Here is a 55,857-nt window from a genome sequence, read left to right on the forward strand (position 1 = left end):
CGGGCCGCGGGCGGAACCGCCGACGTCACCCTGGAACCCTGCAACCACACCGGCCGTACCGGCCCCTGCGCCCAGGCGCTGATCGCCGACGGAGTCGCCCGGGTCGTCCACGCCGTCGCCGACCCCACGCCCACCGCCACCGGCGGCGCCGCCACCCTGCGCGCCGCGGGCATCGACGTGGAGGGCGGTCTGCTCGCCGAGGCCGCGGCCCGCGGCAACGAGGCATGGCTGACCGCCACTGAGCGCCAGTGGCCCTTCGTGACCTGGAAGTACGCCGCCACGCTGGACGGCCGCAGCGCCGCCGCCGACGGAACCAGCCGCTGGATCACCGCGCCCCAGGCCCGGGCCGAGGTGCACCGGCTGCGCGCCGAGTCCGACGCGGTGCTGGTCGGCTCCGGCACCCTGCGCGCCGACGACCCGCACCTCGCGGTGCGCGGCGTCGACGGTGACATCACCCAGCCGCTGCGGGTCGTGGTGGACACCGAGGCCACCATCAGCCCCGACGCACGGGTGCTGGACTCGGCCGCGCCCACCCTGGTGGCGGTCGCCGAGGACGCCGAAACCGGCCACCTCAACGCCGAGGTGCTCCGGCTGCCGCGGGCCGCCGAGGGGCGCGGGCTCGACCCGTACGCCCTGCTCAGCGCGTTGTACCAGCGCGATGTGCGGTCCGTACTGCTGGAGGGCGGGCCCACCCTCGCGGGTGCCTTCCTGGCGGCCGGGCTGGTCGACAAGGTCATCGGGTACATCGCCCCCGCACTGCTCGGCGCCGGGCCCGCCGCCCTCGCCGACGCCGGAATCCCCACCATCGAACGGGCGTTGCGGCTCGATGTGGCCGACGTGCAGCCGATCGGCCCCGACATCCGCATCACCGCCTACCCGTCCCCCGACCACCTTCGGGTCGCCGAAACCGCCAAGGAGAACTGAGTGTTCACCGGAATCGTCGAAGAACTGGGCGAGGTCGTCGCCGTGGCCGACCTGGGCGACGCCTCACGCTTCACCCTGCGCGGCCCGGTCGTCACCCAGGACGCCAAGCACGGCGACTCGATCGCGGTCAACGGCGTATGCCTCACGGTCGTGGAGACCGCGGACGGCGCCTTCACCGCCGACGTGATGGCCGAAACGTTGCACCGCTCCAGCCTGGGCGCGCTGCGCACCGGCTCCCGGGTCAACCTGGAGCGGCCGATGGCGCTCGGCGGAAGGCTCGGCGGACACCTCGTCCAGGGGCACGTCGACGGCACCGGCACCATCGTGGAGCGCACCCCCGCCGAGCACTGGGAGATCGTCAAGGTCTCGCTGCCGAAGGAACTTTCGCGATACGTGGTGGAGAAGGGGTCGATCACGGTGGACGGCATCAGCCTCACCGTGGTCGAGGCGGCCGACGACTACTTCACCGTCAGCCTGATCCCCACCACGCTCTCGCTGACCACCCTCGGCATCAAGCAGCCCGGCGACCCGGTCAACCTCGAAGTGGACGTGCTCGCCAAGTACGTTGAGCGACTGCTGGGCGACAGAACCGGGGACGTGGCCAAGTGAGTGCCTTGAACTGGTTGTCCGGCCAGGCCTTCTCGGTGCTGGGACAGCACATCATCTGGTCCGACATGATCGGCAACGTGCTCGGCCTGGCCGCGCTCGCGCTGGGCTGGCGCCGCTCGGTGTGGAGCTGGCCCGCGCAGTTGCTCTCCGGGCTGATCCTGGTCGTCGCGTACGCCACCGCCCACCTCAGCGGCGGCATCGGCAAGCAACTCGTGGTCATCACCGTGGCGTTGTGGGGCTGGGCGCGGTGGCGGCGCGGGCTGCGCGCCGAGGGCGATGTCGCGGTGCGCTTCGCCAGCTGGCGGGAGCGCGGCCTGCTGGCCGCCGGGTTGGCGCTCGGCACGCTGCTGGTCGGCGGGCTGTTCACGGCGTACCCGGCACTGTCCTGGAACCCCTGGCCGGACGCCTACATATTCGTCGGCACCCTCGCCGCGATGGTGGCGCAGGCGCGTGGCTGGGTCGAGTTCTGGTTCGCCTGGCTCGCGGTGGACCTGGTCGGCGTACCGCTGGCGTTCAGCAGCGGCCTGGTCTTCTCCGCCCTCGTCTACGTCGTCTACTTCATTCTCGTGATCGCGGGCATGCGCGCCTGGTGGCTGCGCACCCGGGTGCTCCGGACCCGAACCGGGAGCGTATTGGAAGGAGCTGCCGCGTGAGCGTCGCGCTCGCGGCCGCCGGGCCGCACATGACAGTGAAAGCCGCGCCTTCGCGCCGCGAGGGCGGAGAAGCGAACACAGGGGGCACAGCATGACCGCGCTGCACAGCTGGTACGACGGCGACGGGTTCGCCCTGGATCCCGTCGAGCGGGCGATCGCCGAGATCGCGGCCGGACGCCCGGTCGTGGTGGTGGACGACGAGGACCGGGAGAACGAGGGCGACCTGGTCTTCGCCGCGGAGCTGGCCACCCCCGAACTCGTCGCCTTCATGATGACCGAGTGCCGCGGCCTGATCTGCGCCCCTTTGGAGGCTCCCGACCTGGACCGGCTCGACCTGCCGCAGATGGTGCAGCAGAACACCGAGTCGATGCGCACCGCCTTCACCGTCTCCGTCGACGTGGCCCCCGAACACGGCACCACCACCGGCATCTCCGCCGCCGACCGGGCCGCCACCTTGCGGATGCTCGCCAACCCCGACAGCGTGCCCACCGACTTCGTGCGCCCCGGACACATCTTCCCGCTGCGTGCCCGCTCCGGCGGTGTGCTCACCCGCGACGGACACACCGAGGCGGGGGTTGACCTGGCCCGACTGGCGGGGCTGCGTCCGGCCGCGGCCATCTGCGAGATCGCCAACGAGGACGGCACCATGGCCCGGCTGCCCGAACTGGTGCCGTTCGCCCGCAAGCACGGCCTGGTGATCATCTCCATCGCGGACCTGATCGCCTACCGCAGGGCCAACGAGCCCACCGTGCGCCGTGAGGCGAGCACCTCGCTGCCCACCGAGTTCGGCGACTTCCGCGCCTACGGCTACCGCAGCACCGTCGACGGCGTGGAGCACATCGCGCTGGTGTACGGCGAGCTCGGCCAGGGCGAGGACGTGCTGGTGCGGATGCACTCCGAGTGCCTGACCGGCGACGTCTTCCACTCGCTGCGCTGCGACTGCGGGCCGCAGTTGCAGGAGTCGATGCGAAGGGTGGCCGCCGAGGGCCGTGGCGTGGTGGTCTACCTGCGCGGGCACGAGGGCCGCGGCATCGGTCTGCTGCACAAGCTGCGCGCGTACGAGCTCCAGGAGCGCGGGCGCGACACGCTGGACGCCAACCTGGAACTCGGACTGCCCGCCGACTCCCGCGACTACGCCGCGGGCGCCCAGATCCTGGCCGACCTCGGCGTCAGATCGCTGCGGCTGCTGACCAACAACCCGCAGAAGGAGGCCGCGTTGACCGCACACGGTCTGCGGGTCACCGGCCGGGAGCCGATGCCGGTGCAGGCGGGGGAGCACAATCTGCGGTACCTGCGCACCAAGCGCGACCGGATGGGCCATGAGCTGCCGTGGCTCGACGCCGCCGCGCCGACCGGCGCGTGCGGAAACCAGTGACCGGCGTTTAGTTTTCCCCGGGGACACAGTCCCCTGGACCCCACCTAAGGAGAGACGTGAGCGGTAAGGGCGCCCCAGAGCTGAGCGTGAAGAACTGTGGTGACCTGCGGGTCGCCGTGGTCGCGGCGCAGTGGCACCAGCAGGTGATGGACGGACTGGTCGACGGTGCGCTGCGCGCACTGCACGAACTGGGCATCGACGAGCCGACCCTGCTGCGGGTACCCGGCAGCTTCGAACTCCCGGTCGTCGCCAAGGCGTTGGCCGGTCGCGGCTATGACGCGGTGGTCGCGCTCGGCGTGGTGATCCGTGGCGGCACCCCGCACTTCGACTACGTCTGCCAGGGGGTGACCACCGGGCTCACCCAGGTGTCGGTGGACACCGGAGTGCCGATCGGCTTCGGCGTGTTGACCTGCGACACCGAGGCGCAGGCGCTGGACCGCGCCGGACTGCCCGGCTCCGCTGAGGACAAGGGGCATGAGGCGGTCACCGCGGCGGTGGCGACGGCGGCGACTCTCCGGTCGGTTTCCGAGCCCTGGCGCTAACTGCCGGGGCCGCAGCACGTAGAGTGTGACCACCATGGCCAACAAGACATTCGAGGAACTCTTCGCCGAGCTCCAGCACAAGGCCGCCACCGGCGACCCGAACACGTCGCGTACCGCCGAACTGGTCAAGGCGGGCGTGCACACCATCGGCAAGAAGGTGGTCGAGGAGGCCGCCGAGGTGTGGATGGCCGCCGAGCACGAGGGCACCGATCGCACCGCCGAGGAGATCTCCCAGCTGCTGTACCACCTTCAGGTGATGATGGTCGCCCGGGGAATCTCCCTGGACGATGTATACGCTCACCTGTAAGCGTCCTCTGTCCGTACGCCACCAGCACTCATCGAAGGAAGCCTTCCCATGCTGCGCATCGCCGTCCCCAACAAGGGTTCTCTGTCCGAGCCTGCGTCGGCGATGCTGCATGAGGCGGGCTACCGGCAGCGCAAGGACCGCAGGGAACTGGTGCTGGTCGACGCGGAGAACCAGGTCGAGTTCTTCTTCCTGCGCCCGCGGGACATCGCCGTGTACGTCGGCTCCGGCCGCCTCGACATCGGCATCACCGGCCGGGACCTGCTGCTGGACTCCGGCGCGCAGGCCGAGGAGATCATGCAGCTCGGCTTCGCCGCCTCCACGTTCCGGTACGCCACCCGGCCCGGCACCGCCAGCAGCGTCAAGGAGTTCGGCGGCATGACGATCGCCACCTCCTTCGCCGGACTGGTCGAGAAGCACCTCGCCGACAACGGGGTGGACGCCTCCGTGGTCCACCTCGACGGCGCCGTGGAGACCGCCATCCAGCTCGGCGTCGCCGAGATCATCGCGGACGTGGTGGAGACCGGCACCACGCTGCGCAACGCGGGCCTGGAGATCATCGGCGAGCCGATCCTGGAGTCCGAGGCGGTGGTCATCCGCCGCACCGGCGCGCCCACCGACGACCCCAAGGTCCAGCAGTTCCTCCGGCGGATGCAGGGCGTCCTGGTGGCCCGGCGGTACGTGATGATGGACTACGACATCCGGGCCGAGAAGGTCGAGGCGGCGGTCGCCCTCACCCCGGGCCTTGAGTCGCCGACCATCTCCCCGCTGCACCACGAGGGCTGGGTCGCGGTCCGCTCCATGGTGCCGTCCCGCGACGCCCAGCGGATCATGGACGACCTGTACGAGCTGGGCGCCCGTGCCATTCTGACCACCGGCATCCACGCCTGCCGCCTGTGACCGCCGCCTCTCCCCGCACCGGGAAGCCAGCCGAGATGCCCGCTTGCGATCCGCTGCCCGAGTTGCCGGTGACCTTCCGGCCCACCAGGACCCGGGCGGTCCTGCTGTCGGTCGGCAGTGTGATGCTGGTCACGTTCACCGTCGTCGCGCTGGCGATGCCGGATCCCTGGGCGGCGACCGACCGCTCCACCATGATCGGTACCGGGCTGCTGATCTTCGCCCTGCTGGTGCTGCTCAGCCGCCCCAGGGTGGTCGCCGACCGCGACGGCGTGACCGTCGTCAACCTCACCACCAGGCGCCGCCTGGAATGGGCCGAGGTGCTGCGCGTCAACCTGCGTGCGGGTGATCCATGGGTCTATCTCGACCTCGCCGACGGCACCAGCCTGGCCGCGATGGGCATCCAGCCGGGAATGGCCAAGGAACAGGCGCTACGGCACGCCCGGCAGCTGCGCGCGCTCGCCGACGCGTACGGAACCGGCGGCCACGACCGCCGGTGAAACCGGACATAACGCCCTGATGGCGTGGGCGGGCCTCCCTTTGGGGGCCGCGGCTTGACTACTCTTGTGGTGCATGGCGCGTGGGCGCCCACCCCGCTACGCCGCGGGGGATACCGGAACGATCCAAGGAGTGACACCTAACCGGCGATGGACGAATCGTCCTGTAGTACCTGCGCCGCCTCCGCTGTGAACGCTTCATGCGTGGTGGTGGCGGCATGAGTTCCCTCCTGCTGCTCGGTGCGGCACTTCTCCTCATCCTCGCCAACGGGTTCTTCGTGGCCGCCGAGTTCGGCCTGGTCACCGTGGAACGGCCGGAGGCCGAGCGGGCCGCGGCGGGCGGGGACCGACGGGCCCGCAGTGTGGTCGCGGCCCTGCGCAAGCTCTCCTTCCAACTCTCCGGGACCCAGCTGGGCATCACCATCACCTCGCTGGTGGTCGGCATGCTCGCCGAGCCCGCGCTGGCCCGGCTGCTCACCGGCCCGCTCACCGCGATCGGGCTGCCGGACGCGGTGGCGCCCGGGGTGGCCGTGGTGCTGGGCATGATCGCCGCCTCGGCGGTGCAGATGGTCATCGGTGAGCTGGTGCCCAAGAACTGGGCCGTCTCCCGGCCGCTGCAGGTGGCCCGGATGGTGGCCGGCCCGCAGCGGGCGTTCTCCCGGGCCTTTCGGCCGGTCATCCAGATACTCAACTCGGCCGCCAACCGACTGGTGCGCGCCATGGGCGTGGAGCCCGCCGACGAGCTGGCGTCCGCCCGCACCCCCACCGAACTGGTGTCGCTGGCCCGCCACTCGGCGCGCGCCGGTGCCATCGAGGAGGACACCGCCGACCTTTTCGTGCGCACCATCAACCTCGGTGAGCTGACCGCCCAGTCGGTGATGACCGCACGGGTCAAGGTCAGTGCCCTGGACGACACCACGACCGCCGCCGACGTGCTCAACCTGACCAGGGCGACCGGTCTGTCCCGCTTCCCGGTCTACCGGGAGCGGCTGGACGAGGTGGTCGGCGTGGTCCACCTCAAGGACGCCCTCGCCGTCCCCGCCCATCTGCGGGCCACCACCCCGGTGGGCCGGATCGCGGTGGCCCCGCTGCTGGTCCCGGAGACGCTGCCGGTACAGCCGCTGCTGGAGCGGTTGCGCAGCGAGCAGCCGATGGCCGTGGTGGTCGACGAGTACGGCGGCACCGCGGGTGTGGTGACGCTGGAGGACATCGTGGAGGAACTGGTCGGCGAGGTGCGTGACGAGCACGACCACGAGGGCGCCGACACCCCCGAACTGGCGCAGGCCCCGGCCCAGGACGGCCACCCCGCGTGGGACGCGGACGGCAGCTGCCGGGCCGACGTGCTGGCCAGGATCGGGCTCGACGTGCCGCAGGGACCGTACGAGACGGTGGCCGGACTGGTCGCCGATCTGCTCGGCCGGATTCCGCGGCCCGGTGACATCGCCCGGCTGCCCGGCTGGGAGCTGCGGGTGCGCGAGGTGGTGCACCACCGGGCCGAACGGATACGCCTGGTGCGCACCGGTGATGGGCAGGAGGAGGAGTGATGAGTTTCCTCCAACTTCTGCTCGCGGTACTGCTGGTGCTGGGCAACGGGTTCTTCGTGGGCGCCGAGTTCGCCATGGTCTCGGTGCGGCGCAGCCAGGTCGAGCCGCTCGCGGAGCGGCAGCGGCGGGCCCGTACCGTGCTGCACGGGCTGGAGAGCCTGCCGCAGATGATGGCCGCCGCGCAGTTCGGCGTCACCGTCTGCTCGTTGACCCTCGGCGCGGTGGCCGAGCCCACTGTCGCGGCGCTGCTTGAGCCGGTGTTCGCCGCGGTGCGGGTGCCCGCGGAACTGGTGCATCCGATCGGCTATGTGATCGCGCTCGCCCTGGTGGTCTTCTTCCACCTGGTCATCGGCGAGTTGGTACCGAAGAACCTGGCGATGGCCGCGCCGGAGAAGACGGCGCTGTGGCTGGGGCCCGGACTGGTCGCCTTCGCCGGGCTGTTCCGGCCGGTGATCGTGGTGCTGGGCGCTTGCGCGCGGCTGGTGCTCAAGCTGTTCCGGGTGGAGCCGCGGGACGAGATCGAGGCGGCGTTCACCAGCGAGCAGCTCAGCCATCTGCTGGCGGACTCCCGGCAGGCTGGACTGCTCGATCCCGGCCACCTCGAACGCCTTGAGGACGCACTGGAGTTGGGCACCCGACCGGTCACCGACGTACTGCTGGAGCCGTCGGCGCTGGTGACGGTGGGGCCTGACGTCACACCGTTCGAGGTCGAGCAACTCACTGTCCGCACCGGGTACTCGCGCTTCCCGGTGGCCGGACCCGACGGGACGTTCCTCGGTTACCTCCACGTCAAGGACGTGCTGGAACTCCAGGAGACGGACGAGGGCGACCGCCCGGTCCCGCGCCGCCTGTGGCGCCCGATGACCACGCTACGGGCCGAACTCCCGCTGGACGACGCGCTGACCGCCATGCGGCGGGCGGCCTCCCACCTGGCGGCCGTCAGTGACGCTGACGGCCGCACGCTGGGCCTGGTGGCGCTGGAGGACGTGCTGGAGGTGCTGGTCGGCGAGGTACGGGACCCCGCCCACCGGGCGCCTACGGCCCGCAGGGCGCCGGAGCAGCCCGCCGCCGTGGCGGCTGATGTCACGTCGGGGGTGGCGGTGGGCTAGAGCGCAGCCCCCGGCGGGGGCTCCAGGGGGCCGGAGCCCCCTGGAACCCCTCTATTCCAGTGGGGATTGGCCGGGGCCACGCCCCGAGAGGACTTCGCCGTAGGCCTGCATCAGGTCCGGAAGCCGAAGCGTGGACAGGTCCACGCGGGTGGGCGTGCCCCCGTACGTCGAGAGCCGCAGGTCGCGGTACGCGCAGCTCTTCTCGTACAACGTGCGCAGAAAGCGCCCGTTGCCCAGCTCGTCGATCCAGCCCTGAGCCACCACATGGCCCGCGATGCTGCGCAGCTCGTCCAGGGCCTCCTCGTCCCAGCGGTCCCCGCCATCGGCGGCCAGTACCTCGCCGATCTTCGTCAGTTCCAGGGGCCGGTAACTGGGGAAGTCCACCCGGGTGGTGAACCGTGAGCTGAGACCGGGATTGGCGGCGAGCAGTCGGTCCATCCCCTCGGGGTATCCGGCGAGGATCACCACCAGCCGGTCCCGGTTGTCCTCGGCCCGCTTCAGCAGCACCTGCAACGCCTCTTCGCCATACGCGTCGCCCTTGCTGTAACCGGAGTTGGACAGGCTGTACGCCTCGTCCACGAACAGTACGCCGCCCAGCGCGGAGTCGATGAGTTCATTGGCCTTGACCGCCGTCTGTCCCAGGAACTCGCCGACCAGATCGGCCCGTTGGGCCTCCACCAGATGGTCGCCGCCGAGCAGCCCGAGCGCGAAGAAGACCCGGCCGAGGATCCGCGCCACCGTGGTCTTGCCGGTGCCCGACGGGCCGGAGAAGACGAAGTGCCGCTTCGGCGGCTGCACCGGCAGCCCCTGACCAGCCCGTAGCCGGGCCATCCGCAACTGCGCGGAGAGCGCCTTGACCTGCCGTTTGACCGGTTCCAGACCGACCATCCGCTCCAACTCGGCCAGCGCGTTGGCCAGTAGTACCGGATCCGGCGTGCCCAGGGGTATCTCCGGTGGTATCGGGGCCACCGGCAGTACCGCCTTCTCCCGTACCGCGTCGTCGTCCACCGGTGCGGAGGCGGGGGAGGACCCCGCCGCCGCGGGGCTGTCGGACGTGCGGCCGGGGTCGGTGTCGGGGAGCGGGGCCTGGTCGCCGTCCGGTACGCCGTCGGGGCCGGACTGGCCGACTCCGGCGAGCGTCACGGTCGCCAGGTCCTGCGCCTCGTCCAGGCCGTCCTCCGCCTCGTTGATCGCCGCCAGCCGGGCGGCGGTGTCCATGAAGGTGGGATCCACCCGGTGCACCGCCCGGTACAGCGGCAGCGCGGCGGCGGAGCGGCCGGTGCCCTCGTAGGCGCGCCCCAGCCAGTAGCGCAGCTCCTTGCGCTGCGGCAGTTCGCTGCGGCAACGCATCAGCGCGGCGGCCAGCAGTGGCTCGGCCTGCCCGCACATCTCCAGCCGTACCCGGGCCATGCCGCCGAACAGGCCCGCTTCTATGCCCAGCACGGGATCGTCCAGCAGCGGCTCGGTGTGCCGCACCAGCTGCTCCCAGTCCTTTACCAGGTACGCCCGGCAGGCGTGCAGGAAGCGGACCTGAGGATCGGTGTCCACCGGCGGGCACTCGGCCAACGCCCGGTCCAGATCGGCCACATGGCGGCCGTCCAGCCAGTGCGAGGCATGGGCCAGTAACAGGTCGCGCGGTGACTCCAGCACCGGCTGCACCCACCAGCCCAGCCAGTACCAGGAGTTGAGCGAGCGGTTGTGACGTTTGCGCTGCTCGCCGAACCGCTCCCGGTGCCGGTACATCCGCAGCAGGGCGGTGGAGGTGTCGGTGCGCAGGGCGTGCAGTCCCAGCCAGGCGTCGGCCATCCCGGGATCCTGCCGCACCGCCGCCCGGAACTCCTCCTCGGCGTGCGCGTACGCTCCCACCGTGCAGGCGTCGACGGCGCGCAGCCACGCCAGATCGGCGGGGCCGCCGGAGCGCTCAGTACCGAAGTTCATCAGGTCCCCCACAACCGTGCCCCCGTGGCCTGTCAACGCCACCCCTGCGAACGGTCCTGTCGAACTGTGCTGATGTCGAACGGGCCTAGCCGCCAAGGAAGTTGGCGCGGGAGCGGACCGCGAAGCCGCCCCCTTCGGCATCGTACCTGCGGTGTTGCGCGGGGCAGAGAGCGGCGCACCGCTCTCTCAGGTTACGGATGGCGAACCGGCCGCCGCGGAAAGGCACTGGGCGGACCGTGACGCAGTGTGAGAACGAATCCGACTAAAGGGACATCCCATGGAGCCGGAACAGGACGAAGCCCCCGGTCACGGGGGAACAACCGGGGGCTTCGTGTCATCGGGCGGTCGGCTGCCGACCGCGCATTCAGAACGTAAGTCCTGTACGCCCCCCAGGTCAAGCCGCCACCGGACACTTGGTGCCAGACGTTCCGCCTTCGCAGCTCACCGGCCGCGTATTGTCACCGTGCGTAAGGAGCAAGGGCGTTCAGGATCGACACATCGGCCCCGGGAGTACCTCATATCCATCCGACCTCTGCAGTACCAGCAGATCGGCGAAAGGACGAGACGGATCGGCCGCGAAGTGATCGGCCTCGGCCCGCGCCCAGCCGTGCCAGAAGTCACGCAGGTCCGGGCCGTCGCGGTGCCGCCCCCGCTCCCAGGCGCGCTCCCGGGGAAACTCCATCCACACCAGTCCCGCCAGTAACGGCCGCACCTCCTGTCGCCCGGCCCCGACGCCCTCGATCAGCACCACCGGCGCGCACGGCACCGAAGCGAACGAGGCGAACCGGGCCGCGGTCCAGTCGTAGACCGCGTACCGCGCCGCGGCCCCCCGGGCCAGCGGCTCCAGCACCTGCTCACGCAGCCGCCCGGTCCACCCGAAGAGCTCCTCATGGGTGGCGAGGTCGTCCAGACGCACCACGGGCGCCCCGTCGAGCGCGGCGGCCAGCCGGGCGGCGAAGGTGCTCTTGCCGGAACCGGCGTGCCCGTCCACCGCGACCAGCCGCACCGGGCCGCAGGACGGCGGCAGCGCGCGCAGCTGGGTGGCGAGCCGGGACAGGGTGGGGGAGGGGGCATCGGGTTGGTCCATCGCGATCAGCCTACGGCGCGTCCCGGGACGGCCCCGATGCGCCCTGGACGGGCGGCGATTACGGTATGGCCGTGACTGACTCCCGCGACGACCTCCACCCCGCCGACCGCGTCGCCAAGGCCTGTCGGGCCGCCGCCGCTGCCGGACTGGACGCGCTGCTCATCTCACCCGGTGCCGACCTGCGGTACCTGACCGGGTACCACGCGCTGCCGCTGGAACGGCTGACCTGCCTGGTCTGCCCGGTCCAGGGCGACCCGGTGCTGGTGGTGCCCGCCCTGGAGAAGGCGGCGGCCGAGGCCTCACCGGTCGGCGGGCTCGGCATCGAGATCGTCGGCTGGGCGGAGACCGAGGACCCCTACGCACTGGTCGCCGACCGGCTGCCCAAGGGCAGCGCGCGGATCGCGGTGGACGACCACATGTGGGCGGAGAAGGTGCTGGCGTTCCGTGCCGCGTTGCCGCACGCCGAGCAGAGCCTCGCAGGGGCGGTGCTACGGGAGCTGCGGATGCGCAAGACCCCGGCCGAGGTGGCGGCGCTGCGCCGGGCCGGGGCGGCCATCGACCGGGTGCACCGCAGGATCGGCGAGTGGCTGCGGCCCGGCCGCACCGAACGGGAGGTGGCCCGGGACATCGCCGACGCGATCATCGAGGCGGGCCATACCACCTGCGACTTCGCCATCGTGGCCGCCGGGCCCAACGGCGCCAGCCCGCACCACGAGGGCTCCGACCGGGTGATCAAGGCCGGTGACCCGGTGGTGGTCGACATCGGCGGCACCACGGCCGAAGGCTACTGCTCGGACTCCACCCGCACCTACGCGGTCGGCGAACCACCTGCGGAGTTCCGCGAGTTGTACGAGGTGCTGCTGCGCGCCCAGCAGGCGCAGACCGAGGCGGTACGCCCCGGGCTCACCGCACGGGAGCTCGACGCGATCGGCCGGGACATCATCGCGGACGCCGGATACGGCGAGCACTTCCTGCACCGCACCGGGCACGGCATCGGCCTGGAGACCCACGAAGAGCCGTACATCGTGGCGTCCAGCGACCGGCCGCTGGAGCCGGGCATGGCCTTCTCCATCGAACCGGGCATCTACCTGCCGGGCCGCTTCGGCGCCCGGATCGAGGACATCGCCGTGGTCACCGAGACCGGCGGTGAACGGCTCAACGTCACCGGCCGGGAACTGGTCGTACTCCCTACCTGAGCCCAGGGGATGGCCCAACCGCCCTACCCGGTACGACAGTTGTCCGACAGAACCGACCCGACGCGTCACCGACAAGGGGGTTCCGCCATATGACAAGACCCACGACCCGCCGCACCGTCCTGGTCACCGCGCTCGCCGCCGCCACCACCGCCGCGACGCGCGCTTCCGCCGAGCCACGCGGCACCAAGGGGCTGGCGGCCACCCCCGCACCCGGCTCGGAGGCGGCCTCCGTGGACTACCACGCCTGGACCTCGTACACCGACTGGCGCTGCGGAGCCGGGCGGGGCACCAGGGCGGTACCCGGGCGCCGCCCCGGCATCGTGCTGGACCGTCCGCTCGGCACCGTCGAGTACACCGACCCGCACACCAAGACCACCAGCACCTGGGAGTACGCCACCTGGACCTCCCCGGTGCGCACCCTGCCGTTCGGCGCCACCGAACTGGTCGCCTCCTGGAACGCCCGCACCCCCCAAGGCACCTGGCTGCAGGCCGAGTTGAACGGAACCTACAGCGATGGCGGCTCCACACCGTGGTACGTGATGGGCCGTTGGGCGTCCGGCGACGGCGACATCAAGCGCACCTCGGTGGACGGCCAGGACGACGGCAAGAGCGGCATCTCCACCGACACCTTCGCCATCGACACCCCGGCGGGCGGGCTGCGGCTGGTCTCCTACCGGCTGCGGCTGACCCTCTACCGCCGCCCGCGCACCCACCTCACCCCGACCGTCTGGCGGATCGGCGCCATGGCCTCCGCCGTCCCCGACCGGTTCACGGTGCCCGCGTCCAAGCCCGGCGAGGGCGCCGGACACGAACTGCGGGTACCGCGCTACTCGCAGGAGATCCACAAGGGCCAGTACCCCGAGTACAACAACGGTGGCGAGGCCTGGTGCAGCCCGACCTCCTCGCAGATGGTGATCGAGTACTGGGGACGCCGACCCACCCCCGCCCAACTCGCCTGGGTCAACCCGGCGTTCGCCGACCCGCAGGTCGACCAGGCGGCCCGGTACACCTACGACTGGCAGTACCAGGGCTGCGGCAACTGGCCGTTCAACGCCGCGTACGCGGCGAGCTACCCCGGGATGCAAGCGGTGATCACCCGACTGCGCTCGCTGAACGACGTGGAACGGCTGATCCGGCACGGCATCCCGGTGATAACGTCCCAGTCCTTCCTCGCCTCGGAACTCGACGGCGCGGGCTACGGCACCGCGGGCCATCTGATGTGCGTGGTCGGCTTCACACCAACCGGCGACGTGATCGCCAACGACCCGTTCAGCCCCGACGACGCGGCGGTCCGACACGTCTACAAACGCCGCCAGTTCGAGAACATCTGGCTACGGACGAAGCGCTACAACGCGAAGGGCCAGGTGGTGGGCGGTACGGGCGGTGTTTGCTACCTCTACTGGCCCACCGAGATCACACCTGGTCAGAGGGCTGCACTGGCTCACGTCGGCGTCCGCTGACCCAAACGTAGGGCCCCTCTCCAGCGCATCGGAGAGGGGCTACGATTTTCGCCTCAGCGACGCCAGGGAGCGTCCAGGGATCCGTCTGCGTCGGCTGTGCCAACCCCGCCGCGCCACACCTCAGTCCACACAATCCGCACCTACCGCCCGGCATCCGGTGGGAACGATCACGTCGCGGCCGTGGTACCGAAGCGGGCGATGGGCTTGAAGTACGGCCGGTACATCATCCGCGAGCGCCTCAGCCATGTCGGCATCGGCTTCAAGTCCGCGCAGTTGCTCTGGCCTGTCACCCTTAGGCGCTGGTGAGGTGGACCTTAAGCCGACCATAAGGAACGCTCAGAGGGTGCTTGGCCTGGTGATTCGCCGGGCGGTCCCGGCTAACGTGGCGGTCGCCGCGATACGAAAGCCAAGTGCCTCCCTGTTGGCTTCCCCCCACTTGTTTCGCGGCCTTGCTTGGTCTCGCGGGCCCGGTGCTGGACGGGGGCATCGGGCCCGCGAGAGCGCGCGATCCTCGGCGCGGGCAAGTGCTCGATGCCCGGCATTGGCGAATGCGCAGGGCCGACGATGCAGTCCAACGCCCTGCTTCGCGGAGCGATGCCGACAACTACGGTATGTGGCAGGGTCGTTGTGATCACACGCGGCTTTGATGAGGCGCTTCCGGCGCTGCCCAACGACGGGGGGAAGCATGCGCCCTCCACAGTTCCCGGGCAGGGCCCCCAGGATTTGTCCGCGGTCGGGCCGGGAGTTGGCCGGACGGCGCCACACCGTCCTGCCGTGCTGCTTGCCTCGCCCGACTACAGGTCCGAGGGGTTGGTGTTCGCCCCGCACAGGACGATGGCGACCTGCTCGCCGTCGTCCGGTGTGTAGGCGCCACTCATCAGCCCGGCCAGAGCCGTGGCCGTGCCGTGCTCAACCGCCAAACGTCGGTGGTCCCACAACGCTTGGCGAGCCCGCACGATCTCCGCGTCGGGTACGAGGACTGATTCGACGTGACCATGCTGCGCCGCGTGCAGGGCCATCTTCGAGGCGCGTCGGGCGCCAAGGGAATCAGCGGCAATTGAGTCGACCGGCACATCAACTACCCGCCCTGCCCGCAAGGCGGCGTTCAGCGCACGGCAGTTCTCCGGCTCGACCGCCACCGTCCGCACCCCATGCTCGGCTGCTGCCGTGGCGACACCAGCGAACAGGCCACCACCGCCGACCGCGACAACCACCGTGTCCAGGCCCGGGATCTGCTGCCGGATCTCCTCCAGCACCGTCCCGGCCCCGGCGGCGATCAGCGGATGATCGTAGGCGTGCGACGCCAAAGCCCCTGAGTTCTCAGCAAACTCGGCACAAGCCGCCGCAGCCTCGGCGTACTCCGCTCCTACCAGCCGCACCTCCGCCCCGTAGGAGCGGAGCCGCTCGACCTTCACCGCGGGGGCGGTCTCCGGCAGAAACACCGTCGCCCGCACCCCGTGCTGCCGGGCCGCCCATGCACAGGCCAGCCCGGCGTTCCCGCCCGAAGCGATCGTGACCCCTGCCTCTGGCAGCGCCCCCGCCTCCCGACGCGCCAGGAGGAAGTTCACCGCACCGCGTGCCTTGAAACTGCCCGTGTGTTGCATGAACTCCAACGCCAGCCATACGCGGGCCCCCGCAAAGGTGCCCGGGTCGACCGCTGCGACCGCCACAGGACGAACCTGCCCAGCGATCCGGTCGGCGGCCTGCTTGACGTCGCCGTAGGCAAGAGGGATCACGATCGCTCCTTACGTCAGGACCAGGCGATGAGCTGGCCCGTCGTGGTGTCAGGCCCAGGAAGAGCGCAAACGCGATCCTTCGCTGGCCCGGCGGTCGACGCCTCCTACGCTGCTGACGAAGACCGTGGGCGAGCTTGGTCGACGGGGCCCTCGGCAACTACCGCCCGGAGCACGGGACTCGGCTTGCGGTCGAGTTCCGGCTGCCGGGCCGCCTGTCAGCGGCTCTGTCGGAGTGGCTGCCGCGCCGGTACGCCCGGAGCCTCGATCACCCGCCGTCCACGCAACTCCATGTCGCCGAGGTTATCTTGCGGGAACGGGGTTGCCAGCAGCAGCCCCACCACCTCCGCAATCGACGCGGCGCCCGCTACGTATGCGGGGCCATCTGCACTGCCGTGGCCTTGGGCGTCGGCTCCCACCATGCAGCGCACCGGGCTGCGTACACGGATGGCACCGCACCGCCCGGCGGTTCACTGCCCGGGACACGAGGCTGGAGCAGCATCGAGTGCCGCGCCCGCGCTGCGAGCTGCTGACGCTGTTCCGTGCGCACGCTCACGACGACATCGAGTGCCGGAACGCCGCGTGCGGCACCCTGTTGAGCCCGGCGAAGCTGTTTCCAGCACACCAAGGCGGTGGCCGCCGCGAACGCGAAACCCGCGACCGCGACCGCCGTACCTGCTACCCCGCCGCCTGATCGGCCGATCTACCTGCGCCGTCTACCAGCCGATACCAGCGGCAGGAGGTGCTGGTGCGTCGTTTTGCTGTTGTGTCGCTGGCTGTCCTCGGGCTGCTGGGCATCTTCGCGCCGCCCGCCCAGGCGCGCACACCCGGCTTCCGCCTGATTTTCAGCGACGCCTTCAACATCCCCACGAAGCTCGGCTCCTTCCGGGACTGCGACCACAACACCGACACCCCGCAGGCGTACTGTGGCGGCCTCGACGGGAGCGTCAGCGCGAACTGGTGGGCGTACCCAGCAGGTTGGCCGGACACCGCCACTGAGTGGGGCTACCGGGTCGGCGGCTACTACCACCCCGAGGACACCGTGTGGATCGCGCCCAGCGCGTGGGGCGACGGCCAGATGCACATCCGCATGTACCGGCCAGCGGATGGTGGCCCGGTACACTCCGCGACGGTGGTGCCGAAGAAGGCCATGCGGCTGAAGTACGGCCGGTACGAGATCCGGGAGCGTGTCTCCCATGTCGGGGTCGGGTTCAAGTCCGCGCAGTTGCTCTGGCCGGTCGGCGGCGGCGGCTGTTCGGAGATCGACTTCCCGGAGAACAGCCACGACGTCGCCCCGTCCGCCTACGACCACCCGGCCGATTGCGGGCCGCAGGACTGGTTCGACACTCGCGTGGCGTGGACGGCCTGGCACACCTACACGATCACGTGGCTGCCCTCCGGTGTGGCCTTCGGCCTCGACGGTCGGGTCATCGGCGTCAGCCGCTACTCGCCGAGGACGCCCATGGATTGGGATATCCAAAACGAGTCGTCGCTGGACGGCGAGACCGCCCGGCCTGGCTCGTGGGACCAGATCGACATCAGCTACGTGCGCGTCTGGTCCTACTCCTGAGTTTCCCCGCCCCGATGCCGCCGGTGACGAGGGCCGTGCTCGGTGGGGCTTGCCCGTGCCGAGGGTCGCGGGCCATCGCGCGGGCCCGGCACCGTCGTCCAGCGCACCGGGCCCGCGAGATCAAGCTAAGGCCGCGAAACAAAGTGGGGGGAAGCCTAGGGAGGCATCGGCTTTCGCGTCGCGGCAACCGTCACGCTAGCCGGTACCGCCCGGCGAATCAGCAGGCCAGACAGCGAACAGGTGATCCTTATGGTCGGCTTAAGGTTCGGCTCACCAGCGCATAAGGGGGACGACCATGACCGACCGCGCCCCCGAGGACTGGCGCAGCTTTGGCGCAGCTTGGACGCACCGCTCGGGTAGGCCAGTTGGAGGCCGATCCTGGGCCACTGCTCGGCCACTGCTCCCGCTGCGGACAAGCAGCGTGGCTCGGCGAGGCCAGGTGGCGGCACGACGGCACCGTCTGTCGACATGACTGGCGTTCCACCGTGTTCGTGCCCGAGGCACCACAGACTCATCACCAATCCGTCACGCTGGCACCATGGCTTAGCCAAGTCCCAGAGGTGCAGCCGACGCCTCATCAGAGTCGGTGAGCGAAATCCGAGCACCGAGGGGCCCGATGAGCCGCCGTCTCGCCGCAAGCGCCACGGGGGGACGGCCCCGGCCGGACAGTGGCAGTCCGAGACTTCGGAGAACGGCGGGATGAATCCCCGTGGTCGGGGTAGCCGCCGTTCGACAGACCCCCGAAGTCCGGAGGTACCGACTTGTCATCCGAAACCGCGCCGCTGTCCGTTGATGTGGTCGTACGTCAGCCCGACGTGGCGGTGGTGTCGATCGGCGGCGATCTCGATATGGACACCGCGACCGAACTGCACTACCAGTTGGCCAACCAAATCGCCCACGGGCGCCGCAATCTGGTGCTCGATCTCTCGGCCGTTCCCTTCATGGACTCCTCGGGCCTCAACATCATCCTGCGAACGTTGCAGGAGGCGCGGCGCATTGAGGGAAGTGTGCAGGTGGTGGCACCGACGCCCGCGGTGCGCAGAATCCTGGAACTGACTGGTGTGGCGCTGGCCATGCCGATCCGCGACACGGTGGACGCGGCGGTGCTCGGGGTGGCGGAAGCGGTCGAGGCCGCCAGTCGCGGTGCGTTGGAGGATGGAGAGGCCGTCATAGGCGGTTCCGAAAGCTGAGTTGCGGGGAGCCGCGATGTCACGGGGTAGAGCTGGCGAGGCTGTTGTGGTTGACCATGCCGGTCCGCTTCGCCACCTACCACCCCAACGTCCGCACCCATCAGAGCATGTACACGTTGGGGCCGGGTAGGCGCAGCGGCAATGAACGGGCGGTAGTTGTCGGGAGTGGAAGGGAGTCGGTCTTGCTCAAACCTCATCCGCTGGTGCTTCGCGCCCTGTTGGAACGGTACGAGTCCCTGGCCGCAGCGGTGGGGGCCGCTGCCGAATCCGTCGAGGCGCGGCGTGAACTGGAGGACGTGACTTACACGTTGTGTGTGTCGACGGGTACCCGGGACGTGGAGGCCGCGGTCGCGGCGGCGCGGACCATGTTGGAGGAGGCGTTCGCGGTGACCGTGGCGCCCCGGAGCGAGTCGCGGCGGCCGTCGACCACCACTGCTGCCTGATGTGATGTCCGCGCGCCAGCGGTGGGAAGCGGACACCGCGGCAGCGGACGGGAGTGGTCAGGCGGCTTCGATCCTTCAGGCGGCTTCGATCCTCGGGAAGACGAACTCGTCGAGGAACAGCCCCAGGGCCATGGCGACGGGGATGGCGACCAGGGCGCCGGTGATGCCGAGCAGCGCCCCACCGATGAGAACGGCGACGACGGTGACGATGGGATGGACGTCCACGGCGAACCTCATCACCCGTGGAATGATCAGGTAGTCCTCGGCCAGCCGGAAGAGCAGGTAGAACACGGCGGTGGCGATGGCGAGGGTCAGGGAGACTGAGAGCGCCACCAGGCTGACGGCGAGTCCGCCGATGGTGGCTCCCACCATCGGCACCAGGTCCATCAGGGCCACGAGGACACCGAGCGCCGCCGGGTAGGGGATGTCGGTCGCCATGCACCAGGCGAACGTGGCCAGCCCGGCGATCCCGGAGGTGGCCAGGTTGCCCAGCATGTACCGACCGGTGCGGATGATGATCTCCTCGGCGAGGGCCTCCACCCGCTCACGACGGCTGCCGGGGACGAACCGGTGGCAGAACCGCTTTATCTGCGGCAAGCCCACCATGAAGTACAGCGTGACGACCACGACCACGACGGTCGCCGTCACCGTGCTGATCACCATGCGGCCCGCGCCGAGCAGGCCGTCGAGGATGCCGGATCCGCCGTCTGAGAGCTGTTGCTTCGCCTTGTCGACGAGGTGGTAGCGGTCCTCCAGGTGCCCCAACGTGGAGTGATGGTCGTGTAGTTGCTGAAGCCAGCCCGGTACGGCGCGGACGAAGGCGATGAACTCGTCCGTGACGGGCGGCACGACCAGGGCCACGAAACCCGCCAGCACAGTGGCGACGGCGGCCACCACCAGCGCCACGGCCCAGCCCCTGCGCAGCCGGTGCCGTACCAGCCAGCGGACGATCGGGTCAAGACTGATCGCCACGAACAGCGACAGGAGGAGCAGGACCAGCAGTTCGCTGATGCGGATGACCTCCTGGGCCAGGGAGTAGGCCAGCACACCGCCGAGGGTGATGTGGAAGCCTGTCGCGAACCACGTCCCCGCGCCGCCCTCGCGGTCCAGCCGCGCCCCCAGCGCTCCCGCATATCGAGGCCTCCGCCGCCTGGGAGCCGGAAGGGAACGCCCGTTGACCGGCAGACCGCTGCGACCACTTTCATGCGCCATCAGGGTGTCCTGATTGTCGAGGTGATCGGTAGGGATTCGGTGACCCGCTCGCCATCGTCAGACCGTCGCGGCGTTTGCCGGTCAGCTTGGCCGGTGGGTCCGGTGCCGCCCTGGTGCTTCGCCCACCGATGCGGCTGGCGCGTCCGCCGGTGCCCGTCCCCGTCAACCGTCAGGCGTCCGCCAGCAGTTGCTTGTGCAGCAGTTCGAGTGTGCGGGTGAGGAGGCGCGAGATATGCATTTGGGACAGGCCGAGTTCGGCGCCAATGGCGGCTTGGGTCATGTCGGCGCCGAAGCGCAGGGCGAGGATGGTGCGTTCGCGTTCGGGGAGTTGGGCGATGAGGGGCTTGAGGGCGGTGACGTTCTCCACGCCTTCGAGCCCGGGATCCTCGTAGCCGAGGCGGTGGATCCAGGAGGTGCCCTCGTCCTCGTCGGTCGTGGCCTCCGCGTCGATGGAGCTGGCGGTGTAGGCGTTGGCCGCGAGCTGGGCTTCGAGTACCTCCTCCTCGGTGATTCCCAGCCGCTCGGCCAGTTCGGCGGTGGTGGGAGTGCGGTCGAGTTCGGCGGCCATGGCGTCGCTGGTCTTGGCCATCTCGATGCGCAGTTCCTGCAGGCGTCGCGGCACCCGTACCGACCAGCTGGTGTCGCGGAAGAAGCGCTTCATCTCGCCGATGATGGTGGGCAGGGCGAAAGTGATGAACTCCACGCCGTAATCGGGGTCGAACCGGTCGACCGCCTTGATCAGCCCGATCGTTCCGACCTGGAGGATGTCGTCCATCTGGTCGGCCCGGTTGGCGAAGCGCTTCGCGGCGAACCGCACCAACGCCATGTTCAGCTCGACGAGCGAGTTGCGGACGTACTGGTATTCCTCCGTGCCCTCTTCCAGCACCGCCAGGCGGGCCAGCATCGCCCGTGAGACTTCACGCAACTCCGAGGGATCCGCCTTGTTTTCAGCCAGCAGGGTGGTGAGCTGCTCAGGCGTCGTGTCGCGCGTACCCGCGATGTCTGGAGCGGCCTTCTCCGCGAGCTGCCCCGGCATGATCACCCTCCCGTCGATCCGAAGTCGATGGACGCGTTCACGCCTACCCAACGTCACGCACGCAAACCGCCGCTCAGCGGTTTTCGGCCAGTCCACATCGCCGCGCCGCTCGATCGGGACTGTTCCAATGGCGGCTCCAATGGCGGCTCCAATGGCGGCCGTCGGACTCGCGGACATCACCAATTGGGCATCACCCGCGAAGCCATCACGTTTTTCAGCCTTCCCGGAAACCTGTGCGTCGCAAGAGCGGCGGTACCGTCCGGTTGCGGGTATGAGCGGTGCCGCACGGGAAGGGCGCAGTGGTATGGGTCCGGTCAGATTCCTCCGCTGGGGTTACTGAGGCCCCCGGACGAAGGAAAGAGGCCCCCGCACGAAGGAAAGGGGAAACGGCATGAGCGAAGTGAACGGTGTCGTCGGGGTTTACAGTTCCATGAGGGAAGTGGAGGACGCGGTACGGGCTTTGCTGCGGCAGGGAATTCCGGCCGAGCAACTGTCGGTCATCGGACAGGACTTAACGAGTGAGACGCGGGTGCACGGCTTCGTCACCACCGGGGACGTGGCCAGGTCCGGGGCGAAGACGGGGGCATGGTTGGGTGGGCTGTTCGGGCTGCTGTCCGGTGCGGCGCTTTTGTTGGTGCCGGGCGCCGGACCGCTCCTGGCCCCGGCGCCCAGGCGGGAGTCGAGGTGATGCGCGAGCTGACGGCCGCCGCACACGTCGAGCACCACGACGACCTGGTGCCCGCCCAACTCGCCAGCGCCGTGCGCTAGGTCGCCAAACCGGTCCGCCGGTCGGGGGCGGACCGCGGACCCCGCTGCGCCGCCCCGCCCCGCCACGCCGTCCGCCGTCAACGCCGTCAACACCGTTAGCGCCGCAAGGTGTCGCGGGCCCGGTACGCGTTCCCGCTTCCTGTCGTGGCTTCCTGCCGCCGCCCCGTGGCGATCGGCCGCTGTGGTCCGGGCGTTGGCGATGCGGCTGACGCCATCGCGCCGTCTTTGCGAACAGTTGCCGTTTGACAACTATGGCGGTGAGGCAACAGAGTTACGGCGTCACAGGTGTGCAGGGAAGGATCTTGAATGTTCCGGTGGGCGGGGGAGCGTCCTCGCGCCGGCCGGCCGCAGGGTGCGGATGTGCGCCGGGTGGTGGCAGCGGACGGGGAACTCGTTGGTCAGGCGGAGTGCGCGTCAGCGGTCTCGTCGTGGATCTGTGAGGCGGCGGCGACGCAGAAGGCCTCCAGGCCCTGCAGGAGCGCGGTTCGCTTCCGGGCGGGCATCTGTGCGAGGACGGCCTGCAGTTCACGCTCGCGGCGGGAGCGCAGATCGTCCAGGAAGGCCCGGCCTCGACTGCTGAGGTGCAGCCGCAGTTCCCGGCGGCTGGTGCTGTGCGGTGCGCGCTCGACGAAGCCCACCGCCTGGAGGCGGTCGCACAGTCGGCTCGTGGACGGGGGAGTGGAACTCAGCGCGTCGGCGAGGGTCCGCAGGTTGATTCCCTCGTTGTGTTCGAGGATGAACAGCACGCGTAGCTGGGACACGGACACCGGTGCGGTCGATGCCCGACCCCACAGGACCTCCAGCAGTTCGGCGGCCTCTGAGGCCACGCGCGCCACCTCATCGGGCTGTCGACGTGAAGGGGAGGCAGTCACGGGCACACTCTCGCAGGCTCATCGGGTGCTGTCAGCCGGTGCAGTCGGCTGGCTGGCTACCAACAATAAATACCGGTAAGCCCGGACCAAGCGACAAGGCTTACCTCGCGGGTGCGATTGCCCTCCTGGCAAAAGAATGGCTTATCCAACATCGTGAACAGATTCGAGGCAGCCGAGCGGGCTCTGCGGACGGCGGCTCCCCACCAGTTGCCGGACGCCGTCAGCGCGGTGCTGACCGACCGCTACGCGGCCAAGTCCGTCGACTTTCTCCTGGTGGACTACGGGCTGACCGTCCTGCAGCCGGTGACCGCGCTGCCGCACTCCGCGGAACCCGTGCCGGTGCACAACAGTCCCGCCGGTCGGGCGTTCGGCACGCAGCGGGCGGTCGTCGAGGAGGTCGACGGCGAAGGGGTGGTGACGGTCCACTGCCCGGTGACCGTACGCGGTGACCGGCTCGGCGTGCTCTCCGTCGCGCTGCCCGCCGACACCTGCACGCCGGACCGGCTGGCCGAACTCGCGGACGTGGCCCAGGTGCTGGGACACGAGGTCATCGTCGCGGAGCGGGACACGGACCTGTACCTGCGGGCGCGCCGCAGGGACCGGCTGACCCTCGCGGCGGAGATGCAGTGGCAGCTGCTTCCGGGCCGCTCCTACGCCCGGCCCGAGTACGAACTGGGCGCCCATCTGGAACCGGCCTACGCGATCTTCGGCGACAACTTCGACTGGTCGGCGACCGAGGACCGGCTGATGCTGTACGTCACCAACGGGATGGGTGAGGGTATAGAGGCCGCCCTGCTGACCAATCTGGCGATCAACGCGCTGCGCAACGCCCGGCGTGCCGGCCTGTCGATCGCGGACCAGGCCGCCCTGGCGGACCAGGCGGTCTACGCGCACTACCGCGGGGCGTCGTACCTGTCGGTGCTCATGGTGGACTTCGATCTCGCCACCGGCCGGGCGCGGGTCGTCGACGCCGGGTCGCCGCGGATGTGGCGGCTGCGGCGCGGTGGTGCCGCGCAGCCCGTCTCCTTCGAGGCGCAGCTGCCGTTGGGGATGTTCGAGGAGACCGACTACGTCGCGGAGGACTTCCGGGTGGAGCCCGGCGACCGGCTGGTGTTCGTCAGCGACGGCGTGTACGAGGCCGCCTCGCCCTCGGGCGAACGCTACGGTGAGCGGGCGCTGGCCCGGGCCATCGCCGCAACCCAGCTGCTGTCGGCGGCCGAGGTGCCGCGCGAGGTGCTCAGGCAACTCGCGGGCCACCGCGGCAGACCGGCGCCGCACGACGACGCCTTGGTGGTGTGCCTCGACTGGCACGGACGGTAGGCGGACGCGGCCCGAAACCCGCCCGCGGCACGATGCTGGACCCCGGGGCAGGGACTCTCCACGGCATAGCGCTTGTCAAACGGGGTACGACTCCGACGCCGAAGCTTGCCGTATGACAAGAAACGCACGACGTTCCGGTAGCGGGGGACGGGAACGGCGGGCACGGAGGGGAGACAGCGGGTGCCGGAGCACGAGACGGTAGGGCAGTGGTCGCCGTCCCGGGAGGTCGGGGACTTCCTTCACCGCTGCCGTGAACAGATCGCCCAGCGGTGGGCGGACGCGACGCTGTTCCGCACGGTGTTCACCGTCTCCAGAGACGAGGCGGTGGAAGCCTGCAAGGCCGTGATCGACGCCTTGTCCGTGGTGGCCGCCACCGAGCGGATCGAGGAGATCGAAGCACCGGGGTTCGCGGCGGTCCACCCCGGCATCGACCTCGGCTCGGTCGTCACCCGTGCCACCCTCGCCGACGCCCTGGCGCTCGCCCTGCGGCGGCAGGGCGCGGGCGCCGTCGTCGGCGCGCCCACGGAGGTGGACCTGTCGTGACGCGCCCGTTGCCAGCGGCGGCTGGGACACACGTCCCGGTACTCACCCTGGACGACGTGCTGTTGGTGACCGTCCAGCGGAACCTCGATGACCGGGCCGCCGAGTGGCTGCGACAGGACATCGCGCGCGCGGTGACGGAGAGCACCGCGACCGGTGTGGTGATCGACGTCTCAGGAGTGGAGGTCGTCGATTCCTTCCTGGGACGGGTGCTCGCCGACATCGCCCCCACCGTCAAGCTGCTGGCGGCGCAGACCGTGCTGGCCGGAATCCGCCCCGCGGTGGCGGTCACGCTGGTGGAACTCGGCCTGACGCTGCCAGGTCTGCGCACCGCCCTCCACATCGAGCAGGCGCTGCGCCTGGTGCGAGAACCATGCGGGGCGCACGATGACACGAACCCACGACAAGGGGGCGTGTGATGCACGTTCCCAGTACCGTTGCCGCAAGGTTGCCGATCGCCTCGGACATGGACCTGACCTGGATCAGGCAGTACGTGCGACAGGTCACCGCTGAGCTCGGCTTCGGACTGGTCCAGCAGACGAAGCTGGTCACCGCGGCCAGCGAGCTGGCGCGCAACGCCCTGGTACACGGCGGAGGCGGTGAGATGGAGGTCACGCAGGTGGCACGCGGCCGGGTGCGTGGTCTGCGCCTGGTGTTCAGTGACTCCGGCCCCGGGATCGCCGACACCGAACTCGCCCTGTCCGACGGCTACACCTCCGGCGGAGGGCTGGGTCTGGGGCTGGGCGGCGCCCGGCGACTGGTACACGAGTTCACCCTCGACAGCCGTCCGGGCCAGGGCACCACCGTGACCATCACCGCCTGGGCCTCCGAGCCCCCCGCGCCCCGCAAGGCGGTGTGATGACTCGGGTCTGGGACGTGCCGGTGCACGACTCAACCCAGGCACACGACGTCCGCGTCGCGGTTGAGGCGGCGTGCGACCATGTGGGGCTGGGCGCTGACCGCACCGCCGACGCGGACCTGGCGGCCACCGAACTCGCCACCAACCTGCTCAGACACGCCGGTGGCGGGCGGATCCTGATCGACACCGCCGACGACGGGCGACCCGTGGTGCAGATGCTGGCCGTCGACCACGGGCCGGGCATCCGCGACGTCGCCGCCGCCCTGCGTGACGGCTACTCCACCACCACCTCGCTGGGCGCGGGCCTCGGGGCGTGCCGCCGTATCGCCGACACCTTCGACCTGCACACCGCCCCCGGCCGCGGCACGGTGGTCCTCGTCCGGATGGCCGACCGCCGCACCACTCGGCGGGCTGAGGCGGCACCGGCCGTGCGACCGGTGCGCGTCGGCGGCGTCCATGTGCCGCTGGTGGGGGAGACCTGTGGCGACGCGTGGGCGTGCGTACCCGGCCGGGACCGGTTGACCCTGGTGCTGGCCGATGGCCTCGGCCACGGTCCCGAGGGGGCGAGGGCTTCCGCCGCCGCCGTGGACGAGCTGCGCCGTGTGCCCGACCTGCCACCGGTGGAGATGCTGCGGCGACTGGACGACGCGCTGCGCGGGACCCGCGGAGCCGCCGTCGCCCTGGCCCAACTCGCCCAGCACACCGGCCACATGCTGTTCGCGGGCGTCGGCAACGTCGGCGCGCGCCTGCGTACGGAACGCGGCTGGCAGCCGTTGCTCTCGCGCCCGGGGATCGTCGGCGCCTACCGCCCGGCCGTCGTCCCCGAGCGCCAACTGCCCTGGAAGGACGGCGGTCTGCTGATCCTGCACAGCGACGGCCTCCCCAGCCGCTGGGCCCCGCCTGAGGACTCGTACCTGGACCACCGGGACCCCGCCGTGATCGCCGCGGTCGTCCTGCGCGACGCCAGTAGTTCAGCACGCCCAGCGCGTGACGACACTACGGTGGCCGTCATGGCCTCCACACCACGGGACCGCCCGCTATGACCCCTACCCGCGCCTGGACTGTCGCCAGCGCCTGCGACGCGGCACTCGCCCGTAGCGCCGTGGCGCGCCTCGCCGCGGCCGCGGGCATGCCCACCGTCGAACGCGCCCGGCTGCTGGCCGGGTTGAGCGCGCGGTTGAGGCGGTGTCTCGAACAGCCCGCGGCGGCCTGGCAGTTGGTGTTCGAGGTGATCTGCGCCCCACCGCACGGTGAAACCGGACGGTTCCGGCTCAGCCTGCGTCCGACCGGCCAGAACCGGTCGGACGCGTCCTGGCAGACGGTCGTCGAATGTCCCGACCCCGAGGCCGCTGCCCGCGAGGCCACGCAGCCGGACGTTCCGCTCGCCGAGGCGCTGCTCCTCGCGGACGACGACACCGCCGCGCTCCTGGACCACCTGGACGAGCAGGAGCGGCTGGTCAGTGTCCACCGGGAGGAACTGCACCAGACCAATCAGGGAGTCCTCGCCCTCCACGCCGAACTGGACGCGGCCGACCGGACGCAGCGCGAGCTGCTCGCCGCGGAGAAGGCCGCCCGTGCGGAGGCGGAGGGCGCCCGCCACCGGCTGACCTTCCTCGCCGACGCCAGCGCGGCCCTGACCGCCTCGCTCAGCCACCGGGAGATCCTCCGCCGCCTGCCGGAACTCCTCGTACCGCAACACGCGCGCACCGCCGAGGTGTGGCTGTTCGATGACGACGGTCCCGACACGCGTGCTCCGCATCCCGCGGCCGCCGTCGTCGCCGCACGCACCGGGCGCCCGCAGTACGCCGCGGACCACCCCGGCCACCTGCCGGGCGTCGAGAACCTGCCGCCCTCCGCGCTGGCCCCCAATGTGCCCCTTCTGTGTCTGCCGCTGACGGCCCGCCGCTCCACGCTCGGAGTTCTGACGCTCACCGCGCCGGGCGACCGCTTCGACAGGGACAACACCGTCATGCTCATCGAACTCGCCCGCCGAGCCGGGATCGCGATCGACCACGCCCTGCGGTACGAGCACAACCGCGACATCGCCGAAACACTGCAGCGCACCCTGCTCACCGAACTGCCGGTCACCGCGGGACTCCAACTGGCCGCGCGCTACCTGCCCGCCACCCACGGACTGAACATCGGCGGCGACTGGTATGACGCGTTCGCCCAGCCGGACGGCAGCCTGATCGCCGTCATCGGCGATGTGACCGGGCACGGCCTGCACGCGGCGGTCATGATGGGGCAACTGCGCAACGCGCTGCGCGCCTACGCCGTGGACGGCGACTCGCCGGGACGGCTCCTGACCCGGCTGCACCACTTCCTCCACCACCTGGAGCCCGACCTGTGCGCCACCGCGGCCATCGCCCGCTTCCGGCCCGGTGACCCCACCGTCACCTGGGCGGCAGCGGGCCACCCGCCGCCCGTGGTGCGTACCTGCGAGGGACGGGTACGGGTCCTGGACGCCAAGCCCGGGGCCATGCTCGGCATTCCGCTCGGGCAGGGCATCAAGGACCACACGGTGGAACTCCCGCCCGGCTCGACCCTCGCCCTTTACACCGACGGCCTGGTCGAACGCCGCAGGCAGGGGATCGACCCGGGCATCGCCCGCCTCGGCGCGGTGCTGGCCGGGCTCGGCTCGGCGGAACTGGCCCGGGACCTGGACGGGGCGGCCGAGGCCGTACTGGGGCGCATGCTGCACGACTGCGACCGTGAGGACGACGTGTGCCTCCTGCTCTGCCACACCGGTTCGGAACCGGTCGTCACCCCTGCCGCACCGGATCCGCACAGGCGTCCTCGCCAACCGGCGGCAAACGCACCGGGCCCGCAGCGGTCGGCCACCTCACCTCCGCCCACCAGCGAGACGGCGGGCGAGGACGCGAACGGGGCCTGGGCACCACCGCTGGTCGCCGACGACGCACAGGACTGACCGACCGAGCACCCGACTATGGGCCCGAAACGCCCCGAACAGGACGTGGACGCTGTGACCGACGCTGAACGGCGAACGACCGCCGAGGCCGTACTGCGCGCGGCCGCGCCGCACGCACTGATCCCCGCCGCGCAAGGTCTGCTGGCGGATCGGGCGGGCGCGCGGTCCGTCACGTTGCTGATGGCCGACTACGGTTCGGCGGTGCTGCAACCCGTGCCGCAACCGCCGGAGGGCGCCGAACAACTGCCCGCTCACCACGGTCCGCCCGGTCGGGCCTTCTCGGCCCAGACACCCGTGGTGGAGGGCACCGACGACCCGGCCGTCGTCCTGGCCCATCTACCGGTCACCGTGCGGGGCGACCGGTTGGGAGTGCTCCGCGTCGAACTGCCCCGAGCCAACGCCGACGCCGCCGCCCTCGCCGAGTTGGCCGAGTTCGCCACCGCCTTGGGCCACGAACTGCTCACCGCGGACCGGGACACGGACCTGTATCTGCGAGCCCGCCGCCGCAAGCGCCTGACGCTCGCCGCGGAAATGCAGTGGCAGTTGCTGCCCGGCCGGGGCTGCGCCCGCGACGAGTACGTCCTCGGGGCCCACCTGGAGCCCGCCTACGCCATCGGCGGCGACAACTTCGACTGGTCCACCAGCGCCGACCACCTCATCGTCACCCTCACCGACGGCATGGGTCAGGGAATGGACGCGTCACTGCTGACCAGCCTGACCGTCAACGCGCTGCGCAACGCGCGCCGCGCCGGGGTCGGCCTCGCTGACCAGGCCAGCCTCGCCGACCAGGCGGTCTACGCCCAGTACCGGGGCCTGGCCTACGCGTCCACCGTGCTTCTGCGCTTCGACCTCGACACCGGTCTGGTCCACGCCGTCGACGCGGGCTCCCCGCGGGTGTTCCGCCAGCGCGGCGCGAGCGTCGAACTCGTCGAATTGGAAGGCCAGTTGCCGCTCGGCATGTTCGAGGAGACCCAGTACGAGGAGCAGACCTTCCACGTCGTCCCGGGCGACCGGCTGGTCATCGTCAGCACCGGTGTGCACGGCGCGCGCTCGGCGGAAGGCGTGTTGTACGGCGAACGGGCACTGTCGCGCTCGATCAGCGCGTCCCGGCTCGCCACCCCGCACGAGACGGCCCGGGCGGTGGTCCACGGACTCGTCGAGCACTTCGGCAGCGACGACCTCGTCGCCGACGCCGCGGTGATCTGCCTGGACTGGAAGGGCCGGGTCAGCACCCAGCGCACCGATCCGCGGCCTTCGTCCGTATCCACCTGAGCGCTTGGGCATCGCGTAACCACGGCTGCTCGCCCTGTGATCACAACGAGTTGGCACTGGTCGGTGGGTAGTGCCACGTGGGCGGGTAGACGCTCACGTACCAGGGCCGCCGGACACTCACTTGGAGGATCGAGAGAGGGGCGGGTAACTGCCATGGCCGCGATTGGGGTAGTCGACAGCCATATGCCGTTGCTGAGTTGGCGCAGGGCCTACGGAGCCCGCGACCCGGATGCCATCGCCGCGGCGCGTGACTTCGCTGTGGAGTTCTTGGAGCATGCCCGGCGCGTCCTGCGCGCCCCGCTCGCCGACCGGGTCTTTCAGGACGTCCAACTCGTGGTCAGTGAACTGGTGACCAACACCGCCAAGTACGCTCCGGGTCCGTGCGCGGTGAGCCTGGCCCTGGCGCCTGGTGGGATCGACGTCACGGTCTGCGACAGCAACCCCAGTGTGCCGCGGTCCGCGCCGCAGGACCCGGACCGCGTGGGCCGGCACGGCTTGGAGATCGCCGCCGCGCTCTCCGAGTACATGTTCACGTGGCGCCACGCCGCCGGTAAGTGCGTTCGTGCCCGTATTGCTCTGAGTTGACATGGTTTGGATGTGGGGCATACACCAGCCGGGCGCCACATCGGTCCCCGCGCACCGGCCTGGCCCGCTTACCTCCCGGTTCCTTGGGTACGGCGCCAGGACGCGAACAAGTGCCTGCCTCGACTTCAGCGGAGAGAGTTCCTGTGCCGTACCGTGATGGCATCGCTGCCGGTGAGATGGGATTGGCCCGGTCGCATGCGGGCCGCCGCGCCACGTACAGCCCTGGCGGAGGATGAGTGGCCCATGGGCTTTGGCCAGATTCCGGGGCCGCGTCCAGAGGAGTCCGCCGAGCGGATATCCGGTGCCGTGCAAGAGCTCGTCGCGGTGTGGTCGAACGCCTTCCATCACGCGGCCCCACGCGTTTCCACCCTGCAACTGCGGGCGCTGGAAGCCGTGGAGCACCAGCACAAGCCCAACCTGACCGGTCTGGCAACCGAGTTGGAGATCGGCATGCCCACTGCCAGCCGCCTGTGCGACCGCCTGGAGGCGGCAGGGTTCCTGGAACGTTCCGTTCAGCCGCGCAACCGGCGGGAGGTGCTGCTGGCGGTCACCAGGCAGGGCAGGCGGCTGCTTGACGACGTGGCGGCACGACGGCGTAGATCGCTGGCGGCCGTCCTCACGGCGATGGATCCCGACGACCGTGCGGCGCTTGTCCGGGCGTTGCAGGCTTTCCTGGCCGCGTCCGCGACGGCACGGGCCCGAGGGACGCGCGGCGCCGGGAACGACTAGGCCTCTTCCGGGCGGGGTGCACGCGAAGCCGACGCCGCGGGCGCGCACGGCAACCGTTGACACGGGCAGCGAGCCCGGGCCGCGTCAGGTGGCCCACACCCCGCTGCCGCCGCCGCGCCACTCCACGAAGGCGGGGTTGTCCATGTCCACGTCGCGCAGCCCGGCGCGGCGCATGAACTCCTCCAGATCCTCCATCCTGCGGGCCTTGCCCGCCGACTCACCGTGGATCTTCACCAGCCGCATCCCCTCCATCAGGGGATGCACGACAACCGGGGGCTGCTGCTTGGTCATGGCTCCAGCGTGCGGCGCCCGGCGACGCGCCGCATCTCAGCCGCGCCCGGTCAGCCTCCCGCGGTCGCCCCGGTTCACTGGGCGATGCCCAGCACCTGTTCCGCTGTCGTCCAGTCGTGGGCGATCGCCTGCTGGGCGGCGGACAGGGTGACCTGGTTCTTGCAGACGGCGCTGTGCAGTCGGGCCTCGACCTTGTCCTTGTCGTTGTTGGGGCCCGAGCCGGGGGCGTGACCCGGGGACGGGGGCTCGACCCACAGGTTGCGCGCGTCGTTGGGGTCGCCACCGAGTTCCAGGCTGACCAGGTGGTCGTACTCCGCGTCGCGCAGCGACTGGGTGTAGCCGTACGACTTGGCGTTGGCATCCTTCTCCCGGCTGGTGATGCCCACCGGCGGGCGGATGCCGGAGGTGTAGCCGGAGCGGCAGATGGTGGCGGCCAGCGTCGCCTGGGTGGCCTTGGGATTGAGCGCGCCCGGGGTGCAGGACGGGTCGGGCAGCGGCTGGTCGTGCTCGTAGCGGTAGCGGCAGGAGCCCGGGGCGGGCTGCGGCTGCACGCGGTAGGCGGGCTGGAGGCCCGGCCCCTGCGGGATCGAGCCGCCGTGGCCCGAAGGCGCCGCCGCGGTCGGCGCGGCGCCCTTGTCGCCGTTGCCCTGCTGGCCCGTTGAGCCCTTCGAGCTGGAACAGGACGCGATCAGCACCGCCGATGCCAGGACCAGCAGCGCGCGTCGGATGGTGGACACGGTGACTTCCCCTCCCGGCCGGGCGATCGGACCGCTCCGAGGCTGCCCGCACCCTGTTGTCCGGAATCCGCCGGTGCGACGCCGCGCCCCCTACCTGCTACGGCGGGTCATCGTACGCCGGAGCCGCCCCCCGCGGACAACTGGCGGATCATCAGCCGCTCGCGGCGCTACCAGCCCGACGCCGCCGGTGGTGGGTGCTCCGGGGCGTTGCCCACCCCCCGTGACGGACGGCCCCTGATCGGGCATACTCCAACCGCCACAAGCCGCTGATCAGCCAGGACCGCAACCCGGTGGGCGATCATCGGCATTGGGTAATCCATCGCGGCGGCGTCGGCCACCCCCCTGCGTCCGCCGCCGACCCGCCCGACAGGGAGGAGTGCCGCCATGCCATTCGACGGCCCGCAGCTGGTCGAACGACAACTGCCCACCGAGGAGGCCCGCGATCTTCTCGGACTCACCCGCGACCTCGCGACGCGGGAGATCCGGCCCCGGGCCGCCGAGGAGGAGGACGCGGGGACCTTTCCGCGGGAGATCTTCGCCACCATCGGCGCCGCCGGTCTGCTCGGGCTGCCGTACCCGGAGGAGCACGGCGGCGGTGAGCAGCCGTACGAGGTGTACCTCCAGGTGCTCGAAGAGCTCGCGGCGGCGCGGCTCACCGTGGGTCTCGGTACCAGCGTGCACACCCTGGCCTGTCATGCCGTCGCCGAGTTCGGCACCAAGGAGCAGCGCGCCGAACACCTTCCGGCCATGCTCGGCGGCTCACTGCTCGGCGCGTACTGCCTGTCGGAACCGGCCTCCGGCTCCGACGCCGCCAGCCTGCGCACCCGCGCGGTGCGCGACGGCGACGACTGGGTGATCAACGGTACGAAGGCGTGGATCACCCACGGCGGGGTGGCCGACTTCTACACCGTGCTGGCCCGCACCGGCGGCGAGGGCCCGCGCGGCATCACCGCCTTCCTGGTGCCGGGCGACGCGCAGGGGCTGAGCGCCGCCGCGCCGGAACGGAAGATGGGGCTCAAGGGCTCGCCCACCGCCCAGCTGCACTTCGACGGCGTACGGGTACCGGACGCCCGGCGCATCGGCGAGGAGGGCCAGGGCTTCACCATCGCGCTGTCCGCCCTCGACTCCGGCCGCCTGGGCATCGCCGCCTGCGCCATCGGCGTCGCGCAGGCCGCGCTCGACGAGGCGCTGGCGTTCACCGCGCAGCGGCAGCAGTTCGGGCGTCCGCTGGTGGACTTCCAGGGCCTGCGGTTCCTGCTCGCCGACATGGCGACCGGCATCGAGGCGGGCCGGGCGCTGTACCTGGCCGCCGCCCGGTTGCGGGATGCCGGCCGGCCGTTCAGCAAGCAGGCGGCGATGGCCAAGCTGCACTGCACGGACACCGCGATGCGGGTCACCACCGACGCGGTCCAACTCCTCGGCGGATACGGCTACACGGCCGACTTCCCGGTCGAGCGCTACATGCGCGAGGCCAAGGTGCTGCAGATCGTCGAGGGCACCAACCAGATCCAACGCATGGTCATCGCCCGCCACTTGGCGGGACCGGAGACCCGCTAGGCGCTCCGCTGGGGTGCGGTGATGTGCCGCCGGTCGTCCGCGGCACCGTTGTGGCTGGTCGCGCGGTTCCCCGCGCCCCTTCAGGGCGCCGGGGTCCAGAGGGTCCGGGGGATCCGGGGGCGCCAGCCCCCGGAATCCCCAACTGCCTCATCGCCGTGGGCGGTTGGCGTGCGAGAACGGCTGGGTCCGCCAGTCAAGCCCCTCGGGAAGGGTCAGCAGTGACGCCACGTCCTGCTCGTCCGCCCCGTCCTCGGCGATCGGTGCCGCGTCCTCCACCGCGCTGCCGGAGCCCGCGCACACCGTGAGCCCGAAGGGGTTCCACGGGGTCGCGCACAGGGCGTGCTCCGGCAGCACGTCCTCGTCCGCGAGCAGGGCGATGGGGCGAGCGCACTGCGGGCACTGCACCCGGAAGATCCCGTAGCCCTCGTCGCCCCCGTCGCCGAACGCCTCCCCGGCGTCCTCCTCCACTCCGCCGTCGACGTCCTGCGTGACGTCCTCTGCGAAATCCTCGTCGAGTACCGGTTGCCGCTTGCCTGCGCGCATGGTGGATCTCCCCCTGTGACACCTTCTGGTGGGACGGTCGGACCCGTGGCCACGACCTGAGCTGAGCATTTCCCGTCGCCCCCGGCCGATAATCGCAACGCCCGCGACGACCGGTGGCACGGACTGTGGCGTTAATCACACGAGGGGGCGCACGGGGCGCAAGGGTTCGGCTCGTTGTGCCAGAGCGGCTTTGGGGCAGTAGGTTGATCGGCTGTGGAGGAGTTGGACCGGCAGATCGTGGAATTGCTCGTCGCGGACGGGCGGATGAGCTACACCGACCTGGGCAGGGCCACCGGCCTGTCCACCTCGGCGGTGCACCAGCGGGTACGGCGGCTGGAGCAGCGCGGAGTGATCCGCGGCTATGCCGCGATCGTCGACCCGGAAGCGGTCGGTCTGCCGCTGACCGCGTTCATCTCGGTAGCGCCGTTCGACCCCAGCGCGCCCGACGACATCGCGGACCGGCTCGCCGACGTACCGGAGATCGAGGCCTGCCACAGCGTCGCCGGTGAGGAGAACTACATCCTCAAGGTGCGCGTCGCCACCCCCGGCGCCCTGGAACACCTGCTGGCCCGGATCCGCAGCCTGGCGGGCGTGTCGACCCGTACCACCGTCGTGCTGTCCACCCCCTACGAGGCCCGGCCGCCGCACCTGTGAGCCACCCTGGCGCAGGCGCACGGAGCGCGGGCGCCAGACTGGTGACCATGAACGAGCGCACCCCGGGAACCGTGCTGTTGCGCGGCGGCACCGTCTACAGCCCAGCCGACCCCTTCGCCACCGCCATGGTCGTGGAGGGCGGCGCCATCGCCTGGATCGGTTCCGAAGGCGCGGCCGACGGCTTCGCCGACTCGGTGGACGAGGTCGTGCGCCTTGACGGCGCGCTCGTCACTCCGGCGTTCACCGACGCCCACGTACACACCACGGCCACCGGTCTGGCACTGACCGGTCTGGACCTGTCCGCCGCCCGCGACCACGGCGACGCGCTCGCCCGGGTCACCGCGTACGCGGCCGAGCACCCTGGACACCGGGTGCTGCTCGGCCACGGCTGGGACGCGGCCCGCTGGCCCGAGCCCCGCATCCCGACCCGGGCCGAACTCGACGCCGCCACCGGGGGACGGCCCCTGTACCTGACCCGTGCGGACATGCACTCCGCCGTGGTGACCACCGCGATGCTCGACCTCGCCCCGGGCGTCGAGGAGCTGACCGGCTACCACCCCACCGGACCGCTGACCCGCGACGCCCACCACGCGGTGCGCCGCGCCGCGCAGGACGCCGTCGCGCCCGAGCAGCGCCGGGCCGCCCAGCGTGCCGCGTTGCGCCGGGCCGCCTCGCTCGGCATCGGCGCGCTGCACGAGTGCGCGGGGCCGCGGATCAGCGGCGAGGACGACCTGACCGCACTGCTGCGGCTGGCCGCCGAGGAGCCAGGCCCACGGGTGCTGGCCTACTGGGCGGAGGCGGCGCTGCCCGGCACGGACGGCGTGCTGGACCGGGTGCGCGAACTCGGCGCGCTGGGGGCGGCCGGTGACCTGTTCGCCGACGGAGCGCTGGGCTCGCACACCGCGTGCCTGCACCAGCCGTACGCGGACGCCGAGCACACCACCGGCAGCGCCTACCTGACCGCCGAACAGATCGCCCAGCACGTGGGCGCCTGCACCGAGGCCGGGTTGCAGGCCGGGTTCCACGCCATCGGCGACGCCGCGATCACCGCGGTGATCGCGGGTGTACGGGCCGCCGCCGAGCGCCTGGGCGTCGACCGGGTGCGGGCGGCCAGGCACCGGGTGGAGCACGCCGAGATGCTGGACGAGGACACCATCGCGGCCTTCGCCGACCTCGGCCTGGTCGCCTCCGTCCAGCCCGCCTTCGACGCGGCCTGGGGCGGGGAGGACGGGATGTACGCCGCCCGGCTCGGCGCCGAGCGGGCCCGCACCCTCAACCCATACGCGGCGATGCTGCGGGCCGGGGTGCCGCTGGCGCTGGGCTCGGACAGCCCGGTCACCCCGCTGGACCCATGGGGGACCGTGCGGGCCGCCGCCTTCCACCGCACGCCCGAGCACCGGGTCTCGGTGCGCGCCGCCTTCACCGCGCACACCCGCGGCGGCTGGCGGGCGGCCCGCCGCGACGACGCCGGCGTGCTGGTGCCGGGCGCTCCGGCGGACTACGCGGTCTGGCGGGCGGGCGAGCTGGTGGTCCAGGCGCCCGACGAGCGGGTCGCGAACTGGTCGACCGATCCCCGCTCCGGCACCCCTGGCCTGCCCGATCTGACTCCGGGCGAGCCGCTGCCGCGCTGTGTGCGGACGGTGGTCGGCGGGCGCACGGTCTTCGAGCGGCCGAACGAGTGACGGCCGCGGCGGCCGTACCGCCGAACGATGCCCACTCGGCCTGTCGCCAGCTGGCCGACGGTCCCGCACTGACCTGCTGATTTGCCGAATTGCCGCAGGTCACACGGGTGTTGACAGGCTGCGGTCGCGGGCGAGTAGGTTCGGCCGAGTCCACCAGGACGACCGACCGGGATCCTCCGTGTCTTCCGTCTACCGCCGCTGGGCCATGGGGTGGCGCGCCGCACGGGCGCTCCGCCGCTGGGAGCCAGGTCCAGCTCCCGCGGCACGGAACGCGGCCCCTCACCGCTCGCGGGCGGGCCAGGGGGGAAGGGTGCCGCCCGGGCGGCAGGTGCGACCCGGGTGGGGCCCGGACGTCCAGTAGACAACGGCTCTCGGTCGATCCGCAGCCAGCGGTTCCCAGGTCGGCCCGAAGGGCGTTCCGGGTCCCCATCCGCAGTCCTTCACCACACCGCCCGGCAACGCGGCGGACGCGGCGCCCAAGGCCCGCACGGAATCGCGGAGCGGAACGTTCCATTTGCCGCGGAAAGGGTCGGCAAAACCCGCCCTTCCCAAGGCTTTGCGCCCCGGCGGCGACGGCGGGCGCCCAGTCGTTGTACGGTCACTGCACGACCATCGCGACTCAGTGTCCCCGGAAGCGCCTCAGCTTCCGTCCGCAACGAAACGTCGCCCGTACGCAGAAGAGGAATGGCCGCGACCGTGCCACCGCGACCCGACACCGCCACCGCTCGCCCCGTGGACGGTGCCCTCGACGCGCCCGAAACCGGCACCCGGCCCGAACCCGAACACCGACCAGGGCGCCTGCGGCGGCTGGCGGGGGCGGCCCGCGCCGACTGGCGGCGCACCGCCCTCGCGGCGGCCAGCGGGCTGGCCCTGACGGCGGCCTTCCCGCCCTACGACCTGTGGCCGCTGTCCGTCGCGGCGGTCGCCGCCCTGGCGCTGCTCACCCATGGCCGTACCGCCCGACAGGCGGCCTGGACCGGGTTCGCCTTCGCGTTCCCGTTCCTCGTCTGGCTGCTGCAGTGGCTGCACGTGGTCGGCTGGGACGCGGTCATCGGGCTGTCCGTCATCGAGGCCGCCTTCTTCGTGCCGCTGGGCGCCGGGCTGGCGCTGACCTCGCGGCTGCGCTGCTGGCCGCTGTGGGGCGCATGCCTGTGGGTCGCGGAGGAACTGGTCAGGGACCGGGTGCCGTTCGGCGGCTTCCCGTGGGGTCGGCTGGCGTTCGCCAACGCGGGCTCGCCGTTCACTCCGCTCGCCGCACTCGGCGGCGCCCCGCTGATCACCTTCGGCGTCGCGCTGTGCGGCGGGCTGCTGGCCGCCGCGGTGCTCGCCGGGTGGCACTCGCGCGGCCGGGGCGGGCGGGCGGTCACCGCGCTGGGCGCCGCCGTGCTGGCCCTGGCGGTGGGCGTCTGCGGTTACGCGGTCCCGGTGCCGACCAACGCCGACGGTCAGCTGAAGGTCGCCGTGGTCCAGGGCAACGTGGCTCAGCCGGGAATGCACTTCCTCGGCCGCCCGATGATGATCCTCAACAACCACGTCAACGCCACCTTGCAACTCGCCCGTGACGTCAGGGCGGGCCGCGCCCCCAAGCCGGACCTGGTGATCTGGCCGGAGAACTCCTCCGACCTGGACCCGTTCAGCTACCCGCAGGCGTACGGCGCGATCACCCAGGCGGTACGCACGATCGGCGTGCCGGTGCTGGTCGGCGCCCTGGTCGACGGGCCGGACGCGGACCACGTGCAGAACGAGGGCATCCTGTGGGACCCGGCCACCGGCCCCGGCGCCTCGTACACCAAGCAGCATCCGGTGCCGTTCGGTGAGTACGTACCGTTCCGCAAGGAGCTGACCAAGGTCATCCACCGGCTGGACGAGATCCCGCGCGACTTCTACCCGGGCAGGCACACCGGTGTGATGACGATGGGCGGCGCCCGGCTCGGCGATGTGATCTGCTTCGAGGTCGCCTACGACGGGATCGTCCGCGACACGGTGAACGCGGGCGCGCGTGCCCTTGTCGTACAGACCAACAACGCCACCTATGGGCGAACCGGTCAACCCGAGCAGCAACTCGCGATGTACCGGCTGCGGGCGGTCGAGCACGGCCGGGCGGTCGTCGCGGCGGCAACCAGCGGAATCAGCGCGCTAGTTGAGCCGGACGGCACCGTCAAGCAGCAAAGCAAGGAATTCACCCGGGAGGTGCTCAATGTGAACCTCCCGCTACGCGATGGAACCACCGTGGCCGACAGGATCGGCGCGGTACCCGAGTGGACTCTCGCTATGGTGGGCGTCCTGTCCTGCGCCGCCGCGATCTGGCTTGGCAGGCGGGGACGTACGGAGGATAAGGGGAAGTAGTGAACAACGGCGACGGCGTCACCCAAGGCGGCGCCCAGGGGCGGCAGTTCGGCCCGCTCGGCAGGGTTCTGGTCATCATCCCGACCTACAACGAAGCCGAGAACATCAAGCCGATCGTCGCCCGGGTACGCGAGTCCGTGCCCGAGGCGCACCTGTTGATCGCTGATGACAACAGCCCGGACGGCACCGGCAAGATCGCCGATGAGATCGCCTCCGAGGACGACCAGGTCAAGGTGCTGCACCGCAAGGGCAAGGAAGGCCTCGGTGCCGCGTACCTCGCGGGCTTCCGCTGGGGCATCGACAACGGCTACGGCGTGCTGGTGGAGATGGACGCCGACGGCTCCCACCAGCCGGAGGAGCTGCCGCGGCTGCTGACCGCGCTGAAGAACGCCGACCTGGTGCTGGGCTCCCGCTGGGTGCCGGGCGGCCGGGTGGTGAACTGGCCGAAGTCCCGCGAGTTCCTCTCGCGCGGCGGCAGCACCTACTCGCGCCTGATGCTGGGCGTCCCGATCCGGGACGTGACCGGCGGCTACCGGGCCTTCCGCAAGGAGACCCTGGAGGGCCTGGGCATGGACGAGGTGGCCTCGGCGGGCTACTGCTTCCAGGTCGACCTGGCCTGGCGCGCGGTCCAGAAGGGCTTCCACGTGGTCGAGGTGCCGATCACCTTCGTGGAGCGCGAGCGCGGCGACAGCAAGATGAGCCGCAACATCGTCGTGGAGGCCCTGTGGCGGGTCACCACCTGGGGCGTCAACTCCCGGCTCAACCGCCTCCGCGGCCGCAAGTGAGGCGGTCAGGCGCGTAGCGCCTGACCGGCGGGGCCGCGGGGGTGCGGTGCCCGCGGCGGCTGCCGGTCTCCGTTGTCGTGGTCGCTCGCCGTCGTGGCGGAATGTCCTTTCCGCCGCGGCGGCGAGTACCCGTGGTACGTCCCGAGCCGCACCCGAGCCGCGGCCCTGCGGGCCCAAGATCGGCGCCGCCGAAAGCACTTCGGCGGCGCCAGGCACAATTGGGGTATGACCTTCGGCGTACCTGACCCGTCCCGTCCCTCGCGGCCCGCTCGCTCCCGCCTGCGGCCCGTCGTGCCGCTGGTGGTGGCGGTGTGGGCGGTGCTGGAGATCTGGCTGCTGACCGTGGTGGCCGGGGCGATCGGCGGCGGCACGGTGCTGCTCCTGCTGCTCGCCGGTTTCGTGGTCGGCGGCTACGCGGTCAAGCGGGCCGGGCGGCGCGCCTGGCAGGGGCTGACCGGAGCGCTGCGGTCCGGGGAACCCGCGGCGAGCGCGGACGGTGCCGGGGCGGAGATGCTCGGCGGTCTGCTGATCATGGTCCCGGGCTTCCTGTCGGACGCGGCCGGGCTGCTGTGCCTGTTCCCGCCCACCCGCAAGGCGCTGACCGCAGTGGCGGGAAGGCTGCTGCGGCGGTCCACCCCGGGGTCGCTCGGCGACACGTTCCAGCAGGCGCGGATGCGCTGGCCGGACGGCAAGGTGGTGCAGGGCGAGGTGATCAGGGACGGTGGCTCGCCGTCGTCGCAGCCCCCGCGCGACGCCGCCCGGCCACCGCTCACTCCGTAACGTATGCGGACCGGACCGGACGGACCGTGACGGACCGGACCGTGACGTACGCGAACCGTCACAATACCGAGACGGCAATACCGAGACGACCCGGGCGGCGGCACACGTACCGTGTGCCGCCGCCCGGGTCGTCTGTCGCTGTGTGCCTGGTCAGGCGGACTTGCGGTTGTCGCGCGGGTGCACCGCGATGTTCATGCCGCCGGATCGAAGTACCGCCAGCCGCTCGGCCAGCACCTCTTCGAGCTCCTCACGGGTACGGCGCTCCATGAGCATGTCCCAGTGCGTACGCGCGGGCTTGGTCTTCTTCTCCTCGGGGCCCTCTCCATCCACCAAAAGCGCCTGGGCACCGCAGGCGCGGCACTCCCACTCCGGAGGAATCTCGGCCTCCATAGAGAACGGCATCTCAAAGCGATGTCCGTTCTGACATGCGTACTCCACCGTCTGGCGCGGGGCCAGATCGATGCCGCGGTCGGTCTCGTAGCTGGTCGCCCCGAGTCGCGTGCCGCGGAGAGCTCGCTCACTCATGAATCGTGCCTCCCGGGCTTGTCGCCCACAGGACAGGTGTCGCTGTCGTCGTCATCCGGTCAACGTCCGGTCGGCGGTGAAGATTCCCGATTCGGACATCTGCCCGTCCGACGCCCACCGCCCCCCTCAGGGAGGCGCCATGCGCCGCAGGGATGTCTTCTCTTCGCCCTCACTGGAAGCGCTACGCGCCGCAGCACCGCCTGTTCGTGCCGCCCTTTGTTGTACCCGCCGCCGCCCGTTTTGTCACATCTGACAGGAGATATCACCCGTCGTTTTTGCATTGTTAGCGCGCAGTAACGGTCCATCCGGCTGGTCAACCGCGTACACTACTCCCCTTCTACCCAAAGGGCTAAATCAGGCCAGGCGCCGAACGGCCCACCGCGGCCACCGCGCGCCGTACCGGTACCCGCGCCAGCAGCACGAACCCCACCGCGAAGAACACCACGAGCGAGACGATCGCGTAGCGGTAGTCCCCGGTGAGCTGGAACGCCAGGCCGAACAGCAGCGGACCCAGCCAGCTCGTGCCCCGGTCGCTCATCTGGTACACGGCGAAGTACTCGGCCTCCTTGCCCTCCGGGATCAGATGCGAGAACAGCGACCGGGACAGCGCCTGACTGCCGCCCATCACCATCCCGATCGCGCTGGCCAGCACGAAGAACCAGGCCGGACGCCCCGCGGGCAGGAAGAACCCGGCCGTCACCGTGGCGGTCCAGGCCACCAGTGAGCACAGCAGGGTCCGCTTCGCCCCGTAGCGCCGGGCCAGCCGTCCCATCAGCAGCGCGCCCACCACCGCCAGCACCTGGACCAGCAGTACCGCCGCGATCAACGTGGTCTGACTCAGCCCCAGTTGCTGGGACCCGTACAGCGAGGCCTGCGAAATCACCGTCTGGACGCCGTCGTTGTAGACGAGGTAGGCCAGCAGGAAGGCCAGCGTCAGCGGGTAGTGACGCAACTCACGTGCCGTCGAGACCAGTTGCCGCCACCCCTGGCCGAGCGCCGCCCCGGACTCCGCCTGGGCCAGGGACCGGTCCCGCAGCCGCCGCAGCGGTATGACCGCGAACACCGCCCACCACAGCCCGGCCGACGCCATGCAGATCCGTACCGCCATGCCCTGGGAGACGCCGAAGGAGCCGTGGTTCAAGAACAGCGCCAGATTCGCCACCAGCACGATCGCACCGGCCACATAGCCCGCGGCCCAGCCGCGTGAGGAGACCGTGTCCCGCTCGTCGGGCTCGGCGATCTGCGGCAGGAAGGAGTTGTAGACCACGATCGAGGCCCCGTAGCTGACCACCGCCACGATCAGCAGTGCCCCGCCCAGCAGATAGCGGTTTCCGGCCAGGAAGAAGAAACCGGTGGTGGCGCCCGCGCCGAGGTAGGCGAACAGCGCCAGCACCGGCTTCTTCCGGCCGGTACGGTCCGCGACCGCCGCGGCCAACGGCATCACGAACACCGACAGCAGCACCGCCGCCGAGACGGTGTACGAGAAGAACGAGCCCGCGCGGACCGGAACGCCCAGCGGATGCACATAGCCGTGCGCGTCGGCCGCCGCCTTGGCCACCTCGGTCAGATACGGCCCGAGGAAGACGGTCAACACGCTGGTGGAGAAGACCGTGATCGCGAAGTCGTAGAAGTACCAACCCCGTTGCTCGCGCCGCCGCTCCTCGGGTGAGCGGCCGACGGCCGGTGCCGTCACGGTCGTGGTGGAGCCCAGTCTGTCCTGCCCGTCCAACGCTGTCCCCTCGTCGCCCCCGTGGTCCTCGACCTCGGGCCCGGCCGTTGTCACAGACCGTGTCGGGGCTCAGCCCTCCGGCCAGGCCCCCCGCTCGGCCAGCACGGCGCGCAGCGTCTCGATCTGGTCGGTCATGATGCCATCCACACCCAGGTCGAGCAGCATGCCCATCCGCTCGCGGTCGTTCACGGTCCACACATGCACCTGAAGACCCCTGCGATGGGCGGCGCGCAGGAACCGCCGGTCCACCACCCGCACGCCCGACTGGAACTCCGGCACCTGGACGCACACCGCGGCGTTCAGCGCGGCGGGCGCGGGCAGCCACCCGCCGAAGCTCAGCAGCCGCAGCGCCGCGACCCCCCGCACGCCGAGCGAGGTCGCCAGCCGCTCACCGGCGAGCGCCCGCACCCGGTCCACCCGGGCCTGGGAGAACGACCCCACGCAGACCCGGTCCCAGGCGCCCGCCCGGTCTATGGCCCGCACCAGCGGCTCGATCGCCGCGGCGGCCTTCACGTCCACGTTGAACCGGGCCTCGGGAAAGGCGTCCAGCAGCTCATGGAAGAGCGGAACCGGCTCGCGGCCCGCCACCCGAGCGGCGCGCACCTCCCGCCACGGCAGCTCGGCGATGGCTCCGCGGGCGTCGGTGACCCGGTCCAGCGTCGCGTCATGGAAGGCGACGAGCTCGCCGTCGGACGTGGCGTGCACGTCGGTCTCCAGATAGCGGTAGCCGAGGTCGACCGCGCGCCGGAAGGCGGTCAGCGTGTTCTCCAGGCCGTCCGCCGTTCCGCCGCGGTGGGCGAAGGCGAGTGGTCCCGGCTGGTCGAGGAATGGGTGACGGTGTGCGCTCACACCAGGCAGTATGGCGCGCTACGCACACGCGTTCGCCGGTGCCTCCGCTTCCCGGGCCACCACTGTGCCCCGGCCCGTCCCGTCCAGCGCGAACACGCCGAGGAACAGCTGGGCCAGCGGGCCGATCGCCAGCGCGTACGCGACCGTACCCGCACCCACCGAACCGCCGAGCAGGAACCCCGTGACCAGCACCGCGACCTCGATCGCGGTGCGTACCAGCCGGATGGATCGGCCGGTGCGCCGGTGCAGCCCGGTCATCAGCCCGTCGCGCGGTCCCGGTCCGAAGCGGGCCGAGATGTAAAGGCCGGTCGCGATGGCGTTGAGCACGATCGCGGCGGTGAGCAGCGGCACCCGCACCGTCAGCGAGTGCGGCACCGGCACCAGACGCAGTGTCGCGTCCAGGGAGAGCCCGATCAGGAAGACGTTGGAGACCGTGCCCAGGCCCGGCAGTTGCCGCAGCGGCCACCACAGCAGCAGCACCAGCGCCCCGGTGAGGATCGACACCGTGCCGATGCTCAACCCGCTGTGCCGGGCGACGCCCTGGTGCAGCACGTCCCATGGGTCCAGGCCGAGCCCGGCACGGACCAGCAGAGCGTCGCTCGCGCCGTACAGCACGAGCCCGACATAGAGGTGGACAAGTCGACGGCCGATGCGCGAACCCTTGCGGATCAGACGGGGAACACGCGGATGGGAGAGACGGGAAACGAGCAAAGCGGATACCCCCCTGGTGAAGTGGCTGGCTTCGTGTCACTCTGAAGTACGGCCATGGTCCAATTCCACGGCCAATCCAGGGAAGGTGGACTGGTTCTGATGGCGCAGTGGACCGCGGCGGTGAGCGCCGCGCAACTGGCCCGGCTGCTGGCCCCCCACGGTGAGCGGGGCGGGCGCGGTGACGGCCGCCGGGTCCCGGCGTACCGGGGGCTCGCGGACGGGGTACGGCTGCTGGTGCTCGAAGGCCGGGTACCGGTCGCCGCCCGGCTGCCCGCCGAGCGGGAGCTGGCGGTGGCCCTCGGCGTCAGCCGTACCACGGTGGCCGCGGCGTACGAGGCGCTGCGCGCCGACGGGTTCGTCAAGTCCCGCCGCGGCGCGGGCAGTTGGACCGCCGTCCCGGACGGCCGCCCGGTGCCCGCCGGAGGCCTGGAGCCACTGCCGCCGGAAGCCGCCGCGTCGGTGATCGACCTTGGCTGCGCGGCGCTCCCGGCCCCCGAGCCCTGGCTCACCCGGGGCATCGAGGGCGCGCTCGCCGAACTGCCCGCGTACGCCGCCACGCACGGCGACTACCCGGCAGGCATCCCCGCGCTGCGCGAGGCGATCGCCGACCGCTACACCGAGCGCGGTGTGCCCACCATGCCCGAGCAGATCATGGTGACCACCGGCGGCATGGGCGCGGTGGCCGCCGCCGCCCGGCTGTTCGCCGGACGCGGCGAGCGGATCGCGGTGGAGGCGCCCAGCTACGCCAATGTGCTGCAACTGTTCCGGGAGAACGGCGCCCGCCTCGTCCCCGTGGCGATGGCCGACGGTCTGGCGGGCTGGGACCTGGCCGCGTGGCGCCGCGTCATGCGGGATGTCGCGCCGTGCATGGCCTATGTGATCCCCGACTTCCACAACCCCACCGGTGCGCTGGTCGGCGACGACCAGCGGCGCGAGCTGGTCGAGACGGCACGGGCGGCGGGCGTCGCGCTGGTCGCCGACGAGACGATGGCCGAGCTGTCCATCGACCCCGAGGGCGGGATGCCGCGCCCGCTCGCCGCGTACGACCGCGGTGGCGGCACGGTGGTCACGGTCGGCTCGGCGAGCAAGGCGTTCTGGGCGGGGCTGCGGATCGGCTGGGTACGGGCGGCGCCCGAGTTGATCCGCCGGATGGTGGCCGCCCGGGCCTATCTGGACCTGGGTTCACCGGTGGTGGAGCAGCTCGCGGTGGTGTGGCTGATGCGCGGCGAGGGCTGGTCGGAGGCGGTGGCGCTGCGCCGGGCGCTGGCCCGGACCAACCGCGACGCACTGGTGGACGCGCTGCGCAGGCGCACCCCCGACTGGGAGTTCGAGGTCCCCGCGGGCGGTCTGACCATGTGGGTGCGCACCGGCGACGTCTCCGGCTCCCGGCTCGCCGTGACGGGGGAGCAGTACGGGGTACGGGTGCCCTCTGGTCCACGCTTCGGCGTGGACGGCGCGTTCGAGGGCTACGTCCGCCTGCCCTTCTCGGCGTCCGCTTCGGTCGCCGACGAGGCGGTCTCCCGGCTGGCCGCCGCCGCGGAGGCGGTACGGGCCGGGGGGCCGATCGACCTGCAGACGGCGGGGTCCTTGGTGGCGTGAGCCATCCCCGCGACGGCGCGGGTCCTTCTCGGTGGCGTGAGCCCTTCCCGGCGGGGCGCGGGTCCTTCTCGGGCTGCGGCGGGTTCCAACGGGGCCTGGGGCTTGCCCCCCGGGGCCCAACCGCCGCAACGGCGATCAACTTCAGCGGCGCAGCCTCGCGGTACCGAACCGGTCGCAACCGGTCAACTTCCCCCGTTTTCCCGGGACTTGCTCAGGGAGACGGTCCGCGGGTCGCTGGTGCGGAGCACCCCCAGGACCGCCTGCCGGTGCGCGTCCGCCGCGTCCTCGTCGTACGGATCCGGCGTAGCCGGAACCTGCACCCGCTGAACGGGACCGTCGCCGAGCCGGGCGTACCCGCGCCCGGCCGGAATGTGCGCCGCGGGCGTGGTACACGGCGGCGCGCCCAGCGCGGCCCTCACCTGCGCGGCGGTCAACGCCCCGAGCGCCACCCGGGCGTTGGCGTGCCGCAACACAGCGGAGCCCAGCGCGTCCAGCCCCTCCGCCTGTTCGCCGACGGCGACCGCGACGCCCGCCGCGCGACCGTGCCGCAGCGGCACCTCCAGCAGCCGCAGCGGATCCGTACGCCCCTCCGCCTCGGCCAGTTGGCACAGTCCGGTCGGCCGGTCCACGATGATCCACAGCGGCCGCCGGGTGTCCGGCGGCGCGGGCCGCCCAGCCTGCCGGGCCCGGCTGACCGCGATCAGCCGCCGCTCCGTCTCGTGCGCCGCCCACTCCAGCGTGGCCAGCACCCCCGCCAGCCCGCTCTCCACCGCGAGCACCCCAGGGCGCCCGGACAGGAACAGATACTCACCGGTCCCGCCGCCGTCGACGGCCAGCAGGTCACCGTGGTGGAGGGCCTGCAGGGCGATGGACCGCAGCAGTGTGGTGACGCCGCTGCCGGCGCGGCCGACCGCCAGCAGATGCGGTTCGGTCGAGCGCGGCCCGGTCCGCCACACCACCGGCGGCGCGTCCCGCACGGTGCCGTCGACCCGTACCGGGATGGTGCGGCGCGCGGAGGCCGCGTCGGTGAAGCCGAGCACCGTCTCACCGGGTGCGGTGACGAACCGCTGGGCGGCGATGGCGGTGGGCAGCGGCGGCAGCGCGGTGAGGGTGAGGTGGTTCTCCTCCTCGTTCCAGTCGAACCGGTACTCCCGACCCCGCCCGGCCTTGGCGTGCAGCAACTGCTCGACGCGGGCCCGCGCTTCGGGCTCGCCGTCGGTGAAGTACGCCGGGTAGCGCAGCCGCAGCGAGACCAGCCGTCCCTGGGCGAACTCGTACCCGACGAAGGCGTGCCGCCAGTCGCCCTCGTGCCGGTAGAGCGGCCGGGGGTCGCCCTCCGCGGTCAGATACGGCACCAGGGCCTCGTAGATGCACCGCAGCCGGACGCGCTCGGCCTCGCTGGGCCCCTCCGGCGACTGCAGGCGGTCCCGGCCGAGCCACGCGGCCGAGCCCATCAGCGAGATTCCCACCAGGACCGGGCCGTACGGCAGCAGCGCGACGACGAACAGCGTGGCGGCGGAGACGAACAGCGTGGTGTTCCTGCGGTCCCTGGGCGCGGTGGACCACCAGCGGTGCAGCCAGGCGGCCTGGCGGCGCAGTCCCCGGGTGATGGTGATGACGGGGTGCAGGACGTCGGTGGCGCCTTCGGCGGCGAACCGTGCCAGGTCGCGGCCACGGTCCCAGGCGGGCCGGTTGCTCAGGATGCCGGGCAGGGGGCGCCGGACCACATGGACTCCAAGGCGGGCGGAAGCGGTGCGGGGTGGGCGGCGGGCCGCCCGGAGCGGGGGAGAACCGCTCCGGGCGGACGGTGTGGTCCGGTTAGATCTTGATTCCGCTGATGAGGCTGGCCAGGCTGGCTCCGCCCGCCTTGATGCTCGGCGCGATCGCGGAACTGGCGAGATAGAAGCCGAAGAGTGCGCAGACGAGGGCGTGGGACACCTTCAGTCCGTCCTTACGGAAGAACAGGAAGACGATGACACCGAGCAGTAGCACGCCCGACATGGTGAGGATCATGGGGTTTCTCCAGTTGGGGTGGGGGCGGTCACCATGAGTTCTTCCAGGATTACAAAAAGTAATAATCGCTTAAAGATGCCGTTCAGGTGACTTATTCGCTTTTTCACCGCCATGGCCCCTTTCTGGAAAGCTGCGCCGCCGCCAGCATTTCCGGGTTCGGGTCGGACCATGTGCCCGCCGGGTGCGGCCACGCGAAAGCCGCCCGTCCGGGTGAAACGGCCTCAGCCAGCGCACCCGTGTGATCGTCGCCCCGCTCCGGGGGCGGCGGAGCGACCATGCATATGGTGAGGCGGCACCCAGTCGCACCTGACGAACCCAGGAGCCGGTAGAGATGACGCAGCCCACACCCGAGAACGGGACCGAACCCGCGCACGACCCCGAGGTCATCCAGCTCGCGGCCAAGGTCTTCGACCTGGCCCGACAGGGCGCCACCGACACCCTGGCCGCCTATGTGGACGCGGGCGTTCCGGCGAACCTGTCCAATGACAAGGGCGACACCCTGGTGATGCTCGCCGCCTACCACGGCCACCCGAGGACGGTCGCCGCGCTGCTCGCCCGGGGCGCCGACCCCGACCGGCCCAACGACCGGGGGCAGACCCCGCTGGCCGGAGCGGTCTTCAAGGGCGAGGAAGAGGTGGTACGGGAGCTTTTCGAGGCGGGCGCTGATCCGAACGCGGGCACGCCGTCCGCGATCGAGACCGCCCGGATGTTCGGCAAGGACGCGCTGGTCGCGCTCTTCGAGGGCCGCTGACCGTCAGACCCGGAAGGTGACCGTCACCGGCGCGTGGTCCGACCAGCGCAGCGTGTAGTCCGCGGCCCGCTCCACCACCGCGCGGTCGGCTCGCGCCGCGATGCCGGGGGTGGCGACGACGTAGTCGATCCGCCATCCGGCGTCGTTGTCGAACGCCTTGCCGCGGTAGGACCACCACGAGTACGGTCCGGCGACGTCCGGATGCAGGGCGCGCACCACGTCCACGTACCCCGCCTCGTCGAAGACCCGGGAGAGCCAGGCGCGCTCCTCCGGCAGGAAGCCGGAGTTCTTGGTGTTCGCCTTCCAGTTCTTCAGGTCCGCCTCGCGGTGCGCGATGTTCCAGTCACCGCACACCAGCGCCTCGCGCCCCTCGGCGGCGGTGCGGGCCCGCAGATCGACCAGGTAGTCGAGGAACTCCTTGCAGAAGCGGTCCTTCTCCGCCTGCCGCTCGGTGCCCACCTCACCGGAGGGCAGATACAAGCTGGCCACCGTCACACCGGGCAGATCCACCTCGACATAGCGCCCCGAGGTGTCGAACTCGGCCGAGCCAAAGCCCACCCGCACCCGTTCCGGTTCCTGCCGCGAGTACACCGCCACGCCCGACCGGCCCTTGGCTGAAGACGGTGCGTGGACGGTGTGCCAGCCCTCCGGTTCCCGTACCTCGGCGGGCAGTTGAGCCAGTTCCGCGCGCACCTCCTGCAGGCACACCACATCGGCACCGGTCGCCGTCAGCCAGGGGCCGAACCCCTTCTTCGCGGCGGCACGCAGGCCGTTGACGTTCACGGTGGTGACGGTGAACACAACACGCTCCTGGATCGCGGACAAACGCCGCGCCAGCCTACTCGACGGCCGTTTCGGCCCCCGTACCATGCCCGGGTGGACATACGAGCGGTGATGCGCGCGGTGCGCTACGACCACCCGGACGCGGTGGCGCTGACCGAGCGGGTGCAGCAGGAGTACGTGCAGCGGTACGGCGAGCCGGACCTCACGCCGATGGACCCGGCGCAGTTCGACCCGCCGGGCGGGCTGTTCCTGGTCTGCTACCTCGACGGCGAGCCGGTGGCCACCGGCGGCTGGCGCGCCCAGGACGCCGCCGGCGACGGCCACGAGGACGGGGACGCGGAGCTGAAGCGGATGTACGTGGTCCCGCAAGCCCGCGGCCGCGGTCTGGCCCGACGGGTGCTGGCCGAACTGGAGGCCAGCGCGGCCGCGGCGGGACGGCGGCGGATGGTGCTGGAGACCGGAGAGCTGCAGCCCGAGGCGATAACGCTGTACACCTCGTGCGGATATGCGCCGGTGGCGGGATTCGGCGTGTACCGGGACGCGCCGCTCGCCGTACACCTGGGCCGTCCGCTGCCCGCCGCGAGGGCCTTGCCGGAGCGGTCCGAGGCCCGTTAGCGTCCGGACGCACCATGACCTTCGCCACCGCGCCGATGACGGCCGAGCACATCCCCGAGTCCGCCGCCCTCCTCGACCGCTGGTACACCCGGTCCCGTAGACCACGCGGCTATCCGGCGCCGGAAAACCCTTACGGGATCGAGGAGTTGCTGGTGAAACTGCTCGCCGCGCCGGGCGCGCAGGCGGTCGTGGCGCGCGGCGGCCGGGGCAGGCTGGGCGGCTACCTCGTCGTCGCCCCCGACCAGCCGGGCGGCGACGAGCGGCCGGACGAGCACCGCGATCCGCGCTCGGCGCTGGTCGCCCACGGCGGCCACGCGCTGCAGCCGGGCCGGGAACAAGAGGCGCTGCGCGCGCTGTACGCGGCGGTCGCCGAACGGTTCGTGGCGGACGGCCGGTTGGTGCACCACGTCGATCTGCCCGCCGACGACACCGTGGCGTCGGCCTGGTTCCGGCTCGGCTTCGGTCTTGAGCGGATGCGCGGGCTGCTGCCGGTACGGGCGAGCGGCCGCCAGCCGCGCGGGGTGGACGGCCTGTCCATCCGCCGGGCCAGCGGCGCGGACCTGGGGCCGATAGGCCGGATGGCCGTGGAGTCGGCCGAGCACCGGCGGCATGCGGCCGTCTTCCAACCGCAGTCGCCCGAAGCGCTCGACCGGCTGCGCACCCGCTACGCCGATGCGCTCACCGCCTCGGACAGCGCGGCCTGGCTCGCGGTGCGCCGGGGCGAGGAGGCCGGAATGGTGGTGCTCACCCCGGCACAGCCGGGGCCGTTCACCCCGCAGTCGGCGGTGGAGTTGGCCGAGGCGTACGTCGAACCGGACGCGCGCGGCGAAGGGGTCAGCCGGGTGCTGCTGGCCACCGCGCTGGCTTGGGCGTACGACCGCGGCTACCGCCATATGGCGGCCAACTGGCCGACCGCCTCCCCGCTGGCGGCGGGACACTGGCCGGCGTTCGGCTTCACCCCGGTCGCCTACCGGCTGTGCCGGGTGATCGACTCCCGTATGGCGCCGGGCGGTTGATCACGGCGCGAGGCGCATGGTGCGGAAGTCGCCTACCGGGCGGAAGCCGAGACGCTGGTACAGCGCGTTGCTGGTGGAGTTGGCCAGGTCGGTGAAGAGCAACACCTCGCGCGCCCCGGCGTCCAGCGCCCGGCGGCGGACCAGCGAGGTCACCTGGGACGCGTAGCCGCGCCCGCGCGACGGCTCGGGGGTGAACACCGGGCCGATCCGCACCGTGCCCGCCACCTGCCGGGTGGCTCCGGCCAGCGAGACCGGCCGCCCGCCGTCCTCCCACAGCGACACCCCGCCGTAGCCGAGCCGGTCGTCGACGGCCCGGTCCGCGCGGTACGGCTGGGGCTCGCCGATCACCTGAGCGAACCGGGTCCACCACTCGACCAGGAGCGCGCGGTCGTCCGGTCCGGCTACCCGCCCGCCCTGCCCCCGGGCCGGTGGCGGCGGCGCCAACTCACCCAGCCGGTAGAGGCGTTCGCCGCGGGCCACGGTCGGCCGGGCGCGGGTGGCCCGCTGCCAGGCGGCACCGAACGCCTCCGCCGTGGCAACCGGTCCGGCGACACCCGGCAGGGCTGGATCCGCGGCCGCGTACAGGTCAACCAGCGGCGCCAGGGCCCGGGTTGGCAGCTCGGTCAGCAGCAGGTGGTGCGGCGGGGTGCGCACCAGGGCACCGGTGACCGCGCCGTGCGCACCGGTCCACCAGCCGAACTCCGGAGCACCGTCGCCGAAGGCGCCCGGTCCCTGCTGGCGCAGCCGGGCGCAGACCGTCAACTGCACGGTGTGGTGGACGGGCCGGGAGCGCAGGAAGTCCCGGGCCGCCGCGTCAAACTCCGTCACATCAGTGGTAGTTGTCCATGGCATACCGCATCGTGGCGCATACAGGGAGTTGCCGTCATCCAAATTCCGTGGCGCTACTGAGAGTTGCGCACCTGCATCTGCACGGGCCTTTGCATGTGCAGCGCGCTATCATTCCGGCCGGTGAGAACCGCACGTCCCAGGAGGTATCTGTGCGCCGCACATACAACGGCATGGCAGCTAGTGAACTCCAGGGCGCCATCTGGCAGAAAAGCAGGCACAGCAACTCCCAGGGGACCTGCGTCGAGTTGGCCCGGCTGCCCGGTGGCGATGTCGCGGTACGCAACTCCCGTTTTCCCGAGGGACCCGCGCTGATATACACGCGCGCCGAGATCGAGGCGCTGCTTCTCGGGGTGAAGGACGGGGAGTTCGACCATCTGGTCCAGGGCGCTCCGTAGAATCCGGTATTCCGCGGATGGCCGAGGCGGCGGCGGAAGCCGTGCGGTGGAGCGAAGCGGAACCTGAAACCGGGGCTAAGTGGAATCAGTCAGTTGGACGGGGCGGGGAAGAGCGCCCAGACGACCTTCCCGGCTCCCGTCAGGGGGTGCCACCCCCATGTCTCACAGCATGACGCGACCAGATGCAGCCCCCGGCCCGACTCCGCGACGAAGTCGGGCGTCCTGGGTACCGGTCCCTGGCTGTTGGGATCGCGTACCGAAACCACCACCCGTGACGTCCAGCGCGCGAGGCCGAGCCGGACCACGGCTGGTGGGGAAGTCTGCGCGGCCGTCGGGTGCGGCCCCGTGTCCGTCCCGACGCCGTGCCGCAGCGCGTTGGTGACGAGTTCCGATGCCACCAGCGCGACGTTGTCCACCAGTTCGCACAACCCCCACCGGCGAAGTGTGGTGCAGGTGAAGTGCCGTGCCTCCCGCACCGATTCATAGGCGGCGGGCAGCTCACAGGCCGACGACGCCAGTCTCTCGGACGGGCGCACCACGTCCCATAAGGGCGCGAGCGCCACCGAGCCGTCACTTCTCATGACCGACACCTCGGGCTGTTGTGGGCCTGGTCGACGAGTGCACGGTTCACATCGTCCCCAACCGGCAGGCAGGATGCAAGAGCGGATGCACGTGCAGATGCCGGGTTGGCATATGCACGGGCAGACTCATGTGCACCGTTCGGTCACGCCTGGCGGGAAGCGGAGTCTGCGGAGGCCGGAAGGTGACAGACTTCGCCTGTGCCATGGATGGAGGGGCCAACCACATGACGACAGATCAGCCGGGAAGCGGATCGGTGGTCCGCCGGATCCTTCTCGGCTCCCAACTGCGCCGATTGCGGGAGTCGAAGGGCGTCAGCCGAGAGGACGCCGGGTACTCGATCAGGGCGTCCGAATCCAAGATCAGCCGCATGGAGCTGGGGCGGGTGAGCTTCAAGGAGCGTGATGTCGCCGACCTGCTCACGCTCTACGGGGTAACCGACCAGTCCGACCGCGACGCGTTGCTCGCGCTGGCCAGGGAGGCCAACGTCGCGGGCTGGTGGCACTCCTACGGTGATGTGCTGCCCGGCTGGTTCCAGACATATGTGGGCCTGGAGGAGTCCGCGTCCCACATCCTCACCTTTGAAGTGCAGTTCATACACGGGCTGTTGCAGACCGACGACTACGCCCGCGCGGTCGTCCGGCTCGGTCAGCCGAACGCCTCCGACGACGAGGTCGAGCGCCGCGTCGACCTGCGGATGCGCCGCCAGAAGATCCTCACCGGAGAGCGCCCGCCGCACCTGGTCGTGGTGCAGGACGAGGCCGCGCTGCGCAGGCCGTTCGGTGGGCCCGAGGTGATGCGCGGACAGTTGCGGCGGCTGCTCGAACTCAGCGAACACCCCGATGTGTCGCTGCAGGTGGTGCCCTTCGAGTTCGGCGGCCACGCGGCGGAGTGCGGGGCGTTCACCATGCTGCGCTTCCCCGAGAGCGATCTGCCGGACGTGGTGTACCTGGAACAGCTCACCAGCGCCCTCTACCTCGACAAGCGCGACGAAGTGGCGCAGTACGCCCGGCTGATGGACCGGTTGCGCACCGAGGGGCTCACCCAGGCGGGCACCCGCGACCTGCTACGGACCATCCTGCGGGAAACCTGATACGCCAACGGTGATCCACAACTTCCCTGCGGCATCAGTACGATGACTCGGCATCAGGTCCACGGGGGGTGTGTCCACCAGGTCCGCGTGAAAGGGATGGCATGTCCTATTCGTCCGAGCTGGCGCTCCAGTACATCGACGGGCAGTGGAAGCCCGGTAGCGGCTCCTGGGAGATCATCGACTTCAACCCCTACAGCGGGGAGAAGATCGCATCCATCACCGTCGCCACCGTGGCCGAGGTCGACCAGGCCTACCGTGCCGCCGAGCGCGCGCAGAAGGAGTGGGCCCAGGTCAACCCGTACACCCGGCGGCTGGTCTTCGAGCGGGCGCTCAGGATCGTGGAGGACCGTGAGCGCGAGATCACCGAGATCATCATCGACGAACTCGGCGGCACCCACGTCAAGGCCGGATTCGAACTGGCCCTGACCAAGGACATGTTCCGAGAGGCGATGCAGCTGTCGCTGCGACCCGAGGGGCGGATCCTGCCGTCACCGGTGGACGGCAGGGAGAACCGGCTCTACCGGCTGCCGGTGGGCGTCATCGGGATCATCAGCCCGTTCAACTTCCCGCTGTTCCTGTCGTTGAAGTCGGTCGCCCCCGCCCTCGCGCTGGGCAACGCTGTGGTGCTCAAGCCGCATCAGAACACCCCGATCGTCGGCGGCACGCTGATCGCGAGAATCATGGAGGAGGCGGGGCTTCCGCCGGGGCTGCTGAACGTCGTGGTCACCGACATCGCCGAGATCGGTGACGCGCTCATCGAGCACCCGGTGCCGAAGGTCATCTCCTTCACCGGCTCGGAGAAGGTCGGCCGCCATGTCGCCCAGGTCGCCGCGGGCCACTTCAAACGCACCGTGCTGGAGATGGGCGGCAACAGCGCGCTGATCGTGCTGGATGACGCCGACCTGGACTACGCGGTGGACGCCGCGGTCTTCAGCCGCTTCGCCCACCAGGGCCAGGTGTGCATGGCGGCCAACCGGGTATTGGTGGACCGCTCGGTGGAGAAGGAGTTCACCGAGCGGTTCGTCGCGAAGATCCGTGGCCTGCGGGTCGGCGACCCCAAGGACCCAGCCACCCACATCGGTCCGCTGATCAACCCCAACCAGGCCGACGCCATCGAGGCGCAGATCACCCAGGCCATCGACGGCGGCGCCACCGCCCTGCTGCGCGGTCGCACCGATGGCACGCTGATGGAGCCCTCGGTGCTGACCGGGGTACCCGCGGACGCGCCCATCCTGTCCACGGAGATCTTCGGGCCGGTGGTACTGGTGGTCCCGTTCGACGGCGAGGACGAGGCGGTACGGATCGCCAACGACACACCGTTCGGCCTCAGCGGCGCCGTGCACACCGGTGACATCGAACGCGGCGTGCGGGTGGCGCAGCGGATCGACACCGGGATGATCCACGTCAACGACGGGACCATCGCCGACGAGCCGATCGTCCCCTTCGGCGGGGAGAAGGCCTCGGGCGTGGGACGGCTGGGCGGCGACTCCACCATCGAGGCGTTCACCACGCTCAAGTGGATCTCCGTCCAACACGGGCGCAGCGCCTTCCCGTTCTGATCCCGGGTGTTCCCGGGATTCAGTGGTGGAAGCCCGGCTGTTCCTCGGCGCCGGACAGATGGCGGCGCTGGATGTCGGCGAGTGCCGCCTTCAGGTCGCCGAGGAGCAGTTCGGCGAGGTCGCGGCTGACTCCGTGCCGTACCACCACGCGCTGTACGACGACGTCCTGCCGGTCGGCGGGCAGCGGGTACGTGGGCACCTGCCAGCCGCGCAGCCGTAGCCG

Annotated in this window: 58 protein-coding genes (1 of these 58 only partly in view); 39 read left to right on the forward strand and 19 right to left on the reverse strand. The window is 71.2% G+C overall.

Going from position 1 to position 55,857, the window contains the following annotated elements; translation table 11 throughout:
* The 10 genes from ribD to NON19_RS03310 all read left to right on the forward strand — a co-directional run.
* A partial coding sequence (gene ribD, locus NON19_RS03265) for a bifunctional diaminohydroxyphosphoribosylaminopyrimidine deaminase/5-amino-6-(5-phosphoribosylamino)uracil reductase RibD (protein WP_255925027.1) occupies window positions 1–924 on the forward strand: 924 nt, incomplete at its 5' end.
* Window positions 925–1,533, forward strand: coding sequence for a riboflavin synthase (locus NON19_RS03270; RefSeq protein ID WP_255925028.1), 609 nt, complete (start codon window positions 925–927; stop codon window positions 1,531–1,533).
* Window positions 1,530–2,186: a nicotinamide mononucleotide transporter family protein gene (locus NON19_RS03275; RefSeq protein ID WP_255925029.1), complete on the forward strand. Its 657-nt coding sequence runs from the start codon at window positions 1,530–1,532 to the stop codon at window positions 2,184–2,186. Before NON19_RS03270 ends, NON19_RS03275 begins: the two co-directional genes overlap by 4 nt.
* 91 nt (window positions 2,187–2,277) lie before the next feature.
* Window positions 2,278–3,561 carry a bifunctional 3,4-dihydroxy-2-butanone-4-phosphate synthase/GTP cyclohydrolase II gene (locus NON19_RS03280; RefSeq protein ID WP_255925030.1) on the forward strand — a complete coding sequence of 428 codons (1,284 nt, stop codon included), beginning with the start codon at window positions 2,278–2,280 and terminating at the stop codon, window positions 3,559–3,561.
* 56 nt (window positions 3,562–3,617) lie between these two features.
* Entirely contained in the window at window positions 3,618–4,103 is a 486-nt protein-coding gene (gene ribH / locus NON19_RS03285) for a 6,7-dimethyl-8-ribityllumazine synthase (RefSeq protein WP_255925031.1), read from the forward strand.
* Between the two features lie 34 nt (window positions 4,104–4,137).
* Entirely contained in the window at window positions 4,138–4,410 is a 273-nt protein-coding gene (locus NON19_RS03290) for a phosphoribosyl-ATP diphosphatase (RefSeq protein ID WP_255925032.1), read from the forward strand.
* Between the two features lie 48 nt (window positions 4,411–4,458).
* Window positions 4,459–5,307 carry an ATP phosphoribosyltransferase gene (gene hisG / locus NON19_RS03295; protein ID WP_255925033.1) on the forward strand — a complete coding sequence of 283 codons (849 nt, stop codon included), beginning with the start codon at window positions 4,459–4,461 and terminating at the stop codon, window positions 5,305–5,307.
* Window positions 5,308–5,342: 35 nt separating this feature from the next.
* Window positions 5,343–5,804: a PH domain-containing protein gene (locus tag NON19_RS03300; protein ID WP_255925034.1), complete on the forward strand. Its 462-nt coding sequence runs from the start codon at window positions 5,343–5,345 to the stop codon at window positions 5,802–5,804.
* A 215-nt stretch (window positions 5,805–6,019) separates the two neighbouring features.
* Window positions 6,020–7,345, forward strand: a complete 1,326-nt coding sequence (locus tag NON19_RS03305) for a hemolysin family protein (protein ID WP_255925035.1) — start codon at window positions 6,020–6,022, stop codon at window positions 7,343–7,345.
* Complete coding sequence (locus NON19_RS03310; protein ID WP_255925036.1) at window positions 7,345–8,454, forward strand: hemolysin family protein; 1,110 nt, start codon at window positions 7,345–7,347, stop codon at window positions 8,452–8,454. The genes NON19_RS03305 and NON19_RS03310 overlap by 1 nt, the downstream gene beginning before the upstream one ends.
* A gap of 51 nt (window positions 8,455–8,505) precedes the next feature.
* On the opposite strand, the gene NON19_RS03315 is transcribed toward NON19_RS03310, so the two are convergent.
* Window positions 8,506–10,392 carry an AAA family ATPase gene (locus NON19_RS03315; RefSeq protein WP_255925037.1) on the reverse strand — a complete coding sequence of 629 codons (1,887 nt, stop codon included), beginning with the start codon at window positions 10,390–10,392 and terminating at the stop codon, window positions 8,506–8,508.
* Between the two features lie 484 nt (window positions 10,393–10,876).
* Entirely contained in the window at window positions 10,877–11,479 is a 603-nt protein-coding gene (locus NON19_RS03320; RefSeq protein WP_255925038.1) for a uridine kinase family protein, read from the reverse strand.
* Window positions 11,480–11,544: 65 nt separating this feature from the next.
* Here NON19_RS03320 and NON19_RS03325 point away from each other — a divergent pair, with 65 nt between their 5' ends.
* Window positions 11,545–12,675 carry a M24 family metallopeptidase gene (locus NON19_RS03325; protein ID WP_255925039.1) on the forward strand — a complete coding sequence of 377 codons (1,131 nt, stop codon included), beginning with the start codon at window positions 11,545–11,547 and terminating at the stop codon, window positions 12,673–12,675.
* An 89-nt stretch (window positions 12,676–12,764) separates the two neighbouring features.
* A complete protein-coding gene (locus NON19_RS03330; protein ID WP_255925040.1) occupies window positions 12,765–14,135 on the forward strand; it encodes a C39 family peptidase in 1,371 nt (456 codons plus the stop codon).
* A gap of 794 nt (window positions 14,136–14,929) precedes the next feature.
* Here the strand turns inward: NON19_RS03330 and NON19_RS03335 are convergent.
* Window positions 14,930–15,871, reverse strand: a complete 942-nt coding sequence (locus NON19_RS03335; protein ID WP_255925041.1) for a threonine/serine dehydratase — start codon at window positions 15,869–15,871, stop codon at window positions 14,930–14,932.
* A 502-nt stretch (window positions 15,872–16,373) separates the two neighbouring features.
* Between NON19_RS03335 and NON19_RS03340 the strand changes: the two genes are divergently transcribed.
* From NON19_RS03340 to NON19_RS03355, 4 genes are all read left to right on the forward strand, one after another.
* The gene (locus NON19_RS03340; protein WP_255925042.1) at window positions 16,374–16,562 is read left to right on the forward strand and encodes a hypothetical protein; all 189 of its coding nucleotides are present in this window, start codon (window positions 16,374–16,376) and stop codon (window positions 16,560–16,562) included.
* 54 nt (window positions 16,563–16,616) lie between these two features.
* The gene (locus NON19_RS33290) at window positions 16,617–17,438 is read left to right on the forward strand and encodes a glycoside hydrolase family 16 protein (RefSeq protein ID WP_255925043.1); all 822 of its coding nucleotides are present in this window, start codon (window positions 16,617–16,619) and stop codon (window positions 17,436–17,438) included.
* Window positions 17,439–18,199: 761 nt separating this feature from the next.
* Complete coding sequence (locus NON19_RS03350; protein ID WP_255925044.1) at window positions 18,200–18,628, forward strand: STAS domain-containing protein; 429 nt, start codon at window positions 18,200–18,202, stop codon at window positions 18,626–18,628.
* A gap of 182 nt (window positions 18,629–18,810) precedes the next feature.
* A complete protein-coding gene (locus NON19_RS03355) occupies window positions 18,811–19,071 on the forward strand; it encodes a DUF5133 domain-containing protein (protein ID WP_255925045.1) in 261 nt (86 codons plus the stop codon).
* A 75-nt stretch (window positions 19,072–19,146) separates the two neighbouring features.
* On the opposite strand, the gene NON19_RS03360 is transcribed toward NON19_RS03355, so the two are convergent.
* Together NON19_RS03360 and NON19_RS03365 are read right to left on the reverse strand one after the other, a co-directional pair.
* The gene (locus NON19_RS03360) at window positions 19,147–20,283 is read right to left on the reverse strand and encodes an AI-2E family transporter (protein ID WP_255925046.1); all 1,137 of its coding nucleotides are present in this window, start codon (window positions 20,281–20,283) and stop codon (window positions 19,147–19,149) included.
* Between the two features lie 169 nt (window positions 20,284–20,452).
* Entirely contained in the window at window positions 20,453–21,319 is an 867-nt protein-coding gene (locus NON19_RS03365) for a SigB/SigF/SigG family RNA polymerase sigma factor (protein ID WP_255925047.1), read from the reverse strand.
* Window positions 21,320–21,710: 391 nt separating this feature from the next.
* On the opposite strand from NON19_RS03365, the gene NON19_RS03370 reads away from it, so the two are divergent.
* A complete protein-coding gene (locus NON19_RS03370; protein ID WP_255925048.1) occupies window positions 21,711–22,007 on the forward strand; it encodes a general stress protein in 297 nt (98 codons plus the stop codon).
* A 478-nt stretch (window positions 22,008–22,485) separates the two neighbouring features.
* On the opposite strand, the gene NON19_RS03375 is transcribed toward NON19_RS03370, so the two are convergent.
* Complete coding sequence (locus tag NON19_RS03375) at window positions 22,486–22,914, reverse strand: MarR family transcriptional regulator (RefSeq protein WP_372513984.1); 429 nt, start codon at window positions 22,912–22,914, stop codon at window positions 22,486–22,488.
* Between the two features lie 198 nt (window positions 22,915–23,112).
* Between NON19_RS03375 and NON19_RS03380 the strand changes: the two genes are divergently transcribed.
* The 9 genes from NON19_RS03380 to NON19_RS03420 all read left to right on the forward strand — a co-directional run bounded on the left by NON19_RS03380 (window position 23,113) and on the right by NON19_RS03420 (window position 31,193).
* On the forward strand, window positions 23,113–24,279 hold the full coding sequence (locus NON19_RS03380) for a PP2C family protein-serine/threonine phosphatase (RefSeq protein ID WP_255925050.1): 1,167 nt from the start codon (window positions 23,113–23,115) through the stop codon (window positions 24,277–24,279).
* Window positions 24,280–24,459: 180 nt separating this feature from the next.
* The gene (locus tag NON19_RS33575) at window positions 24,460–24,822 is read left to right on the forward strand and encodes an RsbRD N-terminal domain-containing protein (RefSeq protein ID WP_372513985.1); all 363 of its coding nucleotides are present in this window, start codon (window positions 24,460–24,462) and stop codon (window positions 24,820–24,822) included.
* Window positions 24,819–25,238, forward strand: a complete 420-nt coding sequence (locus tag NON19_RS03390) for an STAS domain-containing protein (protein ID WP_255925051.1) — start codon at window positions 24,819–24,821, stop codon at window positions 25,236–25,238. Before NON19_RS33575 ends, NON19_RS03390 begins: the two co-directional genes overlap by 4 nt.
* Window positions 25,238–25,678, forward strand: a complete 441-nt coding sequence (locus NON19_RS03395; protein ID WP_255925053.1) for an anti-sigma regulatory factor — start codon at window positions 25,238–25,240, stop codon at window positions 25,676–25,678. Before NON19_RS03390 ends, NON19_RS03395 begins: the two co-directional genes overlap by 1 nt.
* Complete coding sequence (locus NON19_RS03400; protein ID WP_255925055.1) at window positions 25,678–26,721, forward strand: ATP-binding SpoIIE family protein phosphatase; 1,044 nt, start codon at window positions 25,678–25,680, stop codon at window positions 26,719–26,721. The genes NON19_RS03395 and NON19_RS03400 overlap by 1 nt, the downstream gene beginning before the upstream one ends.
* Window positions 26,718–28,607, forward strand: a complete 1,890-nt coding sequence (locus tag NON19_RS03405; RefSeq protein WP_255925056.1) for a PP2C family protein-serine/threonine phosphatase — start codon at window positions 26,718–26,720, stop codon at window positions 28,605–28,607. The genes NON19_RS03400 and NON19_RS03405 overlap by 4 nt, the downstream gene beginning before the upstream one ends.
* 45 nt (window positions 28,608–28,652) lie before the next feature.
* Window positions 28,653–29,879, forward strand: a complete 1,227-nt coding sequence (locus NON19_RS03410) for a PP2C family protein-serine/threonine phosphatase (protein WP_255925057.1) — start codon at window positions 28,653–28,655, stop codon at window positions 29,877–29,879.
* Window positions 29,880–30,032: 153 nt separating this feature from the next.
* The gene (locus tag NON19_RS03415; protein WP_255925058.1) at window positions 30,033–30,464 is read left to right on the forward strand and encodes an ATP-binding protein; all 432 of its coding nucleotides are present in this window, start codon (window positions 30,033–30,035) and stop codon (window positions 30,462–30,464) included.
* Window positions 30,465–30,707: 243 nt separating this feature from the next.
* Window positions 30,708–31,193: a MarR family winged helix-turn-helix transcriptional regulator gene (locus NON19_RS03420; protein WP_255925059.1), complete on the forward strand. Its 486-nt coding sequence runs from the start codon at window positions 30,708–30,710 to the stop codon at window positions 31,191–31,193.
* Window positions 31,194–31,277: 84 nt separating this feature from the next.
* Here NON19_RS03420 and NON19_RS03425 read toward each other — a convergent pair whose 3' ends face one another.
* The gene (locus NON19_RS03425) at window positions 31,278–31,484 is read right to left on the reverse strand and encodes a hypothetical protein (RefSeq protein ID WP_255925060.1); all 207 of its coding nucleotides are present in this window, start codon (window positions 31,482–31,484) and stop codon (window positions 31,278–31,280) included.
* A 74-nt stretch (window positions 31,485–31,558) separates the two neighbouring features.
* Window positions 31,559–32,221, reverse strand: a complete 663-nt coding sequence (locus NON19_RS03430) for a hypothetical protein (RefSeq protein ID WP_255925061.1) — start codon at window positions 32,219–32,221, stop codon at window positions 31,559–31,561.
* A 384-nt stretch (window positions 32,222–32,605) separates the two neighbouring features.
* On the opposite strand from NON19_RS03430, the gene NON19_RS03435 reads away from it, so the two are divergent.
* Window positions 32,606–33,778 (forward strand): acyl-CoA dehydrogenase family protein, encoded by a 1,173-nt coding sequence (locus NON19_RS03435; protein ID WP_255925062.1) that lies wholly within the window; start codon window positions 32,606–32,608, stop codon window positions 33,776–33,778.
* A 147-nt stretch (window positions 33,779–33,925) separates the two neighbouring features.
* Here NON19_RS03435 and NON19_RS03440 read toward each other — a convergent pair whose 3' ends face one another.
* Complete coding sequence (locus tag NON19_RS03440; RefSeq protein ID WP_255925063.1) at window positions 33,926–34,321, reverse strand: hypothetical protein; 396 nt, start codon at window positions 34,319–34,321, stop codon at window positions 33,926–33,928.
* Between the two features lie 213 nt (window positions 34,322–34,534).
* Here NON19_RS03440 and NON19_RS03445 point away from each other — a divergent pair, with 213 nt between their 5' ends.
* From NON19_RS03445 to fxsA, 5 genes are all read left to right on the forward strand, one after another.
* Window positions 34,535–34,975 carry an Lrp/AsnC family transcriptional regulator gene (locus NON19_RS03445; protein WP_255925064.1) on the forward strand — a complete coding sequence of 147 codons (441 nt, stop codon included), beginning with the start codon at window positions 34,535–34,537 and terminating at the stop codon, window positions 34,973–34,975.
* 47 nt (window positions 34,976–35,022) lie between these two features.
* A complete protein-coding gene (locus NON19_RS03450) occupies window positions 35,023–36,657 on the forward strand; it encodes an amidohydrolase (RefSeq protein WP_255925065.1) in 1,635 nt (544 codons plus the stop codon).
* A 696-nt stretch (window positions 36,658–37,353) separates the two neighbouring features.
* Window positions 37,354–39,003, forward strand: coding sequence for an apolipoprotein N-acyltransferase (lnt, locus tag NON19_RS03455; RefSeq protein ID WP_372513986.1), 1,650 nt, complete (start codon window positions 37,354–37,356; stop codon window positions 39,001–39,003).
* On the forward strand, window positions 39,003–39,788 hold the full coding sequence (locus tag NON19_RS03460) for a polyprenol monophosphomannose synthase (RefSeq protein ID WP_255925066.1): 786 nt from the start codon (window positions 39,003–39,005) through the stop codon (window positions 39,786–39,788). The genes lnt and NON19_RS03460 overlap by 1 nt, the downstream gene beginning before the upstream one ends.
* Window positions 39,789–40,013: 225 nt before the next feature.
* The gene (gene fxsA, locus NON19_RS03465; RefSeq protein ID WP_255925067.1) at window positions 40,014–40,568 is read left to right on the forward strand and encodes an FxsA family membrane protein; all 555 of its coding nucleotides are present in this window, start codon (window positions 40,014–40,016) and stop codon (window positions 40,566–40,568) included.
* A 150-nt stretch (window positions 40,569–40,718) separates the two neighbouring features.
* Here fxsA and NON19_RS03470 read toward each other — a convergent pair whose 3' ends face one another.
* The 4 genes from NON19_RS03470 to yczE form a co-directional block, all read right to left on the reverse strand.
* Window positions 40,719–41,093 carry an RNA polymerase-binding protein RbpA gene (locus NON19_RS03470; RefSeq protein WP_255925068.1) on the reverse strand — a complete coding sequence of 125 codons (375 nt, stop codon included), beginning with the start codon at window positions 41,091–41,093 and terminating at the stop codon, window positions 40,719–40,721.
* A gap of 349 nt (window positions 41,094–41,442) precedes the next feature.
* A complete protein-coding gene (locus NON19_RS03475; RefSeq protein WP_303653318.1) occupies window positions 41,443–42,804 on the reverse strand; it encodes an MFS transporter in 1,362 nt (453 codons plus the stop codon).
* 87 nt (window positions 42,805–42,891) lie between these two features.
* Complete coding sequence (locus NON19_RS03480) at window positions 42,892–43,671, reverse strand: glycerophosphodiester phosphodiesterase family protein (protein ID WP_255925069.1); 780 nt, start codon at window positions 43,669–43,671, stop codon at window positions 42,892–42,894.
* A gap of 18 nt (window positions 43,672–43,689) precedes the next feature.
* Window positions 43,690–44,382 carry a membrane protein YczE gene (gene yczE, locus NON19_RS03485; RefSeq protein WP_303653303.1) on the reverse strand — a complete coding sequence of 231 codons (693 nt, stop codon included), beginning with the start codon at window positions 44,380–44,382 and terminating at the stop codon, window positions 43,690–43,692.
* Between the two features lie 99 nt (window positions 44,383–44,481).
* Between yczE and yczR the strand changes: the two genes are divergently transcribed.
* Complete coding sequence (gene yczR, locus NON19_RS03490; RefSeq protein ID WP_255925070.1) at window positions 44,482–45,981, forward strand: MocR-like transcription factor YczR; 1,500 nt, start codon at window positions 44,482–44,484, stop codon at window positions 45,979–45,981.
* Between the two features lie 182 nt (window positions 45,982–46,163).
* Here yczR and NON19_RS03495 read toward each other — a convergent pair whose 3' ends face one another.
* Complete coding sequence (locus NON19_RS03495) at window positions 46,164–47,708, reverse strand: hypothetical protein (RefSeq protein WP_255925071.1); 1,545 nt, start codon at window positions 47,706–47,708, stop codon at window positions 46,164–46,166.
* A gap of 91 nt (window positions 47,709–47,799) precedes the next feature.
* Entirely contained in the window at window positions 47,800–47,994 is a 195-nt protein-coding gene (locus NON19_RS03500; RefSeq protein ID WP_255925072.1) for a hypothetical protein, read from the reverse strand.
* Between the two features lie 331 nt (window positions 47,995–48,325).
* Here NON19_RS03500 and NON19_RS03505 point away from each other — a divergent pair, with 331 nt between their 5' ends.
* Complete coding sequence (locus NON19_RS03505) at window positions 48,326–48,745, forward strand: ankyrin repeat domain-containing protein (protein ID WP_255925073.1); 420 nt, start codon at window positions 48,326–48,328, stop codon at window positions 48,743–48,745.
* A 3-nt stretch (window positions 48,746–48,748) separates the two neighbouring features.
* Here the strand turns inward: NON19_RS03505 and NON19_RS03510 are convergent, their stop codons facing one another.
* A complete protein-coding gene (locus NON19_RS03510; RefSeq protein WP_255925074.1) occupies window positions 48,749–49,546 on the reverse strand; it encodes an exodeoxyribonuclease III in 798 nt (265 codons plus the stop codon).
* A 93-nt stretch (window positions 49,547–49,639) separates the two neighbouring features.
* Between NON19_RS03510 and NON19_RS03515 the strand changes: the two genes are divergently transcribed.
* Together NON19_RS03515 and NON19_RS03520 are read left to right on the forward strand one after the other, a co-directional pair.
* Complete coding sequence (locus tag NON19_RS03515; protein WP_255925357.1) at window positions 49,640–50,143, forward strand: GNAT family N-acetyltransferase; 504 nt, start codon at window positions 49,640–49,642, stop codon at window positions 50,141–50,143.
* A gap of 14 nt (window positions 50,144–50,157) precedes the next feature.
* Entirely contained in the window at window positions 50,158–51,159 is a 1,002-nt protein-coding gene (locus tag NON19_RS03520) for a GNAT family N-acetyltransferase (RefSeq protein WP_255925075.1), read from the forward strand.
* Here the strand turns inward: NON19_RS03520 and NON19_RS03525 are convergent, their stop codons facing one another.
* The gene (locus NON19_RS03525) at window positions 51,160–51,987 is read right to left on the reverse strand and encodes a GNAT family N-acetyltransferase (RefSeq protein ID WP_308213647.1); all 828 of its coding nucleotides are present in this window, start codon (window positions 51,985–51,987) and stop codon (window positions 51,160–51,162) included. It abuts the gene before it with no gap.
* A 191-nt stretch (window positions 51,988–52,178) separates the two neighbouring features.
* On the opposite strand from NON19_RS03525, the gene NON19_RS03530 reads away from it, so the two are divergent.
* Window positions 52,179–52,403 (forward strand): DUF397 domain-containing protein, encoded by a 225-nt coding sequence (locus NON19_RS03530; protein ID WP_255925358.1) that lies wholly within the window; start codon window positions 52,179–52,181, stop codon window positions 52,401–52,403.
* 89 nt (window positions 52,404–52,492) lie between these two features.
* Here NON19_RS03530 and NON19_RS03535 read toward each other — a convergent pair whose 3' ends face one another.
* On the reverse strand, window positions 52,493–52,984 hold the full coding sequence (locus NON19_RS03535) for an ATP-binding protein (RefSeq protein WP_255925077.1): 492 nt from the start codon (window positions 52,982–52,984) through the stop codon (window positions 52,493–52,495).
* A gap of 224 nt (window positions 52,985–53,208) precedes the next feature.
* Between NON19_RS03535 and NON19_RS03540 the strand changes: the two genes are divergently transcribed.
* Together NON19_RS03540 and NON19_RS03545 are read left to right on the forward strand one after the other, a co-directional pair.
* Window positions 53,209–54,075, forward strand: a complete 867-nt coding sequence (locus tag NON19_RS03540; RefSeq protein WP_255925078.1) for a Sco1979 family transcriptional regulator — start codon at window positions 53,209–53,211, stop codon at window positions 54,073–54,075.
* A gap of 101 nt (window positions 54,076–54,176) precedes the next feature.
* Window positions 54,177–55,634, forward strand: a complete 1,458-nt coding sequence (locus NON19_RS03545) for an aldehyde dehydrogenase family protein (RefSeq protein ID WP_255925079.1) — start codon at window positions 54,177–54,179, stop codon at window positions 55,632–55,634.
* A 19-nt stretch (window positions 55,635–55,653) separates the two neighbouring features.
* On the opposite strand, the gene gad is transcribed toward NON19_RS03545, so the two are convergent.
* A protein-coding gene (gene gad, locus NON19_RS03550; protein ID WP_255925080.1) for a glutamate decarboxylase crosses the window boundary here: on the reverse strand, window positions 55,654–55,857 show its 3' portion. It continues 1,176 nt past the right edge of the window; 204 of the gene's 1,380 nt are visible here — the last part of the coding sequence; the start codon falls outside the window, past its right edge — the gene reads right to left on this strand; it ends in the stop codon at window positions 55,654–55,656.

Source organism: Streptantibioticus rubrisoli, assembly GCF_024436055.1.
In the GTDB taxonomy this organism is placed as follows: Bacteria; Actinomycetota; Actinomycetes; order Streptomycetales; family Streptomycetaceae; genus Streptantibioticus_A; species Streptantibioticus_A rubrisoli.

What these genes read in the sequence shown, in the direction of transcription:
- NON19_RS03280 (WP_255925030.1), top strand. Translation starts at nt 2,278, where the DNA reads ATGACCGCGCTGCACAGCTGGTACGACGGCGACGGGTTCGCCCTGGAT.
- NON19_RS03290 (WP_255925032.1), top strand. Translation starts at nt 4,138, where the DNA reads ATGGCCAACAAGACATTCGAGGAACTCTTCGCCGAGCTCCAGCACAAG.
- hisG (WP_255925033.1), top strand. Translation starts at nt 4,459, where the DNA reads ATGCTGCGCATCGCCGTCCCCAACAAGGGTTCTCTGTCCGAGCCTGCG.
- NON19_RS03300 (WP_255925034.1), top strand. Translation starts at nt 5,343, where the DNA reads ATGCCCGCTTGCGATCCGCTGCCCGAGTTGCCGGTGACCTTCCGGCCC.
- NON19_RS03305 (WP_255925035.1), top strand. Translation starts at nt 6,020, where the DNA reads ATGAGTTCCCTCCTGCTGCTCGGTGCGGCACTTCTCCTCATCCTCGCC.
- NON19_RS03310 (WP_255925036.1), top strand. Translation starts at nt 7,345, where the DNA reads ATGAGTTTCCTCCAACTTCTGCTCGCGGTACTGCTGGTGCTGGGCAAC.
- NON19_RS03315 (WP_255925037.1), bottom strand. Translation starts at nt 10,392, where the DNA reads ATGAACTTCGGTACTGAGCGCTCCGGCGGCCCCGCCGATCTGGCGTGG.
- NON19_RS03320 (WP_255925038.1), bottom strand. Translation starts at nt 11,479, where the DNA reads ATGGACCAACCCGATGCCCCCTCCCCCACCCTGTCCCGGCTCGCCACC.
- NON19_RS03325 (WP_255925039.1), top strand. Translation starts at nt 11,545, where the DNA reads ATGGCCGTGACTGACTCCCGCGACGACCTCCACCCCGCCGACCGCGTC.
- NON19_RS03330 (WP_255925040.1), top strand. Translation starts at nt 12,765, where the DNA reads ATGACAAGACCCACGACCCGCCGCACCGTCCTGGTCACCGCGCTCGCC.
- NON19_RS03360 (WP_255925046.1), bottom strand. Translation starts at nt 20,283, where the DNA reads ATGGCGCATGAAAGTGGTCGCAGCGGTCTGCCGGTCAACGGGCGTTCC.
- NON19_RS03365 (WP_255925047.1), bottom strand. Translation starts at nt 21,319, where the DNA reads ATGCCGGGGCAGCTCGCGGAGAAGGCCGCTCCAGACATCGCGGGTACG.
- NON19_RS03370 (WP_255925048.1), top strand. Translation starts at nt 21,711, where the DNA reads ATGAGCGAAGTGAACGGTGTCGTCGGGGTTTACAGTTCCATGAGGGAA.
- NON19_RS03395 (WP_255925053.1), top strand. Translation starts at nt 25,238, where the DNA reads ATGCACGTTCCCAGTACCGTTGCCGCAAGGTTGCCGATCGCCTCGGAC.
- NON19_RS03400 (WP_255925055.1), top strand. Translation starts at nt 25,678, where the DNA reads ATGACTCGGGTCTGGGACGTGCCGGTGCACGACTCAACCCAGGCACAC.
- NON19_RS03405 (WP_255925056.1), top strand. Translation starts at nt 26,718, where the DNA reads ATGACCCCTACCCGCGCCTGGACTGTCGCCAGCGCCTGCGACGCGGCA.
- NON19_RS03415 (WP_255925058.1), top strand. Translation starts at nt 30,033, where the DNA reads ATGGCCGCGATTGGGGTAGTCGACAGCCATATGCCGTTGCTGAGTTGG.
- NON19_RS03420 (WP_255925059.1), top strand. Translation starts at nt 30,708, where the DNA reads ATGGGCTTTGGCCAGATTCCGGGGCCGCGTCCAGAGGAGTCCGCCGAG.
- NON19_RS03425 (WP_255925060.1), bottom strand. Translation starts at nt 31,484, where the DNA reads ATGACCAAGCAGCAGCCCCCGGTTGTCGTGCATCCCCTGATGGAGGGG.
- NON19_RS03435 (WP_255925062.1), top strand. Translation starts at nt 32,606, where the DNA reads ATGCCATTCGACGGCCCGCAGCTGGTCGAACGACAACTGCCCACCGAG.
- NON19_RS03440 (WP_255925063.1), bottom strand. Translation starts at nt 34,321, where the DNA reads ATGCGCGCAGGCAAGCGGCAACCGGTACTCGACGAGGATTTCGCAGAG.
- NON19_RS03450 (WP_255925065.1), top strand. Translation starts at nt 35,023, where the DNA reads ATGAACGAGCGCACCCCGGGAACCGTGCTGTTGCGCGGCGGCACCGTC.
- fxsA (WP_255925067.1), top strand. Translation starts at nt 40,014, where the DNA reads ATGACCTTCGGCGTACCTGACCCGTCCCGTCCCTCGCGGCCCGCTCGC.
- NON19_RS03470 (WP_255925068.1), bottom strand. Translation starts at nt 41,093, where the DNA reads ATGAGTGAGCGAGCTCTCCGCGGCACGCGACTCGGGGCGACCAGCTAC.
- yczR (WP_255925070.1), top strand. Translation starts at nt 44,482, where the DNA reads ATGGCGCAGTGGACCGCGGCGGTGAGCGCCGCGCAACTGGCCCGGCTG.
- NON19_RS03500 (WP_255925072.1), bottom strand. Translation starts at nt 47,994, where the DNA reads ATGATCCTCACCATGTCGGGCGTGCTACTGCTCGGTGTCATCGTCTTC.
- NON19_RS03505 (WP_255925073.1), top strand. Translation starts at nt 48,326, where the DNA reads ATGACGCAGCCCACACCCGAGAACGGGACCGAACCCGCGCACGACCCC.
- NON19_RS03515 (WP_255925357.1), top strand. Translation starts at nt 49,640, where the DNA reads ATGCGCGCGGTGCGCTACGACCACCCGGACGCGGTGGCGCTGACCGAG.
- NON19_RS03520 (WP_255925075.1), top strand. Translation starts at nt 50,158, where the DNA reads ATGACCTTCGCCACCGCGCCGATGACGGCCGAGCACATCCCCGAGTCC.
- NON19_RS03530 (WP_255925358.1), top strand. Translation starts at nt 52,179, where the DNA reads ATGGCAGCTAGTGAACTCCAGGGCGCCATCTGGCAGAAAAGCAGGCAC.
- NON19_RS03535 (WP_255925077.1), bottom strand. Translation starts at nt 52,984, where the DNA reads ATGAGAAGTGACGGCTCGGTGGCGCTCGCGCCCTTATGGGACGTGGTG.
- NON19_RS03540 (WP_255925078.1), top strand. Translation starts at nt 53,209, where the DNA reads ATGACGACAGATCAGCCGGGAAGCGGATCGGTGGTCCGCCGGATCCTT.
- NON19_RS03545 (WP_255925079.1), top strand. Translation starts at nt 54,177, where the DNA reads ATGTCCTATTCGTCCGAGCTGGCGCTCCAGTACATCGACGGGCAGTGG.